This window comes from Bifidobacterium sp. UTBIF-68 (assembly GCF_006408855.1).
Classification (GTDB): domain Bacteria; phylum Actinomycetota; class Actinomycetes; order Actinomycetales; family Bifidobacteriaceae; genus Bifidobacterium; species Bifidobacterium reuteri.
In genome coordinates this window covers 115,343-158,407 of record NZ_JFAN01000009.1, presented here as the reverse complement: position 1 = coordinate 158,407, position 43,065 = coordinate 115,343, and the positions used below count along the sequence as shown (strand labels likewise).

The following is a 43,065-nucleotide window of genomic DNA, read 5'->3' as shown; positions in this document are numbered from 1 at the left end:
GCCAAAGCAACACGCTTTGGCTCGGTACAAGGTCACGCGGTAAACCGCGCTCCCCTCGCCTACAGACAATCCACCGGATTGTCTGCTTCACGGCTCGGCCTGCCAAAGCAACAGCAATCTAGTATACACGGGCCGCAGACATCGACGACTACGTATTAGGCATAACCACAATGGAAAACCCGCCCATACGATACGGATTGCGCAGAAAGAGGGGAAATACGCATTCCACATCGCATGGGCGGGCAAGAATCATGACTATATCCGGACCGAGTGGGCTCGGTTGATTCAGTCGCCTGACCGCTGGGAGGCAACCGCGATGGACATCGACGGGTCGCCCAGCGGGATCATCATCGACTGGGTGGCGTGGTACAGGTCAGACTTGCCCGGCCAAACAGTGCCGATTGGCTGGTTGGTGCGGTCGAGCTGGTGGAACCAGGAACCATTGACATGGTCGATGACGTACTCGTCGGCATACTTGAGGAAGGTCGAGTACAGGTCGGCGTATTCCGCCTTGCCGGTCACATGGGCCAGCACGGACGAGGTGTTGATCGCTTCGGCGAGCGTCCAGTGCATGCGGTCATGCACGACGGGCACGCCGTTCCAGTCGGTGGTGTAGACAATGCCGGGCGCGCCATCGGCGTTCCAACCATCGGACACAGCACGGTGGAACAGATTTTCGGCCACGTCGACCAGCTGCGCCTTACGGCTTTCGGCAAGGCCGGGGGCGCTCAGCGCGTACTGGGTGATGAGTCTGGCCCATTCGATGCCGTGGCCAGGGGTGGCGCCGTACGGCTTGAACTGGTCGTCCTTCTTGTCGGCGTTGCATTCGAGGTCCACCGACCAGTCCTCGTGGAAGTGCTCGGGGATGCGCCAGTTGTTGGCTTCCGCCCAGCCGACGACGTGGTCGATGATGCGACCGGCGCGTGTACGCCATGTTTCATCGCCGGTGACGTCGGCCACGGCGAGGAACGCCTCGACCGAGTGCATGTTGGCGTTGAGGCCGCGGTATGCGTCGAGCTCGGTGAAATCCTCGTTCCACGTATCGACGGACAGGCCGATCTCGTCATCCCAGAATCGCTTGAGGAAGACCTGCTGGGCATCGGCGAGCAGTTCGGCGGCGCCGGGGCGGCCGAGCAGCGTGGCGGAGGATGCGGCGAGCAACACAAAGGCGTGCGCATAGCACTGTTTTATACCGATGTGGTCGCCGTCCGGGGTGACGGCCGCATACCAGCCGCCGTTGGCGTCGTCATGGAGCTCACCGGTCAGGCCCTTCAGTCCGGCATCGACAAGCGCCTCGGCGCCGGCATGGCCGGTGAACGCGGCGAGCGAATAGACGTGGGTCATACGGCAGGTGATCCAAGTCTCGCGATTGCGGTCCTTCCACGGGGTGCCATCGTCGCCCAGCCAGTACGAGCCTCCGTCCGGCGAAGGGAAGGCATGGCCGAAGGCCATCAGGGAGTCACGCTGCTCATTGAGCCACGTCTTGTTTTCCGGAGTACCGAGCTCATATCGGGCTTCATTTTCCATTGTTGATACCTTTCTTGTATTTATATGGCACAGTATTTGGGGTATTTGGGCATAACCGCGAAGATACGCGCGGAAGGGCGAGCGATATCACTGGCATGGATGCGCACGACATGGGCGTCGAGACGTTCGACGGTCCATGGAGCCGCATCCGGCGCATGCTCCGGACGCTCCGGATTGGGGAAGATCTGCCGAACCACTCTCCCTTGCGGTAATGCGATGTCCACAAAGGGCTCGCCTCCGCGCCTCCATACCGTCAGATATGAAGCGATATCATCAGCCGCATCCCTGCGCTCATTCGGCGCAGCCAGCAATCCGGAAACCAGCCAGTCGCCGTCGAAGGCGGGCAGCCCCGCAGGCCACCATGGCACCAGTCGCTGCTGCTCGTCAAGCACGCGGCGATGCAACGCGACCGCATCACGCACCAAGCCGAGCCTCGACTCGTCCATGCGATTGATGAAACCGGACAGGTACAGTCTGCCCAGCACGCCGGCCGCCAGGGTGAGCACGGCGGTCTCATCGTCCATCTCCTGTTGCGCATAGCCCCAATTGCCCTGCTGTTCGGGCAGGATCGTCAGGCCCGCACCGGCGGCAATTGCGGCATAGATCAACGGATCACACTGGTCCGACGTGGATTGCAGATCCAATCGGGATAGCTGGGCGTAGTCGGCGCGCATCGCACCCGATCCGCAGTTTTCGATCATCACGTCCGGATGGCGGCGGCGCAGATCGTCAAGCCAATCAAGATAGGCACGGCAATGCGCAAGCAATCCACCACCTACCGATTCGGCGTCACGGTCGGTGCCGGTGCCGGGTACGGTGTTGTAGTCGAACTTGAAAAACACGGCACCGAACTCGTCAATCAGCCGGTCGACAGTGCGACTCACATGGTCGCGGGCGGCCGCGGAACGGAAATCGAGCAGGTATCTGCCGGAATCGCACACGCGCACACCGTGGCGGGTGAAGAACGCCTCATCCGGGAGCGTATGCGCGAGCGGCGACTTGACGCCAATCACCTCGGGTTCGAGCCATAGACCCAGCCCCATGCCATGATCGCGTATCGTCTGCGCGAGCCCCGCCAGTCCGAAGTCTCCGAAACGGTTCGTGGATGGCTCCCATTCGCCGACCATGTCCCACCAACCACCTTCGGTGCTGTCATACCAGCCGGCGTCGATGCAGAACACATCCGCACCGGTCTTGGCCGCCCCCTCGATCAGCGGCAGTTCCTTGTCCAACCGCGGATCACCGAACAAGGTGTTCATGTAGTCGTTGTACACCACCAGTCCCTGGGTATGCGTGAAGGCGGACTCGCGCCCAAGCTCGGCGGCCTTCGCACGACGCAACGCGCGGCGTTGGAGCGTCATTTCGGCAACGGCCTGCTGCCAATCCCCTGCGGCAAGCGCGAACGAGACCGGGACGCTGGTGAAATCGTTGCCCTCACCCAACGCTGTCTCCCAGTGGTGATCCTGGTATTCAGGGCCGAAGGCGGTGACGTGCAGACCGGGGTCGTTCTCGCCGACCTCCCATTCCCATGCGCCGTTGTGTTCGATCTGCCACATCACGGAGAAGGATGGCTCGGCATCCGCCTGAGACAACGCTTCGACGATGCCGGCGGGCTGGTGCACGCCAGTGGACCAGGTCGAGGCCGAACTCAACGCGAATCGGGAGCTCGACTCCCCCGGATTGATGGTCTGGTTGCGGTCGCGCACCGCGGTACTGCGCAACGGCGCGCAATGCCAGTCGTTTTCCACGGCCCATGCGCTGTCGCCCCAGTACAGGCGTGATGCGTCGACCGTGGCCTTGCCGGCGTCCATCGGCAATGTAAGGTTCAGCGACGACACCGCTTCGATGGTGAACGGCTGCGCGGAGTGCACCATCGTGTAAGTGCGCACGGCGGACAGCCCCGGATACGCCTCGAATACGGAAGTGACAACCAGCCCGCCATCGGTATCGCGGAGGACCGCTTCCCCATCCGTATGCCTGTCGCGCACAGCAGCATCGAAGTCAGTATCAGCATCGGAGCAATCAACCACTGGGGAATCAACGTCGCCCATCGGACGTCCTGCAGGCCGCAATCGATCATACGGCGCATATTGCGTGATATGCAGCCGGTACGGTTCGACGCTGCCATCAGCGGACCGACTCTCCCACGCTTCAACGAAGCGCAGTCTCGCACCGGCCACCGTGGCGATCAACGCGAGACGGTTATCGTTCGATCCGGTATTGGCGGCGTGCACTTCCACAATCGGCCGTGGGTCACGCTGCGCGGCCCCGACCGCGTCGATTTCGTCGGCAGCCCCGGCCGCACCGGACTCACCGGATGCCGCCATACCTCGTCCCGTCACACCGACGAGACGTACCGGCTCATCTGCGGCTGTGGCAAACGCCATAGATACCACGCCATTGCCCCAAGTGAATCGTCCATCTGTGGCAGGTGCCACGGCTGTCATGCCATCTCGTTGATAGACCATAATGTCTCCTTGTCGTACGTGGATATTGACGGTATGGGTACGCATCGCCACTGCGCACGGCGACGCCTCGGAAGTGTCAGCCGCATCAGCTGTCGAGATGCGCATTGACGATGTTCTTCACCTTGCGCGTCACGGGGATGGTCCCGGCATTGGCGAGCTGGATCATGAACAGGAATGTGGTCCCGGTCGCAGGGTCATTGCAGAAATAGGTGCCGAGCCATCCGTCCCAGCCGTACTCGCCGGCGCGGCAGATCATGGTCGATTTGCCCGGTTCCTCCACGATGCGCATGAACGTGTTGTAGTTGCACCCCGGCTGCCACTCCTCGAAATCCGGATAGTGCCGTGCGTACATCGCACCCGAGGTCATCATGCGCACGGTCGCCGGCTGCATAATGCGCACACCGTCCAACTCGCCCTCGCCGATGAGCATCTGGCCGAACTTCACGAAATCGTCGACCGTGGACCGCAGTCCCGCGCCTCCGGCCTGATACGCCGGGTCTTCGGTCGCCGCGTACGGCACGCCGAGATGGTCGGTGACAATCTCCCGCAATGGTCCGCCCGCATTCGCCGGGTCTATAGGCAAACACGGATTGTCGTATACCGCGGCCAGCCGGTCGAGCTTGTCGGCGGGGACGTAGAACGCCGTATCGCGCATGCCGAGCGGCTCGAACAGTTCGTCATGCAGGAAGTCGCCGAAGCGTCTGCCTGTCACGACCTCGATGATCGCGCCGATCACGTCCGCGCTGGTGCCGTACATCCAACGCGAACCGGGTTGGAACCGCAGCGGACACTGCCCCAGCCGGTTCGCCAGCTCAACCGTGCCCATCGGATTCGGGCCATGCAGACGCGCGGCGAGGTCGTCGAACACCTTGCCGACGATGCGGCCGGCCTCGAAATTCGAATCCCCATACGGGATGCCGGAGGTCATCGTCAGCAGATCCTTGACGGTCACCTCACGCGAGGCCGGCACCGTGCGCTCGCCGTCATGCGCGACGCTGGCGATGGCACCGGCCATATCGGTGGGGATATCGTTGGCCAGCCGCTCGTTCGAAGAGGATGCGCCGCCGGCATCGGGTTCGAACTCCGTGGTGACACGCTGCCCCTTGAATCCGGGCAGGTATGTGCTGACGGGGGCGGCGAGGTCGAGCAGTCCCCGTTCGACGAGCATCATCGCCGCCGAGCCCGTGACCGGTTTGGTCTGTGAATACAGGCGGAAGATCGTGTCACGGGTCATGGCCTCGCCGCGTTCGATGTTGCGCATGCCGGCAGTCGCCTGCCAGAGTTCCCGGCCATGTCGTACGGCCAGCATGGTCGCACCCGCGATCTCACCATGGTCGACCGCGCGGTCCATCGCATCCTGAATGAGCTGCCGCACATCCCTCATCATCATGCTCCTTGTCCCATATGTCCTAGTCTTATATGCCTTATATGCCTTTGTTCCACATTGCTTTGCCGCGCATGCCGGGTCACGTCCGTTGCGCCGTACCGCACATCAGGCATACATGTCCGGCAGGGTGTCGGCCATCCGCATGAAATCGTCCCGCACGAACCGGCGGAAGTCCTCGGCGTATGGCGAGTCAACGGTCGGCGTGCCGTACGCACCGGTGTGCTCCGCGCCGTCGAAGTTGCACCACGGCAGATACCACAACGCGCGACGCGTGTATTCGTTGGCCTTTGCGGCACTCAGCATGAACGTCGTCCACGGCGCGTTCGGGTCATCGCCGAACGCCGCCGCGAACTCGCGCGGGGAGCCGACTTCAGTGACCGCGGCGAGTTTGCCTCGCTCCATACCGAGCCGTCCGATAAGCGTGAGGATGCGCACGAACTTGTCATGGCGTTCGGCCGGATCGGCGGCGTCCGGCCCGTCGAGCGGCTGGTCGATGTCCCAGTAGTCATCGAGTCCGAGCACATCGACATAGCCGTCCCCCGGATATCCGCGCAGGTAGCCGGATTCCAGTGTGGTGTCGTCGGTCATGTCGATGCGGCTACGGTCGGGCGAGTACGCATACAGCACTTGATGCACGTCTCGTTCGTCGCGTAGGTATTCGACGGTCATGCGCCAGAGCTCGGCGAACTGTTCCGGCGTGGTGTCGGTCGGTCGCGCGAACGAGCCCGGGCACCACCAGAACCAGTCGCCGGTGTGTTCGTGGAACGGGCGGAAGATCAGCGGAATCGGGGTGCCGTCGTCGTCACGCACCGACAGCAGGAAGTCGGCGAGCCGATCGAGCCAGGTGAGGTATTTGCCGTGCAGCTCGCCGCCAGGCAATACGGCGGCAACCGATCCGGGGGCGAGGTTGTCGCCGTACCCGCCTTCGGTGATCGGGTTGACCGAATGCCAGCTGAAGGTGACGATGGCACCCATGCGGGATGCGCGGCGGGCATCATTGCGGATGTCGACGAAGGGGACGTGATCGATGTTCTCGTCCCAGCCAAGTTCGATGCGTCCGAGGTCGGCGCCCCACACGGCCGGGTATGAGCCGGTCACGGCGAGCGTGTCGGAATCCGCGTCGGCGCTGTGGTGGGTTGAGGTGTCGCCTTGGTGACCGAACATGGCGAATTCGCCGGTATGGCGGTGCAATGCGTCAAACAACGCGCTGGCTCGTTTGGTGAGCTGCTGATCGACGGGGGTGGCAGAGGTCATGGTGGATGCTCCTTGGTATTCGATGGTTTCCGATTGATGAGTGATGCTCAGATTGCCGTGAATTCAAGCACGATCGCCTGCATGGGCCACAGGTTCGGCAGTTGCAGTCCGACTTCGGACAGAAACCGCCCAGGCGCGGTGAAGCCGCCGTTGCCGTCATCGTCCTGCGCTGCGGTGAGCCACTGCGGCGTCACCCAGCCCCAGTGCGATTCGCCGATTTCGCGGCGCATCCGCACACGGTAGGAACGGGTTGGGTCGAGTCCGGTCACCTGCAGCCGTTCGGCCAGCCAGTCACGGATGTTGTCCGTGGTGGCGATGACCCATACGGCATGTGTACGGTCCGCGTTCACGACACCGCGCGCCCGCAGCGCCTGGTCCTTGCAATCGGCATGCATGACGCGGCCGGTGTGGAGCAGTCCGCGCAGCTCTTTGTACAACGCGACGAATGATCGCAGCACGGCGATCTGCTCGTCTGTGCATTCAAGGATGTTCCATTCGAATCCGGAGCATCCGGTGAGGGAGATCGCCGCACGATAGCTCAAATCGGTGGCGCGGGCGGTGGAATGCGCGGGAGACGGGCCAACATGGGCACCGATCATCTCGGGAGGCACAATGAGTTCGGTCCAGCGTTGGATATCCACTCGGTCGCGCGGATCGTTGGAGTCGGATGCCCAGATGCGGTCGGCGTGCTGCAGGATGCCCGCGTCGGTGCGTGCGCCGCCCGACGAGCAGCTTTCGATTTCAAGGCCGGGGAAACGGGCCTTCAGCTCGTCGAACAGCCGGTAGCAGGCTTCGGTCTGCTCGTGCAGTCCGAAACGACCGTCATGCATCGGCTCGGTGACCTCGCGGTTGTGGTCCCATTTGATGTAGTTCACGCCAAGCTGCTCGACGAGTGCGGCCATCTGGTCGCGCACATGCGCGTATGCGTCCGGATTGGCGAGGTCAAGCACGTTTTGCGTGCGGTATGACAGGTCCGCGCGTCCTGGCACCGCTTCCGGCGCGGCGAGTATCCAATCAGGATGTTCGCGAGCCAAGTCGGAATCGAGATTGACCATCTCCGGCTCGAACCACAGGCCGAATTCCATGCCCAGATCGTGCACATGCGTGGCCAGACCGTCCAATCCGTTGGACCAGACGGCCGGATCAACGACCCAATCGCCGAGCCCGCGGGTGTCGTCGCGTCGTTCGTGGAACCAGCCGTCATCGAGCACGAACCGTTCCACGCCGACTTGCGCCGCATGGTCGGCCAACCGTTTCAGTGTGGCCTCGTCATGATTGAAGTAGACGGCCTCCCATGTGTTGAGCGTGAACGGGCGCGGCTTTGCGGCGAAGTCCACATGTCCGGGCAGCGAGCGCAGCCAGCCGTGGAATCGGTCGGCGATGCCGTCAAGGCCACGGTCGGAATAGGAGAAGCACACTTCCGGAGTGGTGTAACTGTCGCCGGGATTCAACCGTATCTCGCCCGGGCCGAGTAGCTCGCCGGCACCGATGACCGGCTCGTGTGCGGGCAGATTGTCGATGCGGTATGTCTGGTTGCCGCTCCATGCGAGATGGCAGGCCCAGATGTCCCCGGTCTGGTTGCGCGGCGCACCGATGGATGCGATGAACATCCACGGGCTGTCATGTCCGGTTTTGCCACGTCGGCAGTCGCGCGTGATTGAACCGACCGGCAGCGGACCCGTGGCGGGCTGCTTTTCGAGCGGCCAACGTCCGGTGAATTGGGTGAGCGTATCGGCGCGTTTCGGCATGGGCAAGGTGGCGTCGAGCCAGCTGACGGTGAGCGGTTCGCCCGTGTTGGCGGCTAGCTGCGTGGAGGCCGGGCCGGCGGCTGAATCGCCTGTCGGACTTGCGGTGTTGGTAATCGTATGCCGCGCGACGACAAGGCCGGATGCGGTGATACGTAACGTCGCATCGAGCTTCAGTCCGTTGACTGCATCTTCGGCGGCGACGGCGAGCGACGATGGTCCAGCAGTGGTCTCTACGTGCGTCCAACGCGCGTACACCGGCCGACCGCCGCGCGCGCATTCCAGTCCGGCGCGGCCGGCCCAGCCTTCCGCGCCTTGCGGCAGCAACGATGGGCGCCATGCCGCATCCGGCTTGTTCGGCGGGGTGTCCTTGAGGGTCATCGCGTCAAGCGCAGCGAGAACGGACTCGTTCAGCGGGCATGCCGATGAGCCGGCTGTTGCGCATCCCGCGCAGGTATCATTGCCGATCGCGCAACCGCAGTCACCCGTCGGACCGACGATATCGCGCCCCCAGTACTCCACCTGCGGCATGTCGTCCGCCGGCGTTTTCAGTACCACGCACACGCCGCCACCACGCAACACCGTATGAGGCCCTTGGTCAAACATCATGAATCTCCTTTGTCGGCTCTCGCCATCGATCCGGATTCCACGCCGCCGCGCATTGACGCGAACAGCGGCTGCTCGCGTCCCTCCATCTCGCCGCACGGACACGAGACTAGATATGCTTGTCGGTCACTTAAGCGCAGATGAATGTTCCAACGCCCAACGCCGTGCGCCATCGGGGTCTCGAGCCCGCATATCAGCCCGCATCCAATGCAGAAAGCCACCGCAGCGCTACAGCAGCAATCTCAAATGCCAGCAATCACTATACCTTAATCGGTTAAGCGACACGCGGCTAGCGAATCCTCATGCACCGCATTTCATTGTGATGCAGCACGACTTATCATCCCGCGTCACTGATTCGTCAACAAATTCACCACACCGCAGATAGCAAAAAGCCGGCGCAAGACGCCGGCCGGACAATCATGACGATCAGGCAAGGGGTCCGCTGGATGCGCGCACGACGAGCTTCTCCTGCGGCTCCCAGACGGATTCCACTGGCTTGCCGTCGATGAGGTCGAGCAACAAGCCCGCCGCGGTGCGTCCACGTTCGATGATGTTGTGCCCCAGTGCGGTGATGCCCAGCGCATTCACCTCGCACAGGAAGGAATCGTCCCACGAGATCACGGACAGATCCTGCGGTACGTTGAGGCCGCGGACCGCGGCGACCTGCGCCCCGGTCAACGCCATGACATCGTTGTCGTAGATGATCGCAGTCGGCGCGTTCGGCAATGACAACAGACGCTCCGTGCACTTCCTGCCGCCCTCGGGCGTGTAATCGGCATGCAGACAGGTGTACTGCAGTCCCAGACGCGCGGCGACCTCCATGAACGCATTGTCCCGTATGAAGGTATGACCGAGATTCTCCGGGCCGGCCACGCGGGCAATCCGCCGATGCCCCTGATCGGCGCAATACTCCGCGATCACCCGCACACCATCTCGCTCGTTCGTGCTCAGTGAGATCAGGCCGCCGGCCAATGATTCATCTCCCATGACCACCGTCGGCATCTCGAGATGGTGGGACATCAGTTCGATGCGGGGATCGCCGAGCTCGACGTTCTGCAGGAATACACCGTCCACCGCCCCCGAGGCGATCCAATCATCAAGGATGTCGAGCTCCGCACGCATGTTGCGAGACGAACGAATAAGCAACGAATAGCCGGCCTCCTCAAGCCTCGCTGTTAAGCCGGTGATGAGCTCCATGCCGAACGCCTCGACAGACAGTACGGCGGGATCGTAGGTGAGCACCAGGCCGACGGAATTCGTGCGCGCGTCGGAAAGTGACTTGGCGGCCTTATTGGGGCGCCATCCCAACTGGTCTGCGACCTTCAGCACCTTCTCACGCGTTTCCTGCGAAACGCCGGGTTTGCCGTTCAACGCATAGGACACCGCACTGTTGGAGACACCCGACGCCTTGGCGACGTCGGTAATGGTCACTTTCGCCTTCGACACGACAATCCTCCTGCAATTCCGTCACGTTCTTACGACGTCATCACTGGCCTCTGACAGATCAAAGATCTCCCAGCTGCGAACAAAACGCTACTCACTACTTACTACTTATTTAGACAATAACAAGTTCTTTACCGGTTCACCATCCCCAATCACCGCATTGTGGACGATTGTCCGCTTCGGACGCCCAGTCGAGTCACGGACAATCATCGTATCGTCGGAGGCGGTGACGGATTTCACCTGCCGCCCCTCAACCATGTCGATGATCGCGCGGGCCGCCTTGCGCCCACGTCCGAACACATTACGATTCAGCGAGGTGACGCTCGGATCGGCCATCTCGCACATGAAGGTATCGTCCCACGAAATCACCGACAAGTCCTCCGGAACGCGCATACCGCGACGACGTCCCACATCAATGGCCGTAACCGCCGCCGCACCGCTGTCGCATACAATGACGGTCGGCGGATCCGGCAACGACAGCAGCTGCTCGATGCTCATGCGGCCCTGCGCCGGAGAATAATCGGTATGCAGACAGCGGTACCGTATCCCAGCGTTCATCGTCAGCGACACGAACGCCTTGTCCCTGACGAGCGTATGCCCCATCATTTCGGGACCGGCCACACGAGCCATGCTGCGATGCCCGAGAGCATGGCAATAGTCGACAACGAGACGCGCAGCCTCCTCCTCGTCGTCGGACAACGTGGTCAGCCCGCCCGCCATCGAGGCGTCGCACAGCAGCAACGCAGGGAATTCCGTATGCTTCCTGAGCTCGGCGATGCGAGGGTCACCGAGCTCAACGTTCATCACCAATAGTGCGTCCACGGTGGCATCGGCGATCCACTCTTGCATGATGGCAAGCTCATGGAGACGGCTTTTTGCCGACCTCAGCAGGAGCGAATACCCCTCCTGTTCGAAAACCGTCTCCAGACCGGCGATGAGCTCCAATGCATACGATTCCACAGACAGGACATCCGCGGAATAGGTCACAATCAGTCCGATGGCATGGGCGCGCGCCTTCGACAAGGCTCTCGCAGCGCTGTTCGGCTTCCAGCCGAGTTCCTGCGCGGCATGTAGCACCCTGCTCCTGGTGCGTTCCGAAATACCCGGCCGTCCGTTCAGCGCATATGATACCGCGCTATTGGATACGCCCACGGCCCGCGCCACGTCGCTGATGGTCACCCTGCTTTTCATGATTGTTCCCTATTCACGTCAGAATGGTCTGCGCTCTCAGACGAAAATCTTGAGATCGTTTGCGCATCGCAGCACATTCGAAGCGATGAACGCGGCCGGATCAAGTCCGGCGGCCGCCATGATATGCCACGTCACCGATTCGCCCGGCAGCAACGTCACCATGCCACCGTCGATACGCGCATCCTGATCGACCTTATCGACCATGCAGAACACGTCGCGCGCGTATGCCTTCGCGGTTACGGTCAAATCATAGCCATCATCCATAACGGCAACGGTCGCCTCGAATGGATTGCGGTCGAGCCGCTGATCGATCACATCGGCAGGGTTGCAGATCACGCGAGCGAACTGCGCACCGGCAACGCCATCGGCCGCAACCGGCGTCGCGACCAGAATCTCACCGTTCACGTCACCGAATCCAGCTACCGCTTCATCAAGTGCGAGCGCAACATGACCCGTGGCCTCTACGGTCACATCGGCAAACGTTTGCGAGGCAAGCACTTCGCCTGCAAAATCGCGACGTTCAACTGTCCACGTACCGGTCCAGGAGTCACGCGTATCGTTCGCGACCAGCAGCTCCAGATGGTCCGGCGCAACCGGCACACCTTCCCAGCTCTTGTCTTCGCGCGCCTTGTCGGAAACGCGCGGCTGGATCGTGGCAAAACGCGGCGCGAAGAAGTCACGCGAAGCGTACCACAACGGCTTGCGATGACCGTAATAATCCACGGCGGCCCACGACACGACCGGCCAGTCGTCGTTGAGCTGCCAGATCAAGGCACCTGCATTGACCGGTTCAAGCGAACGCATATGCTCAACGCCGAAGCGGATCGCCTGCGCCTGCTGCAGCTGGCATGCCCAATGCCAGTCTTCGATATTGCTCCAGTCGTCGGTCGGGATAAGCCAGTTTCGTGTACCGTCTGCGTTGTAGCTCACATCGTTGATGTTGCCCGGGGTCAGATGCGAGCGCATGCCGCGCGCCAGCTTGTAGTTGCCGCCCATTGCCTTCTGATGCACGAGCATCTGCTTGCCGAACGGTTCAAGCTTCTCGTCGTGCACCACGCGGGTGAGCGTGCTGAATGCCGGCGGTGCCTGATAGCCGAATTCGTCGGCGAAGCGCGGCGTGTAGTCGGCGTACTTGCGGTAGTCGACGCGGTTCCACACATCCCAGATGTGCATAGTCCCGTCCACGTCCTTGTTCGCGTCAACGAATGGCGTGAAACTCATCGGGGAGCTCGGCAGGTAGACGTGCGTCGGGTCGAGCTCGGCGAGCAACTTCGGGAACAGGTCGGCGTAATAGTAGTCGCCCCAGCCTTTTTCGCCATAGCCATACGCGTTCGCGGGCTTGTCGTCGTCACGCAGAGCCTGCTTGAAACCACCCCACTCGGAGTAGGCGACATAGTTTTCGTTAGAGCCGTTCCAGACGGTCAAGCTCGGGTGCGAGCTCAAGCGGTTGATGTGTTCGCGCGCTTCGGCTTCGATTTCGGCGCGAGTGCCGGCATCTTCCGGATAAGCGGCGCAGGCGAGCATGAAGTCTTGCCAGACCATGATGCCAAGTTCGTCGGCCAGATCGTAGAATTCGTCGGATTCGTAGATGCTACCGCCCCACGCACGCACCATATTCGAGTTGGATTCGACTAGGTCATTGAAACACTTCGCGTAGAAAGCGCGGTCGGCGCGAGACAGGAAGGCATCGACCGGCACCCAGTTGTAGCCACGTGCATGCACGGGCACGTTATTGACGTAGATCTGGAACGGTCGACCGATTTCGTCGGCGCGAGTATCAACGTGCACCGTACGGAAGCCGACACGACCGGTCCATTCGGCCGCATTCTCGCCAGCTGTTACAGTTACGTCGTACAGCGGCTGCTCGCCGTAGCCGATCGGCCACCACAGTTGCGCATTCGGCACAACGGCAGTCAGCGTCGTCGTATTGCGACCGTATTCAACCTCACCGTTTACAGTAACGTTCGCACCGAATCCAGCGATTGTCACACTCACCTGAACCGGCTTCTGCTGCGTGTGAGCATCGGCCGAAGTCATCACGCGACCTTCGCCTTCGCGCTCAATCTCAACCGTGGTTTTGAGTACACCAGTACCATCCGAAAGCACGTCAACCAGCGGACGCACCGCAGCAAAACGCACGCCAGACCACGAGTCGATGCCGATCTCACGCCACATGCCAGCGTTGGCAACGTCAATACCCCAGTCCCATCCGAACTGGTAGCTTGGCTTACGCAGCTGGTTGAACGCATGATGCTCGGTGTGCGGATAGTAGCCAAGTTCCTGCTCACGACGATCAGACTCACGCACGGACGATGCGAACGTTACCGTAAGCGTATTGATGCCGTCGCGCAGCTGACCGCGCGCATCCCAACGATACGAACGATGATAGTTCTGCGAGAAGCCGACCAACTGGCCGTTGATCATCACTGTGGCAACCGTGTCAAGACCGTACGCAACCAGATCGTGGCGGGTCTGCCCATTTGCGTGCCATTCAAATTCGGTTTCAAACTGCCAGTCAACATCGCCAATCCACTGCTGATGGTTTTCGTTGTCGCCGTCGAACGGTTCGTCGATCAGACCAGCTGCGAGCAGGTCGAGCGTAACCTCGCCAGGGACTGTGGCCGGAATGCCAGCGGTGATTGCAGCGCGCAGTTCTTCAGGAGCAACCTGCGGGTTAAGCGCGCGAACAGTCCAGCCTTCGGTGAGCGAGCGGAAGGTGTTAGGAGTATGGGTCATGGGAAACATCCTTGTGATATGAGTCGTTTGTCGTTCAGCTATGTAAGCCGATTCTTCATCATGAGCTATGCAAATCGTGAGACTTGCCGATGATATGCGTGAGGCTTCCGTCGGCGCACACCGACGGAAGCCAACGGAATCACTCCTTAACAGCACCGGCGGCAATGCCGTTGTAAATCTGCTTCTGGAAGATCAGGAACAGAACCAGCATCGGCAGCAACGTGATGACCACGCCGGCGCAGATCAGGTTGTACTGGCTGCCCATCGGGCCAGTGAACGAGTATAGCGCGATCGCGACGGTCTTCAGGCTTTCCTTCTGCAGGTACAAGTTCGAGGCATAGTACTCGTTGTACACACCTACGCCCTTCAAAATCATGCAGGTGACGATAGCCGGCTTGAGCAACGGCAGCAGGACACGCGAGTAAATCGTCCAGTAGGAGGCGCCATCCATAATGGCAGCCTCGTCAAGCGAGGTGGAGATGTTCTCGAAGTACTGGATGAACACGTAGATGGAGATCACATCAGTGCCGCACATCATGAGGATGTAGCCCCACATGGTGTTGACGGCGTGCATCTGAACCATCATCTTGTACATCGGGACCTGCATCGCGATGCCCGGAAGCAAAGCAGCCACAGTGAACAGGCCGCGAATCACCGCGTTACCGGGGAAAGTGAAGCGGGAGAGCACATAGGCGAGCATGGTGCCGATAAGCGTGGTGATAATCAGCACGACCACAAGCACAGTGAACGAGTTGCGGAAGGCGATTGCCATGTTCGAGGCCTTGAACGCCTGCACATAGTTGCCGAAATTGAACCAGTTCGACGGCATGGTCATCACGGACGTGGACTGGTATTCCTTGGTGGTTTTCGCCGCAGTCACAAAGCAGCTCACCAGCGGAACAACCATCCAGAAAGCCACGAAGATCAGCGAGAAGTACTTGAAGAACACCAACACGCCTTGCTTGGCCTTGTACCAGAAGGAGTTGCTGCGCGCCAGGCTGCGCGCCTTGGCCTGTGCGACAACGTCAGTCATCATGCCACCGCCTTTTCTTTGGAGTTACGGGAGCCGTTGCGGACAATCGGAGCGTTCTTCAGCGCCATCTTGCGACGCTGCCTTTCGATTTTCGCGGCTTTCTTCTTCGCCTTGGCGACGCCATCGTCGGCATCGCGGAATACGTATTTGAAGAACATCTGCTGGAGCAACGCGCAGATGAGGATGATCATCAGCAACACCACAGCCATGGCGGATGCAAGGCCGACCTTCTGGCTACCATGCGCGAGCTGATCCATAAGCACGAAGTACGTCGCGGTACCGTTTGCACCGGTGGTGATCACGTACGGGCCTTCGAAGGCGGAGAGCGAACCGGTGATCGACAGGATGATGTTGAGCACGAGGATCGTCTGGATGCCCGGCAGGATGATGTGCTTGAATTGCTGCCACTTGTTCGCACCGTCGATTTCAGCCGCCTCATACAGCGTCTTATCGACCGACATGATCGCGCCGATGAACAGGATGACGTTCTGGCCAAGGTATCGCCAGATGGATGCGCCCACCAGCGACCAGTTGTTGATGCTCTGATCTTTCAGCCAGTAAGGCAGAGCGTCGAGTTGGAAGCCGCACCATTGGAGCACGGTATCGAACACGTATCCGCGAGTGTAGAAGAACTTGAAGATGAAGCCGACCGCGATGCCGTTAATCAGATACGGGAAGAAGTAGACAGCCTTGAAGATACCGCCACCGCGCACCTTGAACGCCAGCATGGTGGACAGGTACAGGGCGATTGCGACCTGGATAAGCGCTCCGGCCATGTAGTACAGGCTGAGTTTGAGCGAAGACAGCGTATCCGGGCGGGTGAACACTTCAATGTAGTTCTGAAGTCCGATCCATTTCGGAGTGCCGATGTACTTCATCTTGTAGAAGCTGTAGCCCACCATGTTGAAGAACGGCAGGTAGGTGAAGAAGACGAGCAGAGCGAGCGGAATCGCGGAGAATGCAACGATGATTCCGGTTTTACGCCAATCTTTTGGCTGGATATTGTCGGGAATATCGACGGCTGCCGTCGTTCCCGCTGCTGACGAGGCCATAGGTCCCTCTCTTCGATGTATTCCTCGCCTGACCTGTGCGATACGACTGGGCGGGGAGTTTGGCTGATATTGGGGAAAGTCTGGTATGGGATGGATTCGGGCAGCCTCGGCGTGGTTGCTGACGACTGCCCGAACAATGGATGAGGAGTATGTGTCAGGAAGTTACGTGGTTAGGATGCGCGCTTACTTGACGACCGTGGTGTACTTGACGTCCACGTTCTCAGTTTTCAGCGCACCGTTCCACTTTTCGTTCCACTCCTTGACCAGATCATCGTAAGACTTGGTCTTGTTGGCCGCGTTTTCGACGATGGACTGGATGCGAGCGTCGCCGGCAGCGTTGATGTTGAGCTCGGAATCGGAGTTGAGATCGTTGAACAGATCTTCCTCGCCTTCGACAGCCGGTTCATCTTCGACGAAGGTCACGTCTTTGAACTCGGAATAGACATCCGGCAGCGTGGAGTCGGACTTATCGACCGGCAGACCGCCTTCGTTGGTCGCGAAGTGGGACTTTTCAGTCATCCACTTGATGAAGATCATTGAGGCTTCCTGATTCTCCTTGGAAGCATCCTTGTTGATACCGTACGCATAGTCAGCAGCAGAGGAAGTGTACTGCTTGCCGTCAACAGTGATCGGGAACGGCATGTAGCCAATGTCATCAGCGTTTTCGCCGACCGACTTGATCTGAGAGACGGCCCAAGAGCCGAGCACCATGGTGCCGATCTTGCCGGAGTTCATCTGAGTCTTGGAGCCTTCCCAATCAGTGGTGGAGAAGTCGTCTTCAATCAGACCATCAGCCACGGCATCGTACAGAATCTTGTACACGTTGTACGCGTGAGTGCCGTCGCCCGGGTCAGAGAACGGGTCCTGCGTGTGCAGCAGCTCCTGATTCATGTACTTGGCGTCGCCAGTAGCGTTACCACCGATGTAGGCATCCCATGCGCCCATCGTCCAGCCGGCCGCGTAGTTGGTGTACAGCGGGATGGCGTCAGTCTTTTCCTTGATGAGCTTGAGGTCGTTGATGAACTCTTCTGGAGTCTTCGGATTCTCAGTGATGCCGGCGGCCTTGAATACAGCCTTGTTATAGACGATACCGACCGCGTTACCGGTCGAGGAGATGCCGTAGACGTTGCCGTCGTAATGCTGGGCATACACGTAGTGGATTTTATCTTTCAGATTATCGACAGTGCCGAAGGGCAGGAAGTAGTTCTGCAGCTCGGAGGCATCGACAGTTGGAATCATCATCATGTCGCCCCAGTCGCCTCCCTGCAGACGGGTCAGTGCGGAATCGGCGTAATTGGTGCCGCCTTCGACCTTAACCGTGATGTTTGGATACAACTTGTTGAATTCTTCAATGTACTGCTTCCACGTCGTACCGTTGTAGGTGTCCTGCAGCATATCGGTACGCTGGCTGTACAGGTTGACAGTGGTCTTGATGTCCTTGCCAGTGGTGCCGAGCTCGATCTTGTCGTAAGTCAGGTCGGTGCCATCTGCAGATCCACCACCGGCGCCGCAAGCCGCCATGCTTACCATGCACAAGCCGGCGGTAGCTGCAGCCACAATCTTCTTGAATGCTTTCATTACCTGTCTCCTTTGTCAGCTTCACAGCTGAAGCGGTGAAGAGATGATTAGTCCCTTTTCCTTGTTTACGCAAGCGTTCAGCAATGAAGCGCCGCGATGTACAGCACCAGGAACCTTACTGCCGCTTAGCATTAAAGCTCTTTTGCGCTGTTGGTGAATAGAATAACACCGCACCTATGCGTTTGTCAACCGGTTAAGTATTCGGGTTAACACAATTCCGCCACAACAGGACCAAGTCATCTGCAAGCACCTTACTGCGCATCTTGGAATCGTTGCAATTATTGACTTTTCAGTATCTACTCGTAGCTTCATGCCAGGCACATCACAGCTGAAATATTCAGTGAAAACCGTCATGAATCCGGCGTGTTGCACTGTTATTGGCTGGTGTATATGGATTTTTATGCAAGCTCGTACTTAAGCGTTTATGTATTGCTGGTCTATACTGCCATTCTCAGGCATAACTACACGTCCATGGAATCGCTCAGCGCCCATCCAGCAGCAACGTCATTAAGCCATTTTGCTTAATCGCACCATGTGAGGGCCACTACACGATGGGGGGGTGCTATCCACGGTGTTGGATAGCACCCCCCATTCTGCAATCGCCCTCAGCCGATGCTCGGCACGGAGAATGATCGAATAGTCAGGCGAGAACCATCAGGCATGGGATTCGATAAGTACCACACCGTAAGGTTCGAGCGTAATAACGGAACCTGAAGCAACCGTAGGAGCCGCATCGCATCCGGCTTTATTCACGCCTTCGGTGCCATCCTTCGCCTCGCCGCTCGTCCTGCCAGCACCAGCAGTCTCAACGCCTGCGAGCAGGTCAATGCCATCACACGGGGCAACAACCGTTTGTACATGCGCAGTAGTGTTCAGCATGAACGTGAACCGCGTACCATCGGCAGCAACTCGCGTAACAATCTCCGTACCATCCGGGCTAGGCGTCGCTTGAATACCTGTACCGGCCAGCACATCATCCACAATCATGCGCGTACCATCGGCATCAGGCATCGTACCAACGTACCAGCAACGACCGTCCCCAAAACCATGCGCAGTAATCGCCGGCGTACCCGCATAAAATGCGTCACCGCCATAGCGGGCCAGTACGCGCGTGCCATCATCCTGATGCAGAATGTCACACAGAAGTCCGCATGTGCCGATTTCCTGCGCATCGTCGGTCAGCTTGGCATCTGCGCAGTCTCCCACGACCAGTGGCACAGCCATATCCGGAGGCAGCGCGTCGGTTTCCTCAGCCCATACGCCGGCCACATCGCGTAGCGGCACCGGGCATTCGCCTTGGAACAGGTTGTCATGTTCGTCCACCAACGCCGACATCGTAGTCAGGAGCAGGCGCCCGCCGCCGTCCACATACTCGCGCAACGCGGCAATTGTGTCGTTTCGCATCATATACAGACACGGCGCCAGCACAACATCGTAATCGCTTAAGTCAGCGTTCAATGGCACCACATCAACCGCAATGTTGCGTCGTGCAAATTCGGCAAAATACCGTTCGCACTCATCCACATAATCAAGTCCACGGGTCGGTCCGACGCATGCTTCAAGACCCCACCAATTCTGGAAGTCGAACAGCACAGCAACTCGCGCCGTACTACGTGAACCAAGCAGCCGCGAACCAACCGCCTTCAGTTCCCCACCAAGCTGTGCAACCTCACGGAACACACGCGTGCGATTCGACCCATCGATATCAATCACCGCACCATGGAACTTTTCGCAACCGCCACGCGACCGGCGCAATTGGAAGAACTGAACCGAATCAGCACCGTGTGCAACCGCATGCCAACTCATTTCGCGCATTTGGCCCGGTGCTTTGAGATAGCAGTATTCTTGCCAGTTTTGGCGGCTTGGCGTCTGTTCCATCAGCAAGAACGTTTCGCCATGTCTGATGCCGCGGATCACCTCGTGCCAGAATGCCGTACTCGACGGCTTCGTATCACGCTGCGGATAGCAGTCCCACGAGGCGATGTCGAGATCGCCTCCCCACGCTTGATAGTCGTAGTTGTCGAAACGCCACATAAAGTTCGTGGTAGCCGGCGTGGTCGGATCAAACTCACGAATCGCCAACTTCTCAAGATGATATGCTTCGCGAATCGAATCGCTGAAAAACCGCCGATAATCAATCGTGTAGCCGGGAAGCACGGCACGGTTCCCGTCGATGCCGTCTCCGGCGAAATCAGGAAGGCCGATTTCATCAAACGAATGGAAGGTGCCGCTCCAGAATGCCGTGTTCCATGCTCCATTCAGCTCATCGATCGTCGCATAGTGTGCGCGCAGCCACTGCCTGAACGCTTCAGTACAACGTTCGCAGTAGCAGTACCCGCCATACTCGTTGCTCACATGCCAGCCGACCAGGTTCTCAAGATGGCCGTATCGTTCGGCGAGTTTGCCGGCGAGCGCCGCCGACAGCCTGCGATAGACGGGACTGTTCGGACACGCGTCGTGACGCTCCCCCTGCCGGTGTTTGCGCCCGTAGAAGTCGACGCGCTCGACTTCGGGGTACCTGAGCGACAGCCATGAGGGCAACGCTCCGGTGGAGGTCGCCATGATGATGCTCATGCCGGCCTCGGTGACCGTGTCCACGATGCGGTCGAGCCGGCTGAAATCGTAGGTTTCCTCGTCGGGTTGCAGGCTGGACCAGGAGAACACGTTAAGCGTGACCTCATTGATGCCGGCCTCATGGAACAGTTCCATGTCCTTGGCCCAGATCTCCTCGGGCCATTGTTCCGGGTTGTAGTCGCCGCCGTACAGCATACGCCCGTCGACTGCTGACACCATTGTCATATCGAAGTCCTTTCGTAGGGATGGCTCGATGTGCAGGACGTCATCGAACCGAAGAATGTGGCGTATGGATCATGCAGTGCACGGGCAGAAACGCCCGTGCACTGCATGAGTGGCGGAACTCGCTCGTTCAGCGTGTGCTGAGCGAGCGAGTTCCGCCACTCACATCAAAGGAACATAGAAAAAGATAGCCGCTTCAATACCATCACGGCATTGTCACAGCTTAGGCAGCTCACGGGTTGCGATGAGCTTCCTGTACCACTTGAAGCTGTCCTTCGGGACACGTTCCTGCGTCTCATAGTCCACATAGGTGATGCCAAAGCGCTTGGTGTAGCCGAACGCCCATTCGAAGTTGTCGAGCAGCGACCAGACGAAGTAGCCGCGCAGGTCGACGCCGACCTCCATCGCGCGGCGGGCCGCGTCGAAGTGCCGAGTCAGGTAGTCGATGCGCTTGTCGTCGTGCACGGCCTTGGTGCCGTCGGCTTCGGTGACCATCTCGTCTGCGCAGGCGATGCCGTTCTCGGTGATGAACAGCGGCATCTCCGGATAGTTGTCGTGTACACGCACGAGCATGTCGTACATGCCGTCCGGGTCGATGTTCCAGCCCATTTCGGTGTGTTCGCCGGGGGTCGGCAGCCAGTCGATGTCGCTGCAGCCGGGGAATGTGCTCGCCGCGGTGGACTGGGGGAACTGCGGACGGTCGCTCATGGCGACGAGTCCGGTCGAATAGTAGTTGATGCCGAGCATATCGATCGGCTGATGAATCTGCTCGAGATCGCCGTCCTTGATGAACGACCAGTCGCAAATGCCCTTGGTGACGGCGAACAGCTCGTCCGGATAGTAGCCACGCAGCATCGGATCGAGGAACACGCGGTTGCCGATCAGGTCGGTGCGATGCACGGCATCGGCATCGCCACGGTTGATCTGCAGGTTGAGGGTAACGGCGATCTGTGCCCGTTCACCGAGCTCGTCGCGAAGAGTCTCGGTCATCAGGCCGTGGGCGAGGTTGAGATGGTGCACGGCCTCGAACGCGACGGGGCCACCGCCCATTCCTGGCGCGTGCTCGGTGCCGCCGTAGCTCAGGTAAGAGGAGCACCAGGGCTCATTGAGCGTGATCCACGTGTCGACTCGGTCGCCGAGTCGTTCCGCCACGCGGCGGGTATAGTCGGCGACACGATAGGGGGTGTCACGGTTCAGCCATCCGCCCTTGTCCCCAAGGTACTGGGGCAGATCCCAGTGGTAGAGCGTGGCGACGGGCTTGATGCCGTTGTCGAGCAGCTCGTCGACCACGCGCTCGTAGAAATCGAGACCCTGTTCGTTGGTCGGTCCGCCTTCGGTCGGCACGATGCGGGGCATCGCGATGGAGAACCGGTAGGCGTCGACGCCGAGGTCCTTGAGCAGGGCGATGTCCTCCTTGTACCGGTGGTAGGAGTCCGTGGCCACGTCGCCGGTGTCACCGTTGACAGTGTGACCGGTGTGGGAGAACGTGTCCCAGATGGAGGGGCAGCGTCCTCCCTCATGCACCGCACCCTCGATTTGGTACGACGCCGTGGCGGTGCCGAACATGAAATTTGCTGAAAGCGTCATGTGGACGGTCCTTTCATGATGATGTGTTCGTGACGGAAGCGTTGCTACGCGTCCATTGCCTTCGTTGGCGACCGAATCAACCGATGATTCGTTTCGTCCGCAATGAGTGTATCATATTCACATGAAGCGGTTAAGGTGTTGCGAGTCTTGGATTATAAACTAAGTCGCAATATCGATCCGAACCACTGCATCGACGGACTGAACACCATCAATGAGGAGCATTCGATGACAATGTCGTGCGCGGACAAGAATTCCGCATTACCGGAGGCGAAGAAGCCCATCACCATCTTCCCCAACAACCCGGCCATCCGAACCATGGGACGCATCGATGACGACAATCCGGAGCGGCCGGTATGGGTATATCCCTACACTCAGGCGGCGTTCCGGTTCACCGGGACATCGCTGACCGTGACGCTCATCAACCATTGGTGTTATGGCGATAGCCATATCGGTGTCATCATCGACGGAGCGGAAACCAAGGTTCGTATTCCCTCCGGCGCCGATGGCGCACATGGGGCATCCTACGGGCCTGTCACACTCGCACTGGCCGAGCATCTCCCCGACATCGTGCATGAGGCCGTGGTGTTCAAGCGTCAGGACGGACAGCATTACCTCGAACTGCTGGGATTCGGCGTGGACGCCGGCGCGCAGGTCATGCCGCCGACTGCCACGGAACCGTCACGCCGTATCGAGGTATTCGGCGACTCCGTGTCCTGCGGCGAACGGAACGAGGCCATCCTGTACGCCGGCAAGGGCGATCCGGACGTCGATCTGAGCTCCTACAGCGATTCATGGCGTTCGTACGCGGCGATTACGGCGCGTGCACTGGGGGCTCAGGTCCATGTCACCGCTCAGGGCGGCGCGTCCCTGCTGGATGGCATAGGCTGGTTCAACGGGCCTGACTACATAGGCATGGAAGGCATTTGGGACCGCATCGAGTACAACCCCGTGCTTGGCGCGGCCAAACCGTGGGATTTCTCCCGGTACTCGCCGCACGTGGTCGTCGTAGCCGTCGGACAGAACGACTCTCATCCTCATGACTTCATGGCCGACGACTATGACGGCGTCGAGGCCCGGCATTGGCGAACCCGGTACGTCGATTTCCTGCGTGCCAGCCACGGAGTGTATCCCCAAGCGACGCTGATATGCACCACCACCGTGCTATACCATGATCCGTCATGGGACCGCGCGATCGATGAGGCCGTACGCACGTTCAATGAGTCAATAGGCAATGACTCCGTCGTATCATTCGGCCACACGACCGTAAACAATGTCCCCCCGATGAAGGCAGGTGCCATCGCCCACCACTTCCTGTATTCGCGCAACGGGTCGGCGACTCCCGGGCATCCACGAGTGCCGGAGCATGAGGAGATGGCGAGGGAACTCGTCGAATTCATCGGCTCGCTCGGTGACGGTATCTGGGCCGATGAGACGAAAGGGGCGTGAGATCATGACAGGCAACGGACAGACGGCTACAGGACCGGCACCGGGGGCCAATGCCAGCGGGGTCGACGCCAGCGGCATCCAAGCCGCGGCGGACAAGCCCACCGGTGCCGCCGAACTGAGACCGGCGGCGATCTTCTCCCACGATATGGTCTTGCAACGGCGCCAACCGATTCCCCTGTTTGGCACGGGACAGCCGGGTAGGACCGTCGTGGTCACCCTTACCTCGGACGCTGAGCAGACGCCTATACACACATCATCCATGTCCGATACGGACAGCGTCACCGGCATGGGAACCATAGATGCCGATGGCGACTGGCTCATCTTCCTGCCAGCGCTGGAAGCCGGCGGACCGTACACGCTCACCATCAGCGACCGCGCAGACATCAGCCTTACCTATCTCAACGTAATGGTGGGCGAGGTATGGATTGCCTCAGGACAGAGCAACATCGAATTCGAGCTGCGCAACGACCTGCACGCGCGCAGCACCATGGCAGAGTCGTCCGACTCGTTGCTGAGGTTCTTCAATGTCCCGAAGTCAGGGTTCGTGGACGACGACCTCATCACAGCGGAGGATTCCTCGTCGTGGCGCGCGTGCTGCCCTGATAGCTGCGGCACGATGTCCGCGATAGCGTATCACTTCGCGCATCGGCTACGCCGCGACCTCGCCTCCGACGTGCCTGTGGGAATCATCGACTGTTATGTCGGAGGCACGTCGGTCTCGGCGTGGATGAGCGAGCGTACGTTGGCGTCGCATGCGGCCGGACGCGGGTATCTCGAACGGTACCATGCACAGGTCGATGGTAAGACCGACGCTGAATTCCACGCAGAGACCGAGGATTGGCAACAACGGTTCGACAAGTGGAACGTAGAAATCAGTGCCGCACAAGCCGCTGAACCGGACATCACCTGGGACACGCTCAACGAGCGGTATGGTCAGTGCCCATGGCCTCCGCCGGTCACACCGTTCTCCCAATACCATGTCACCGGGGCGTTCAATGCCATGGTCTCGCGCCTGGCACCATTCGGAGCACGCGGCGTGCTGTGGTATCAGGGGGAAGAGGACGAGCAACATCATGAGAGCTATCGGGACCTGCTCAAGCTCATGATCGGCGAATGGCGAGGTCTATGGAAGGACCGGAATCTGTCGTTCCTTATCGTGCAGCTGCCGCGCTGGATCGATAAGAGCGTATATGAGTCCGGGATCGATCCGATGTTCTGGCCGCATATCCGTCAGGCGCAGGTCGACGTGGCACACGACACCGAAGGCTCCTACCCGGTGATCACATTCGATACCGGCGAATTCAACAACATCCATCCGACGGACAAACGTCCAGTCGGCGAGCGGGCGGCGATGGTGGCCGAGGAGCACGTCTATGGCATGGATGTTGCCGCTGACGGACCGACGGTTACTGAGGTCTCCCGCGACCTTGGCGGCCTTCCCGCACAGGAGCAGCCACAGAAGCTGCGCGTGCAGTTCGCCCATGCACGAGCACTGCGATTCGACCGGTGGAACGGCTGGGATGACGACGTTCATCGCATGGCCGTCACCTCAAACATCACAGGCGTGATGCCTCAAATGCCGGCCTCGTTGCCGTACGACCGGATGCCGGCTGGTTTGTCCGGGTTTGAGGTGGCGGGGATGGATGGTGTCTATCATCCCGCTGACGCACGGATTGACGGCGATTCGGTAATCGTTGAATCCGATGCCGTCGCCGAACCCGTGGCGGTGCGTTACGGCTGGTACAGCTGGGGGCCGGCACCGTTGTTCAATGGGGATGGCCTGCCGTCCGCGCCATTCCAGTCGCGGGTCTGAACAGCCAGGATGGCGCCGTAGCGCCAACTTGAACCCGGCACGGCGCATCGCCTATAATCCGCCGACACGATCGCTACGATTGCCAAAAACGAAAGGGGCTTCCCATCGCACTGCATGCGTGCTTTGGGGAGCCCCTGTTCTATGGATTATGGATTGCGGCAATCAGGCCAGCAATTCCTTGACGGCGGCGATGACGGCCTGCAGGCTCTTCTTCGCGTCACCGAACAGCATCTGCGTGTTGTCCTCGAAGTAGAGCTCGTTCTGGATGCCTGCGTAGCCCATGCCGCGGCCGCGCTTCATGACGACCACGTTCTGCGCCTTGTCCACGTCGAGAATCGGCATGCCGGAGACTGGGGTGCCGGGGCGGCGTGCGGCCGGGTTGGTCACGTCGTTCGCGCCGACGACCAGGGCCACGTTGGCCTGCGGGAACTGCGGATTGATCTCATCGAGATCCACGAGCTCCTCATAGGGCACGTTGGCCTCGGCGAGCAGCACGTTCATGTGGCCCGGCATACGGCCGGCGACCGGGTGGATAGCGTAGGACACTTCGACGCCATGGTTCTTCAGCAGCTCGCCGAGGTCGGCGAGCTCGCGCTGGGCCTGAGCCTGAGCCAGACCGAAGCCGGGCACGAAGATGACCTTCTGCGCGTAGACGAGCTGGACTGCCAGATCGTCGGGCGTGGTCTCCTTCATCGTGCCCTCCGGGCCCTCGCCTGCAGCGGCTGCACCGGAACCACCGCCGAAGCCGCCGGCGAGGACGGACAGCAGCGGACGGTTCATGGCTTGGGCCATGAGGATGGACAGGGTCACGCCGGCCGAGCCGACGAGCGCGCCGGCCACGATCAACGCCACGTTGTCGATGGCCAGACCGGACATGGCCACGGCCGTACCGGTGCATGCGTTGAGTACGGAGATGACGACGGGCATGTCGGCGCCGCCGATCGGAATGACGAACACCAAGCCGTAGCACAGGGCGAACACGGTGGTCAGAATCGACCAGAGCAGACGCTGCTCGGGCTGGACGCACAGCATGACCAATGCGGCGATGGACAGCACGGCGAACAGCACATTCCACACGCCCTTGCCGGGCAGCGAGAGTTTCTTGACCCATTTGATGCCCTGCAGCTTGCCGGCGGCGATCAGCGAACCGGTGAAGGTCACAGAACCGATGAGGATGCCGAGGCCAGCGGTGATGAGCACGACGATGTCCGGCGTGCCTTCCTTGGTGAGGATGTCGTTCAACGCCACCAACGCGGCCGCGCCGCCGCCCACCGTGTTGAACACGGAGACCAGCTGCGGCATGTCGGTCATCTTGACCTTCTTGGCGGAGACCACACCTGCCACCGCGCCCAGAAGAATGCCGACGACGAGCACCACCACGGCCACGGTGTTCACGAATCCCTTGGCGAAGAGCACGATGAACGCCATGAGCACGGCAACAACCATGCCGAACGCGGAGATCTGGTTGCCTTTGCGCGCGGTCTTCGGGGAGTTCATGAAGTGCAGGCCGATCACGAACATGACGGCCGAGAACAGATATACGAACCAGGCGACGATGTCGATGGTTCCCACGGTTGCGGAGGCCATTACTTCGACTCTCCCTTCTTCTCGTTCTTATTGGATTTGAACATCTCCAGCATGCGGTCGGTGACCACATAGCCGCCGACCACGTTCATCGTGCCGAGCACGGCGGCCAGGAAGATGAACACATAGGCCAATGGCGAATTGGCTTCGGCGGCCACAATCACCACGCCGACGATGACGATGCCGTGGATGGAGTTCGCGCCGGACATCAACGGCGTGTGCAGGGTCGCCGGCACCTTGCCGATGACCTCGATGCCGATGAGCAGCGCGAGCACAAATAAGGTGATGGATACGACGAGTGTAGGCATGATCAATCCTTCTTCCTTGACTCACTCGGATTTCGTGGCAAGCTCTTCGGCCGGAACGACCTCGGCGCGGCCGGCGACCACCAAAGCGTCGTCCAGCTCTTCGCTCAGATCCTGACTGAGCTTGCCGTCGCGAATGAAGTGCACGAGAATGTCGGCCACGTTGCGGGCCAGCAGGTTGGATGCAGTGGTGGCCACGCCGGAGGCGAGGTACGGGGCGCCGATCAGCTTGACGCCGCCCTCGGTCACCTGCTCCCCCACTGCCGAACCCTCGACATTGCCGCCGAGCTCGGAGGCCGCGCAGTCGACGACCACGGCACCCCGGTGCAGTCCCTTGACGCCGGCGGCGGTGAGCAGTACCGGAGGCTTGCGGCCGGGAACCTTGGCTGTGGTGATGATGATGTCGAATTCGGCGGCCTTCTTGTCCACTGCAGCCTGCTGTTGCGCCTGCTCTTCGGCACTCAGCGCACGGGCGTAGCCGCCCTCACCCTGACCTGCGGAGAAATCGAGCCCCAAATCGAGGAACTTGGCGCCAAGGGACTCGACCTCCCCCTTGGACGCAGGACGAACATCGTAGGCAGTGACCACTGCACCGAGTCGACGCAGCGTGCCGATGGCCTGCAGTCCGGCGATGCCGGCTCCGAGCACCAGCGCCTTGGCCGGGCGGATGGTGCCGGCTGCGGTGGTCATCATCGGCAGGAACGACCCATAGGCGTCAGCTGCCGTGATGGCAGCCTTGTATCCCATGACCGAGTTCTGTGAGGTCATCTCGTCCATAGACTGGGCGCTGGAGAGCTTGCGCGGCAGCTTCTCGATGCCGATGCCGACCAATCCGGCTTGCTCCAACGCGTCGATGTACTCGGCATCCGTGAAGGAACCGAGCATGCCGATAACCCACTGGCCGGCTGTGAGCTTGCTGACTGTTCCTGCGGATGGCCTGTCGACGAAGCCGAGTGCATCGGCCTTGCCCAGCACGGTTGCACGGTCGGAGACCACGGCTCCGGCTTTCTCATAATCCTCATCGGTGTATTCTGCGGCAGTCCCGGCACCGGATTCGATGATGCAGGAGACTGCGTTCCTGCGCAGCCGGGTGACGATATCCGGCGTCAGCGCGACGCGGGACTCCGTTTCGGACGTTTCGTTCACAACGCCGAACACCACGGTGGGTTCTTGGGTTTCAGCCATGAGACCCCTTTCTGTTCAACTTTGAATGGAAATGATTATCCAGATGCAAGTGTAACCGCAACATGTCCGATGCATCGGTTGATTTCTTACCGTTGCGCGAGGTTTTCCTACGGTTGCGTAAGGTGACGAGTTCGGTTCGCGCGATTACAATTTGTCTGTTGAGAAGCGTTCGGGCGCCACTGGCCTATGCCCGGACGGCATTGACACGTATAGCAGGAGCAAGAATTGTCGGTTATCAATTCCTTCACGCAACACACCATCGACCTCACCCGTAGGGCGCTGAGGCTGGGGTCCGACTTCGTCCACCCAGTGCACGACGACACTCCGGACGAGCCCGATTACCTGTCCAACGCCGACGTGCCGGTCGAAGCCGACATCGCGCTGCCGCACAGCGATGACTGGGACGACGGACATCTGACCGTCACCGACATCGATCCGGTTTCGGGTCTGCTCACCACCTCCACCGAAGGCAACCCACCACTGGATGAGGGCACGTCCATCTACGACCTGTATGCGGATCGCGCCAGGCGCATGGGCGACGAGCCTCTGTATACGTACAAGTCTGGCAACGAGTGGGTCACCGTGACCGCCAACGAGTTCCTGGCCGACGTGCGTGCGGTGGCCAAGGGCCTACTGCATTACGGTCTGAAAAAGGGCGATGCCGTGGCGTTCATGTGCCGCACGTCATATGACTGGGATCTGACGGACGCGGCGATCATGGCCTGTGGCGGCGTGCTGGCGACCATCTACGACACTGATTCCGCCGAGCAGATCCGCAACATCGTCAACAATTCCGATGCACGTCTGCTGATTGTGCAGGATGCCGATATGCGCGAGAAAGCGGATGGCGCTGTGGAGGAATGCCCGTCTCTCGAGCACATCCTCACCATCGAAACCGGTGCGCTTGACGAAATCAAGGCGTACGGCGCCGGCGTGTCGGACGAGGAACTGGACGAGCGCATCGATTCGGTGAAGAAGACCGATCTGTGCTCCATCGTCTACACGTCCGGTTCCACCGCTGCGCCCAAGGGCGTGGAGATGACCCATGAGCACTACTGCCAGACCGCGCTGAATCTGCCGGACTACATGCCCGAGCTGTTGCACGACAAGAGGAACACCATCCTGCTGTTCCTGCCGCAGGCACATTCCTTCGCCCGCGCCATCAACTACATCGTCGTTGCCTCGGACATCCATATCTACATCGCCACCGGCATCAAGACGCTGATCGGCGACTTGCAGGTGGCCAAGCCTTCCATCATGATCGTGGTGCCACGCGTGTTGGAGAAGGTGTACAACGCCGCCTCGCAGAAGGCCGGGCACGGCCCCAAGGGCGTGGTGTTCGCTTCCGCCGTGGTCGCCGCCCAGGATTACATGAAGGAGATTTCGGCAAACGGGAAGGCCGGAGCCCTGACCCGAGCCCGTCGCGCCGCATTCGATCCTATTGTCTATTCGTCCTTGCGCGAAGTGCTTGGCGGACGAGCCAAGTGGTTCGTGGCCGGTGGCGCTCCGCTCGATCCCGAACTGCTGGCCTTCTTCCGTGGCGCGAACGTGCCGGTGTATGAGGGTTATGGTCTGACCGAAACGACCGCTCCGTGCGCCTTCAACCCGCTGGGAACACCGTTCCACGCCGGATCCGTCGGTATCGCGTTCCCCGGTTTCTCCCTGCGTATCGCCGAAGATGGTGAGATTCAGGTCAAGGGTCGTGCCGTGTTCCCGCGTTATCACAAGAACGACGAGGCGACTGAATTGTCGTTCACCGAAGATGGATGGTACGCCACCGGCGATTTGGGCCGCATCGACAACGATGGATTCCTGTACATCACCGGTCGTAAGAAGGACCTCATCATCACCGCAGGCGGCAAGAACGTCTCCCCCGGCCCGATCGAAGAAGTGATCCAACGTTGCGAGATCGTCTCCCAGGCTCTGGTGCTGGGCGACAAGCGGCCGTTCATCTCCGCCCTGATCACGCTGGACGAGGAGTCGTTGCGCCCGTGGCTGGCCGCAAAGGGTCTGGACGAGCACATGTCGATGGAGGACGCCGCGCAGAACGCCGCGGTGCGCGCCGAAGTGCAGAAGTGGGTCGATCAGGCCAACGAAGGCGTCTCCAGGGCCGAGTCCGTGCGCAAGTTCATCATACTGCCTGAGGAATTCACTCAGGAGAACGGTCTGATGACCGCATCGATGAAGGTAATCCGTCCCAAGGTCATCAAGCGCTACTCCACATTGCTGAACACCCAGATGTACACCAGGAAGAAGTGAGCAGCGAAGCAACATGCGGATACGAAGGAGGGGCTCCCCAATTGGGGAGCCCCTCCTTCGTTGATGAATGCACTACCCCTCAGTCCCGCTTCGCGGGACAGCTCCCCTGACAAGGGGAGCCGATATACCGTCAGAAGCCAAGGCGCTCTAGCTGCTTAGGATCGGACTGCCAGCCTTTGGCCACCTTGACATGGAGGTCGAGTTTCGCCTTCTGCCCGACAATGCGGTTGACCGGCGTGCGCAGCTTCTTCTTCACGTAGGTAAGGTTCGACGCGCCTTTGCCGATGATGATCGGCTTCTGCGAGTCGCGTTCCACATAGATCGACACATGCACTTCGGCCTTGCCGTCATAGCCGGCACCGGTTTCGTTGTCCTGCGGATAATCGATGGAGTCCACCACAACCGCCAGCGAATGAGGCAACTCATCATCCAACGCTTCGAGGAACGTTCCACGGACGAGTTCGGCGATGGTCTCTTCCGGACGCTCCTCACTGATCATGTCGGTGGGATACATCTTTGGGCCTTCGGGCATATGCTCGATGAGCACCTTCTTGACCTCGTCGAGATTGTCGTATTCCAACGCGCTCACCGGTACGATGTCGGTGAAATCGGCGAAACCATTGATTTCAATGAGCTTGTTGATCAGAGCCTGTCTGTTCAGCTCATCGATCTTGGTGACGATGGCGATCAGCGGAATCTTCCAGGAAAACGTGCCGTCTTCGCGCTTGACGGCGAAATCGGTACGCAAACGGGACAGGATGCGCTTGTCACCGGGACCGATCTCCTGATCGGCGGGAAGCAGGAACGCCACCTCGTCCACATCGGACAGCGATTCCTCCACCACATCGTTCAATCGTTGCCCCAGCAATGTGCGCGGCCTGTGAATGCCGGGTGTGTCCACCAGCACCAGCTGCGCATGCTCGGTGGTCAGAATGCCTCGGATGGCCTTACGCGTGGTCTCCGGTCGAGATGATGCGATGGCGATCTGCTTGCCGATAAGCGCGTTGATCAGCGTGGACTTGCCCACATTCGGACGCCCCACCACGGCAACGAATCCGGAGCGGTATGGCACCTCTGACGCTTCATGGGTGCGGTCCGCATCCTGTACGGACACGGCAACCGCCATGTTCACGGCTTCATTCTGATCATCGCTTTGGGTCATATCACTCCTTGTCGGCGTTGCCGGCGTTCTGCCCATCCCCGTCGGATGCGCCACCGTCATTCTCACTGATTGTGCCATCTTCCTCGTCACCCTCGACGTGTGCCGGTTCTACGACGATGGTGGAGACCTTCTTACGGCGTCCTGCGGAATCGACCGCAGTCAGACGCAGTCCACGAGTGACTGCGGAGGCCCCGACGATCGGAACCCGTCCGATCAGCTTGGTCAGCAGACCATAAACGGTATCCACATCGTCCTCGTCGATGTCGATCTCGAAGATCTCCTCGAGCTCGGCGATCGGCGTACGCGCGGGCATCTTCCACTTGTTCTCGCCTATCTTTTCCGGCTCACTGTGCTGGATGCGGTCATGTTCGTCCTCGAGTTCGCCGACGATCTGTTCAAGCGTGTCCTCGATGGTCACCATACCGGCGATACCGCCATATTCGTCCACGACCACAGCCACATGCTGACGGGAACGCTGCATCTCATGGAACAGGTCATCCACCGGCTTGGACTCAGGCACCAGCAGAGGCTGACGGACGATCGACTCCACCTCGCGGCTTAGAGCGGACGGGTTGAAGGCGGTGGCACGCACGGCATCCTTGAGATACGCCACGCCGATCAGATCATCGACATCCTCGCCAATGACCGGCACACGGGAGAATCCGGAACGGGAGAACAGTTTCAATGCCGAAGACAACGTGGTGCCGCGCTCCATGCAAATCATGTCGGTGCGAGGAACCATGATCTCGCGGGTCAGCGTATCGGACAACGTCAGCACGTTGCGCAGCATTTCGGAGACTTCGGGATCGAAATCATTGGATTCGACCAAGCGATCGATGGCGGCCTTGCCTTGCTCGAGCTGTATTTTCTCCAGCTCCTCATCGTCCGACAGGTCGGAATCCTTGGACTTGCGCCCCGCCCCCTTGCCGTTCTTTTCGGAACCGATGCGGGCGAACGGCGTGATCTTGCATCCCAATGCGACGATGGTCGAACTGGACAGCATGATCTCCACAGGCTTGGCCATACCGGTTGTGCGCGGACGCACCAACACGGAGACCACGGCCACCACGATGGCGAACAGGAACCCCGCCAGCAGGCTAATCCATAGCTCAAGCCCCCATAATGACGTGATGGCGCATACGAGGACGCCATCAAGCACATTGCAGGTGATGCGGAAGAAAGCGCAACTGCCTGCCGTGGCATACCGATTCGCAATCAGACGCTGCACCCGGTGAATCTTGTCGATTTTCTTCATCTTGAGGAACTGACTCATTTCAGAGTCGGTCTGCACTTCAAGAATCATGTTGTTCAGGCTGGCGCGGGTCACGCGGGCGACTGCGCCTTCGGCCGCCGCCATCGTCAGGGACAGCCAGACGAAAAAGGCAGCGGTCAGTACAAGAATGACAGTGACTGAGATGAGGGTGGTACTGGAATACTCCATGGTGATGATGTGCCGTCCTTGAATCTATTGTTTGGCGTTGAGATCTCGTCCGGTGCCATGCGAGGCATCGTATATGGCCAATGCGTCGGGCGTGCCTTCCGGCAGCGTGGCCTGCACGTTGGCGTCCTGACGCAAAGCGAAGAACGTGAGCAGCAATTGGCGCTGCAGACCGAACATCTGCCGCTCCTGTTCGGGAGTCGTGTGATCGTATCCGAGCAGATGCAGAATGCCGTGGATGGTGAGCAGCAGCATCTCGCTCATTGTGCTGTGTCCGGCTGCGGCGGCCTGCTGTGCGGCGACCCAGGGACAGATGACGATATCGCCGAGTACACCCTCCATGACGGTTTTGCCGTCTCCAGGACGCAGCTCATCCATCGGAAAACTCATGACGTCAGTAGGCCCCTCGAGATTCATCCATCTCATGTGGAGTTCCGCGATGGGGTCGGGGTCCACGAACATGATGGTCAGATCAGACTGGGTGCTGACCCGCATCTGATCGAGCACCCATATGCCCAGATCGGAGAACACCTTGGGGTCGATGTTCCACTGGGTTTCATTGGTCACGTCAACGCTCATTGGACTCCTCGCTCGGGTTCGTCGTTTCCACGGGCTTTGCGGCATGCCGTCGGCCTCTCATACCGCGATGATCTCCTGCAATCGCCGCATGGCGGTCGTACGCCGCCACGATCCTGCCGACCAGCTGGTGACGCACCACATCCTCGGTATTCAGATGCACGAAGGCGATGTCGTCGATGCCGTCCAGAATCCCCTCGATGGTGGCGAGGCCGGAACGGGGAACGGCCAGATCGACCTGGGTGATATCGCCGGTGATCACCATCCGCGTATTGAAGCCGAGACGGGTGAGGAACATCTTCATCTGCTGTTCAGTGGTGTTCTGAGCCTCGTCGAGAATCACGAAGGCGTCATTGAGCGTACGCCCGCGCATGTATGCGAGAGGCGCCACCTCGATGGTGTTGTCGTCCATGAGCTTCTTGAGCTGATCGGCGCCCAGCATGTCGCCGAGCGCGTCATACAGCGGGCGCAGATAGGGGTCGACCTTGTCGTTCAGCGTGCCGGGCAGGAAGCCCAGGTTTTCGCCGGCCTCCACCGCAGGACGGGTGAGGATGATTCGACGGATTTCCTTGTCCTGGAACGCCCGCACGGCTTTGGCTACCGCAAGATAGGTCTTGCCGGTGCCGGCAGGCCCGATGCCAAAGGTGATGGTATGTGACGCAATGGCGTTCACATATGCCATCTGGCCGGGCGTCTTGGCCCGTACGGGCACACCTGCGGCAAAGGTGATGACGCCGGGGACAATGGGTTTGCGATACACAGGGTCGTGCGCTCCTGCCGTACGCGCACGGGAACGCTCGGCGACCGTCGACCGCACGAGTCTGTCATGCGCCGGCCCGTGGCCGGGATGCTCGAGCCGTACGTGGTTCTTCAATACGTTCTGGTCAAGCATGCGACGCACGGTATCCGCATCCATCGGAGCGGTATACGCGGCCTGGATGATGGTATTGATGAACTCTTCGGCCTGTGCCGCCTGCGACTCGGTCTGCTTGGATCGGGAGACTATGGCCACACGATTGCCCCGCACGATGATGGTCAGGTCGGAGAAGGCCCTCTCCACCTCACGAATGACCTCGTCGACCGGACCGAACACAGCTACCGGGTCAAGCTGGGAAGGAATGGTGATGGTGCGTGTTGTTGTTGCCACGGGAAGAATGGATTCCTATTCGTCGAGCTTTTCACCGGTCAGCACATGCGCATGCACGTGGAATACCGTCTGTCCGGCGTCAAGGCCGGTATTGAACACCAGCCGGTACGCCCCGTGGAAGGATTCATCGGCGATATGCTGGGCGATGGATACGATGTGCGCCAGTTCGGCAGGATCGGCTGCGGCAAGTTCGGCGGCATTGGCGTAGTGCTTCTTGGGCACTACCAGAACATGAATCTTCGCTTTGGGATTGATGTCCTTGAACGCGTACGTGGTGTCGTCTTCATAGACCTTGCTGCTGGGAATCTGACCTGCGATGATCTTGCAGAACAGGCATTCATCGGATTCGCTCATCATGCTCCTCGTTCTTCTGTGGTTGCATTCCTGTTTCAGCTTAGCGCGAGGCCGTTACTCGATGTGACGGAAAACCGCTGTTCAACACCGATTCACTCGTATCGCCCCAAGACGCGCGACAGCAGCGACAATGCCACAGGCCCCGCCGTGGCTGCGCGCATGATGGTATGGCCCAATACGCAGGTCAGAGCGCCCGCTTTGGTGAATTCCGAGATCTCCGCCTCGCTGATGCCGCCTTCCGGTCCTACGACCACGCTGATGGTTCTTGGCCGGCCGTCTTCCAGGGTGCGTTCCATCAACTGTGAGACCTTGCACTCAACGCCTGACCAGGTATCCGTGGCGTCCTGGTGCAGTACGATGACCAGATCGCCATGCACGCAGGCCCTGCGGCAAATCGCCGTGACCTCCTTGCTCGATACGCATGGTTCAAGCCGTGGCCTGAACACTCTGCGCGATTGCTCCGTGGCTGCGTCAAGCACGGAACCCCATTTCCTGTCAGTGCGACCGGCCTTCCATTTGGCGATGGATCGGTCGGCCTGCCACGGCACCACCTGGTCGACGCCGATCTGCGTGGCCATATCGATGGCCTGTTCATCGTGTCCGGTCTTCGCCAATGCCTGGATGAGCGACAACCTCGTCAGCGGTTCCGGTTCCCGACCGACTTCGACGACTTCCGCCAGTCCTTCTTCCGGATCCGACATCACCGCCTGGATCCTGAGCCCATGTCCATCGGACAGTTGCAGGCTGTCACCCGCCTTCAATCGCATGGCCTGCACGGCATGACGCCTGACATGGGCGGGCAGTGTCAGCTTCCATCCCGCATGGAGCTCATCGCTATTCACCGGCACGTTATCGACCTGTGGGTCGAAGAGGAATACAGCATCAGTCATGCCTTCAAGGCTACACGCGACACGCCGAACACACGCGCGAATTGCATCTTCGTAATTTGCTGCTAAAGTATCTACTCGTTGTCCAAACGACACCTGCCCGGGTGGCGGAATGGTAGACGCGCTAGCTTGAGGTGCTAGTGCCTATTTTATACAGGCGTACGGGTTCAAGTCCCGTCTCGGGCACAGATAAACCCCTTGCAATGCAAGGGGTTTTTCGTTATTCGAAAGGCTCACCATGCGATTCATCACATTGCAGTCCGTCGACGATCCGCGCGTCGAGGCATATGTGAGCCTTACGGAAATGCAGCTGCGCAACCGTCTGGAACCGGAAAAAGGCGTCTTCATCGCCGAATCGCCCAAGGTCATCGACCGCGCCCTGGCAGCTGGCAGGGAACCGCTTTCGCTGCTGGTGGAGGAGCCTTGGCTCGAAGGCATGCGACAGACCTTCGACTTCATCGATGCGAGGTGGGGCGATTCGATTCCCGTATATGTGGCCTCCCCCGAACAGCTCAAGCGTCTGACCGGATACCGGCTGCACCGCGGCGCATTGTGCGCCATGCGCCGCTGGCAGTTGCCGTCCGTGGCAGAGGTGTGCCGGACCGCCACACGTGTGGCGGTGATGGAGAACATCGTCGACCACACCAATGTAGGGGCTTTGATGCGTTCGGCGGCGGCGTTGGATGTGGACGCGGTCCTGGTCACGCCATCCTGCGGGGATCCCCTGTATCGTCGCGCCGCCCGTGTCTCGATGGGCACGGTGTTCCAAGTGCCATGGACCCGAATCACCGGTTTTAACGAAGATGGCACGGAAGACAAGCATTATTGGCCATTCCGAGGCATCGACAAGTTGAAATCGTTGGGATTCACCACGGTGGCCATGGCTCTTGAGAATCGTTCCATCTCATTGGAAGAGCTCACCCGCCGGTTGCATGCGCCGGCTGACGATCCGACGCGTATCGGCAAGCTCGCGCTTATTTTCGGCACCGAAGGCGACGGGCTGTCGCATCACACCATCGCACGCGCCGACCTGACCGTCAAAATTCCCATGAGCCATGGCGTCGATAGCCTCAATGTGGCTGCTTCCAGCGCGGTTGCCTTCTACGCCACCAGACACTGAACTTCGTTTTCTCGCAATCCTCTCGTCAGACAGACGTCAGGCTGTCATCGAGTCGCGCATCACTGCACCTTGCAGCTTGATATGCCACACCTCGCAATGCGATGTGAGGCACGTCACACTCCTTGTATGCGCTAGACAGCCTTCACACACAGCCGAAGGTCCTGCATCGCGTACGAATACGCGCAACAGTTCATCACAAGTTCACGGCACGCGGAAGCGATATCCTTGCATGTTCGTTTTTTTCTGCAATTATTAACTATGTAAACCAGATGCAACGATGCGTTTAGCCGAGCAGTGCGGTGTCGAAAGACGCTCCGACAAGAGAGGATAAACGATGGCTAAGAATCCTAAGATTCTGTCGATTGTGCTTGCAGGCGGTGAGGGGACCCGTCTGATGCCGTTAACCCGAGACCGGGCCAAGCCCGCTGTCCCCTTCGGAGGCGTGTACCGCCTGATCGATTTCCCGCTCAGCAATCTGGTGAATTCAGGGTATCGCCAGGTGGTGGTACTGACACAGTACAAGTCTCACTCGCTCGACCGCCATATCTCCCAAGTGTGGCGATTCTCCCCCCTGCTGGGTTCGTACGTCTCCCCTGTGCCGGCGCAGCAGCGACTCGGCAAGCACTGGTACCTTGGTTCGGCAGATGCCATCTACCAGACCATCAACATCATCGAGGATGTTCAGCCTGACATCGTGGTCATCGTCGGCGCCGACCACGTCTACCGCATGGACTTCGAGCAGATGGTGCAGCAGCATATCGAATCCGGCGCTGAGTTTACCGTCGCCGGCATCCGCCAGCCCATTGAAGAATCGAAGCAATTCGGCGTGATCCAAGTTGATCCCGATCATCCGAACATGATCAAGAACTTCGAGGAGAAGCCCGCCTCCACCACCGGCCTGCCCGACAACCCGAACCAAATCCTGGCTTCCATGGGCAACTATGTGGCCAACACCAAGGCGCTGTTCGAGGCTCTGGCGCTCGACGAGAAATCCGCAGACACCAAGCACGATATGGGCGGCGACATCGCCCCCTACTTCGCGTCGCGCAACGAGGCCGGCGTATACGACTTCAATTCCAACGAGATTCCCGGTGCCACGGCCACCGATCACGCATACTGGCGCGACGTGGGTACCATCAAGCAGTTCTACGATGCGCACATGGATCTGATCGCCTATGTGCCTGAGTTCAACTTGTACAACCAGGATTGGCCGATCTACACGATGTCCGGCAACCTGCCGCCGGCCAAGTTCGTGCACGCCGGCCGTGACCGTCTCGGCCACGCCACGGATTCGATTGTCTCCCCCGGCGTGATCGTCTCCGGTGGCGAAGTGCACCATTCCGTGCTCTCCCCCAACGTGCGCATCCATTCTTGGGCCCAGATCGTGGACTCCGTGCTGTTCGACGGTGTGATCATCAACCGCCGCGCACGCGTCTACAAGGCGATTCTCGACAAGAACGTGGTGCTCACCGAGAACTCCACGGTCGGCATCGACACCGAGCACGATCTGGCACGTGGCTTCACGGTCACTCCGGATGGCATCACCGTAGTGCCGAAGAACACCATAGTCGATGACTGATTGACGGCATCATAGTATGCAAAGGCCCCGCGATATGATTCGCGGGGCCTTTGCATATCTCAGCTTACTGAACTGGCATCGCTCTGTGGCAGCTGAGCCGAATTCGATCAGTACTGCGGCATGTTGTCGAAGTTGAATCCAAGGGCCGCGAGTTGGTCGCGCCCCTCAGGAGTGATGCGGTCCATGGTCCAACGGGGATCCCACGTCCAATCGATGCGGAATTCCTCGACCAGACCGGCCAACGTGGAGGCGCATTCGTCTTCGATGAGGTCAGTAAGCGGGCATGCCGGCGTGGTCAGCGTCATCGTGATGATGGCACGGCCGAGCTCGTCGATTTCAATGCCGTACACCAGACCGAGGTCGATGACGTCGATGCCCAACTCCGGGTCGATGACCTGATGCAGCGCCTCACGCACATCCTCTGCGGTGGCGCAACCGATGTCGTCCACAGCCTTCAACGGAATGTCATTGCCGTCCGACTTGTCGGGCTCGTCCGCACACCCGCAGGCACCATGATGATTGCCGCAGGCGCAGGTGTCATCATCATGATTGGCAGGCTCAACCGGATGCCCGTTCGGAAATCCCTTGGCCAATGCAGGGTTCATCATCACACGGCGCGAGGCCTCCTCGTCCTTCAGCACGTCATTGACGGCGTCGAAGATGGACGGCTGCGGTTCGGGAACCAGATTGTTGTCGGTCATAAACTACCTCAGTTCTTTGCGGCAAGGGCTTTGGCGATGGAATCCTTCAGCCCCTCCCAGCCTAGCAGAGCGCATTTGATACGCATAGGGTATTTGGATACGCCTTGGAATACAACGGCATCGCCCAATTTGTCTTCCAATGCCTCATCGTGCAGACCGGCACCGCGTGATTCCATGAGCTTATGGAACACCTGCTCCAATCCCATGGCCTCTTCCACGGTTTTGCCGTCCACGAGATCCACCATCACGGACAGACTGGCCTGGGAGATCGAACAGCCGTGGCCGTCCCATACCAGACGCTTGATGGTGTGGGGCTCGTCATCGGACACCTCCACGTGGACGGTGGCCTCATCACCGCATGTGGGGTTGAACTGATGCGATTCACCGGGAGTGCAATACTCGTGGGTGGCGCGAACCGTCGTATTGGCAACGGCCTCACCGGATTGCTCCGTCGCAGCATCAGGAGCGAACGACTCCTTGCCATGCGGATGCTTGGAAGCCTCAAGAATGACCTCCTGATACATCTGCTCGAGTTCGTCTCCGCTCATGCCGAAATCACTCATAAATGCAACTACTCCACTTCAAAGAACTTACGGATGCCTTGTGCCGCCTCGATCAATGTCTGGGCGTCCTCCACGGAATTGTAGACGCCGCTGGAGGCCCGGTTGGACGCATACAGGCCGAAATGACGATGAACCGGCTGAGCGCAATGATGTCCGACACGGATGGCGATGCCCTGTGCGTCGATGTACTGGCCCACATCATGCGGATGCACGCCCTTGACGTCGAACGCCACCGTGCCGATACGGTTCACGTTCTCACGCGGTCCCAGAATACGGATGCCGTCGATGTCGCCGAGCTTGAGCAGTTCGGCGGCGATGGTCCGCTCATGTGCCTCGATGTTCTCAAGACCGATGTTCATCATCCATTCGGCTGCCACACCTGCGGCGACCACCTGAGCCACCGGCTGGGTGCCGGCTTCGAAGCGTGCCGGCGGGGCCATGTACTGTGCCTCATGGTCCATATAGGCGAGTTCCACCATGGAACCGCCGAAGTTGGCCGGCGGCAGCGCCTCGAGCAGTTCGCGCTTGCCGTACAGGAAGCCGACGCCGGTCGGGCCGTACATCTTGTGTGCGCTCCATGCCGCAAAATCGACATCCAACGCATGGAAATCGACTTTGAGATGAGGCACGGACTGGCATGCGTCCAGAATGAACACGGCACCCACGGCGTGCGCGCGCTTGATGATGGGCGCGACATCGGTGATGGCACCGGTCGTATTGCCCACATGGGTGACGGCGACCACCTTGGTGCGCTCGGTGATGACCTCATCGAGATTGTCGGTGCGCACGCGACCATCCTCGGTCAGATCGATCCACTTGAACGCAGCCCCAGTGCGGTAAGCCAGTTCCTGGAACGGGAGCAGCACGGAATGATGCTCCGCACGAGAGACGACGATCTCGTCACCGGGCTTCAGAGCGAAGCACTTCGCCGCCTCTCCCCCGCGCCCGAGAGATGCATTGCCGAAAGCGGTGGCCAACAGGTTCAAACCTGCGGTGGCACCACCGGTGACCACGATCTCCTCCTCGCCTTCGGCGGCGTTCGCGCCGACCAGCTTGGCGACCTTGGCGCGGGCCTCCTCGAAGGCCATCGTGCTGCGGGCGGCCAACTCGTGTGCGCCGCGGTGCACGCCGGCGTTGATGGTGCGATAGAAATCGGCCTCGGCGTCAATCACCGCATTCGGCTTCTGCGAGGTCGCCGCGGAATCCAGATACACCAGCGGGTGCCCATGGATCCGCTGGTCCAGAATCGGGAACTCACCCCGAATCGCCTCAAAATCAACCATTATCATTCCCCTTCGTTGTGCTGTGCTTTCCCGTTCCGTTTATACTGACCCACTCATCGTAACGATATTTCCGTAGGGAACGTGCGGTCAGAGTGCAATATCAGGCTAGGCCAGCGCGGATTCGGAATCGGCACCTTCAGGAAGGTAGGCGTCGTAACCATGCTCTTCAAGCTCGTCGGCCAGCTCCGGACCGCCGGTCTTGACGAAGTGGCCATCAGCGAACACATGCACGATGTCCGGCTTGATGTACTTCAGGATGCGCGTGTAGTGCGTGACCATGAGAATGCCGAACTGGTTGGCTTCCTTGGCACGGTTCACACCTTCGGATACGATGCGCAGGGCGTCGACGTCGAGGCCCGAATCGGTCTCGTCGAGGATGGCGAACTTCGGCTTGAGCAGTTCGAGCTGCAGCACTTCGGCGCGCTTCTTCTCACCGCCGGAGAAGCCTTCATTGACCGAACGGGTGGCGAACTTCGGATCCATCTTGAGACGCTTCATGGCTTCGGACAGATCCTTGGCCCACTGACGGATGCCCGGCGCCTCACCATCGATCTCGGTCTTCGCGGTCCGCAGGAAGTTGGTCATGGAGACGCCCGGCACCTCCACCGGATACTGCATGGCCAGGAACAGGCCTGCCTTGGCGCGCTCATCCGGGGTCATTTTGAGGATGTCCTGTCCGTCGAGCAGCGCTTCGCCGGAATCAACCACATACTTGGGATGGCCGGCGAGCGTGTACGCCAATGTGGACTTGCCGGAACCGTTCGGTCCCATGATGGCATGCGTCTCACCGGAGTGGACGGTCAGGGTGGCACCCTTGAGAATCTGCTTGGTGCCTTCCTTGGTCTCCACATGAACGTGAAGATCCTTGATTTCGAGTGTTGACATGTTGTGCTCCTAATAACGTGTGTTCGTAACTTGCGGCCGGGGGCTTACTTGTCTTCTAGGACCTGCGCCACGGCTTTGTTCTCGCCACGTGCGAGGCGGCGATCGATGACATCCATCAGATGCTCGGAGATGGCGGGGATGCCGATCTCCTCCACGAGTTCGCCGAAGAAGCCTCGTACCACGAGCTTGCGGGCATCGGCTTCGGGAATGCCGCGGGACTCGAGGTAGAACAGCTCCTCATCATCGAAACGGCCGACCGAGGAGGCGTGGCCTGCACCGATGATGTTGCCGTTCTCAATCTCGAGGTTCGGTTCGGAATCGGCGATGGCTCCCGGCGTCAGCACGAGGTTGCGGTTGAGCTCGTAGGAATCAGTG

The 43,065-nt window shown here is 60.0% G+C and carries 32 protein-coding genes and 1 tRNA gene (1 of these 33 running past the window's edge); 6 read left to right on the top strand and 27 right to left on the bottom strand.

Annotated elements, in window-relative coordinates; translation table 11 throughout:
- Positions 1 to 285: 285 nt before the first annotated feature.
- The 13 genes from BW14_RS03470 to BW14_RS03410 form a co-directional block, all read right to left on the bottom strand.
- The gene (locus BW14_RS03470) at positions 286 to 1,527 is read right to left on the bottom strand and encodes an AGE family epimerase/isomerase (RefSeq protein ID WP_044088325.1); all 1,242 of its coding nucleotides are present in this window, start codon (positions 1,525 to 1,527) and stop codon (positions 286 to 288) included.
- 20 nt (positions 1,528 to 1,547) lie between these two features.
- Positions 1,548 to 3,995 (bottom strand): glycoside hydrolase family 36 protein, encoded by a 2,448-nt coding sequence (locus BW14_RS03465; RefSeq protein ID WP_140489264.1) that lies wholly within the window; start codon positions 3,993 to 3,995, stop codon positions 1,548 to 1,550.
- Between the two features lie 85 nt (positions 3,996 to 4,080).
- Positions 4,081 to 5,385, bottom strand: coding sequence for a serine hydrolase (locus BW14_RS03460; protein ID WP_081886523.1), 1,305 nt, complete (start codon positions 5,383 to 5,385; stop codon positions 4,081 to 4,083).
- Between the two features lie 102 nt (positions 5,386 to 5,487).
- Entirely contained in the window at positions 5,488 to 6,636 is a 1,149-nt protein-coding gene (locus BW14_RS03455; protein ID WP_044088327.1) for a glycoside hydrolase family 26 protein, read from the bottom strand.
- A gap of 47 nt (positions 6,637 to 6,683) precedes the next feature.
- Positions 6,684 to 8,990 (bottom strand): alpha-galactosidase, encoded by a 2,307-nt coding sequence (locus BW14_RS03450; RefSeq protein ID WP_258186037.1) that lies wholly within the window; start codon positions 8,988 to 8,990, stop codon positions 6,684 to 6,686.
- Between the two features lie 423 nt (positions 8,991 to 9,413).
- On the bottom strand, positions 9,414 to 10,439 hold the full coding sequence (locus BW14_RS03445; RefSeq protein ID WP_044088329.1) for a LacI family DNA-binding transcriptional regulator: 1,026 nt from the start codon (positions 10,437 to 10,439) through the stop codon (positions 9,414 to 9,416).
- Between the two features lie 99 nt (positions 10,440 to 10,538).
- On the bottom strand, positions 10,539 to 11,621 hold the full coding sequence (locus BW14_RS03440) for a LacI family DNA-binding transcriptional regulator (RefSeq protein WP_044088332.1): 1,083 nt from the start codon (positions 11,619 to 11,621) through the stop codon (positions 10,539 to 10,541).
- A gap of 36 nt (positions 11,622 to 11,657) precedes the next feature.
- Positions 11,658 to 14,357: a beta-mannosidase gene (locus BW14_RS03435; protein WP_044088333.1), complete on the bottom strand. Its 2,700-nt coding sequence runs from the start codon at positions 14,355 to 14,357 to the stop codon at positions 11,658 to 11,660.
- 139 nt (positions 14,358 to 14,496) lie between these two features.
- Complete coding sequence (locus tag BW14_RS03430) at positions 14,497 to 15,393, bottom strand: carbohydrate ABC transporter permease (protein ID WP_081886525.1); 897 nt, start codon at positions 15,391 to 15,393, stop codon at positions 14,497 to 14,499.
- Positions 15,390 to 16,442: a carbohydrate ABC transporter permease gene (locus tag BW14_RS03425; protein ID WP_140463124.1), complete on the bottom strand. Its 1,053-nt coding sequence runs from the start codon at positions 16,440 to 16,442 to the stop codon at positions 15,390 to 15,392. The genes BW14_RS03430 and BW14_RS03425 overlap by 4 nt, the downstream gene beginning before the upstream one ends.
- A gap of 183 nt (positions 16,443 to 16,625) precedes the next feature.
- Positions 16,626 to 18,020, bottom strand: a complete 1,395-nt coding sequence (locus BW14_RS03420; RefSeq protein ID WP_044088336.1) for an ABC transporter substrate-binding protein — start codon at positions 18,018 to 18,020, stop codon at positions 16,626 to 16,628.
- Positions 18,021 to 18,674: 654 nt separating this feature from the next.
- Positions 18,675 to 20,789 carry a beta-galactosidase gene (locus BW14_RS03415; RefSeq protein ID WP_223848066.1) on the bottom strand — a complete coding sequence of 705 codons (2,115 nt, stop codon included), beginning with the start codon at positions 20,787 to 20,789 and terminating at the stop codon, positions 18,675 to 18,677.
- Positions 20,790 to 21,032: 243 nt separating this feature from the next.
- The gene (locus tag BW14_RS03410; RefSeq protein ID WP_044088338.1) at positions 21,033 to 22,403 is read right to left on the bottom strand and encodes a GH1 family beta-glucosidase; all 1,371 of its coding nucleotides are present in this window, start codon (positions 22,401 to 22,403) and stop codon (positions 21,033 to 21,035) included.
- A 315-nt stretch (positions 22,404 to 22,718) separates the two neighbouring features.
- Between BW14_RS03410 and BW14_RS03405 the strand changes: the two genes are divergently transcribed.
- Positions 22,719 to 23,849: a GDSL-type esterase/lipase family protein gene (locus tag BW14_RS03405; protein ID WP_308810443.1), complete on the top strand. Its 1,131-nt coding sequence runs from the start codon at positions 22,719 to 22,721 to the stop codon at positions 23,847 to 23,849.
- A gap of 4 nt (positions 23,850 to 23,853) precedes the next feature.
- Positions 23,854 to 25,662 carry a sialate O-acetylesterase gene (locus BW14_RS03400; protein ID WP_140489263.1) on the top strand — a complete coding sequence of 603 codons (1,809 nt, stop codon included), beginning with the start codon at positions 23,854 to 23,856 and terminating at the stop codon, positions 25,660 to 25,662.
- Between the two features lie 162 nt (positions 25,663 to 25,824).
- Here BW14_RS03400 and BW14_RS03395 read toward each other — a convergent pair whose 3' ends face one another.
- Genes BW14_RS03395 through BW14_RS03385 form a run of 3 tightly spaced genes read right to left on the bottom strand, consistent with a single transcriptional unit; the run spans position 25,825 to position 28,736 of the window.
- Positions 25,825 to 27,249: an NAD(P)(+) transhydrogenase (Re/Si-specific) subunit beta gene (locus BW14_RS03395; protein ID WP_044088340.1), complete on the bottom strand. Its 1,425-nt coding sequence runs from the start codon at positions 27,247 to 27,249 to the stop codon at positions 25,825 to 25,827.
- The gene (locus BW14_RS03390; RefSeq protein ID WP_033890970.1) at positions 27,249 to 27,554 is read right to left on the bottom strand and encodes an NAD(P) transhydrogenase subunit alpha; all 306 of its coding nucleotides are present in this window, start codon (positions 27,552 to 27,554) and stop codon (positions 27,249 to 27,251) included. The genes BW14_RS03395 and BW14_RS03390 overlap by 1 nt, the downstream gene beginning before the upstream one ends.
- 21 nt (positions 27,555 to 27,575) lie before the next feature.
- The gene (locus tag BW14_RS03385; protein ID WP_044088342.1) at positions 27,576 to 28,736 is read right to left on the bottom strand and encodes an NAD(P) transhydrogenase subunit alpha; all 1,161 of its coding nucleotides are present in this window, start codon (positions 28,734 to 28,736) and stop codon (positions 27,576 to 27,578) included.
- A 225-nt stretch (positions 28,737 to 28,961) separates the two neighbouring features.
- Here BW14_RS03385 and BW14_RS03380 point away from each other — a divergent pair, with 225 nt between their 5' ends.
- Entirely contained in the window at positions 28,962 to 30,995 is a 2,034-nt protein-coding gene (locus BW14_RS03380) for a long-chain fatty acid--CoA ligase (protein ID WP_140489262.1), read from the top strand.
- A 130-nt stretch (positions 30,996 to 31,125) separates the two neighbouring features.
- Here the strand turns inward: BW14_RS03380 and era are convergent, their stop codons facing one another.
- From era to BW14_RS03350, 6 genes are all read right to left on the bottom strand, one after another.
- The gene (gene era, locus BW14_RS03375; RefSeq protein ID WP_140463136.1) at positions 31,126 to 32,121 is read right to left on the bottom strand and encodes a GTPase Era; all 996 of its coding nucleotides are present in this window, start codon (positions 32,119 to 32,121) and stop codon (positions 31,126 to 31,128) included.
- A 37-nt stretch (positions 32,122 to 32,158) separates the two neighbouring features.
- The gene (locus tag BW14_RS03370; RefSeq protein ID WP_044088345.1) at positions 32,159 to 33,598 is read right to left on the bottom strand and encodes a hemolysin family protein; all 1,440 of its coding nucleotides are present in this window, start codon (positions 33,596 to 33,598) and stop codon (positions 32,159 to 32,161) included.
- Positions 33,599 to 33,622: 24 nt separating this feature from the next.
- Complete coding sequence (ybeY, locus tag BW14_RS03365) at positions 33,623 to 34,174, bottom strand: rRNA maturation RNase YbeY (protein WP_044088346.1); 552 nt, start codon at positions 34,172 to 34,174, stop codon at positions 33,623 to 33,625.
- Positions 34,164 to 35,318 carry a PhoH family protein gene (locus tag BW14_RS03360; RefSeq protein ID WP_044088348.1) on the bottom strand — a complete coding sequence of 385 codons (1,155 nt, stop codon included), beginning with the start codon at positions 35,316 to 35,318 and terminating at the stop codon, positions 34,164 to 34,166. The genes ybeY and BW14_RS03360 overlap by 11 nt, the downstream gene beginning before the upstream one ends.
- Positions 35,319 to 35,333: 15 nt before the next feature.
- Positions 35,334 to 35,672 carry a histidine triad nucleotide-binding protein gene (locus BW14_RS03355; RefSeq protein WP_044088349.1) on the bottom strand — a complete coding sequence of 113 codons (339 nt, stop codon included), beginning with the start codon at positions 35,670 to 35,672 and terminating at the stop codon, positions 35,334 to 35,336.
- A gap of 92 nt (positions 35,673 to 35,764) precedes the next feature.
- Positions 35,765 to 36,562, bottom strand: coding sequence for a 16S rRNA (uracil(1498)-N(3))-methyltransferase (locus tag BW14_RS03350; RefSeq protein WP_044088350.1), 798 nt, complete (start codon positions 36,560 to 36,562; stop codon positions 35,765 to 35,767).
- Between the two features lie 95 nt (positions 36,563 to 36,657).
- Here BW14_RS03350 and BW14_RS03345 point away from each other — a divergent pair.
- The 3 genes from BW14_RS03345 (at position 36,658) to glgC (ending at position 39,258) form a co-directional block, all read left to right on the top strand.
- A tRNA-Leu gene (locus tag BW14_RS03345) sits at positions 36,658 to 36,745 on the top strand.
- Between the two features lie 52 nt (positions 36,746 to 36,797).
- A complete protein-coding gene (locus tag BW14_RS03340) occupies positions 36,798 to 37,679 on the top strand; it encodes an RNA methyltransferase (RefSeq protein ID WP_140463128.1) in 882 nt (293 codons plus the stop codon).
- Between the two features lie 334 nt (positions 37,680 to 38,013).
- Complete coding sequence (gene glgC, locus BW14_RS03335; protein ID WP_140489261.1) at positions 38,014 to 39,258, top strand: glucose-1-phosphate adenylyltransferase; 1,245 nt, start codon at positions 38,014 to 38,016, stop codon at positions 39,256 to 39,258.
- Between the two features lie 107 nt (positions 39,259 to 39,365).
- Here glgC and BW14_RS03330 read toward each other — a convergent pair whose 3' ends face one another.
- The 5 genes from BW14_RS03330 to sufD all read right to left on the bottom strand — a co-directional run.
- Positions 39,366 to 39,959: a metal-sulfur cluster assembly factor gene (locus tag BW14_RS03330; protein ID WP_140489260.1), complete on the bottom strand. Its 594-nt coding sequence runs from the start codon at positions 39,957 to 39,959 to the stop codon at positions 39,366 to 39,368.
- An 8-nt stretch (positions 39,960 to 39,967) separates the two neighbouring features.
- Positions 39,968 to 40,522 (bottom strand): Fe-S cluster assembly sulfur transfer protein SufU, encoded by a 555-nt coding sequence (gene sufU, locus BW14_RS03325; RefSeq protein ID WP_140462919.1) that lies wholly within the window; start codon positions 40,520 to 40,522, stop codon positions 39,968 to 39,970.
- Between the two features lie 8 nt (positions 40,523 to 40,530).
- Positions 40,531 to 41,805, bottom strand: a complete 1,275-nt coding sequence (locus BW14_RS03320) for a cysteine desulfurase (protein WP_140462917.1) — start codon at positions 41,803 to 41,805, stop codon at positions 40,531 to 40,533.
- 105 nt (positions 41,806 to 41,910) lie between these two features.
- Positions 41,911 to 42,690, bottom strand: coding sequence for a Fe-S cluster assembly ATPase SufC (gene sufC / locus BW14_RS03315; protein ID WP_044088357.1), 780 nt, complete (start codon positions 42,688 to 42,690; stop codon positions 41,911 to 41,913).
- A gap of 44 nt (positions 42,691 to 42,734) precedes the next feature.
- Positions 42,735 to 43,065: the end of a Fe-S cluster assembly protein SufD gene (gene sufD / locus BW14_RS03310; protein WP_140462915.1), read on the bottom strand. Its footprint extends 905 nt past the window's final position; the window shows 331 of its 1,236 coding nt (coding positions 906-1,236); its start codon lies off the right edge, out of view; its stop codon occupies positions 42,735 to 42,737.

What these genes read in the sequence shown, in the direction of transcription:
- BW14_RS03470 (WP_044088325.1), bottom strand. Translation starts at nt 1,527, where the DNA reads ATGGAAAATGAAGCCCGATATGAGCTCGGTACTCCGGAAAACAAGACG.
- BW14_RS03465 (WP_140489264.1), bottom strand. Translation starts at nt 3,995, where the DNA reads ATGGTCTATCAACGAGATGGCATGACAGCCGTGGCACCTGCCACAGAT.
- BW14_RS03460 (WP_081886523.1), bottom strand. Translation starts at nt 5,385, where the DNA reads ATGATGATGAGGGATGTGCGGCAGCTCATTCAGGATGCGATGGACCGC.
- BW14_RS03455 (WP_044088327.1), bottom strand. Translation starts at nt 6,636, where the DNA reads ATGACCTCTGCCACCCCCGTCGATCAGCAGCTCACCAAACGAGCCAGC.
- BW14_RS03450 (WP_258186037.1), bottom strand. Translation starts at nt 8,990, where the DNA reads ATGATGTTTGACCAAGGGCCTCATACGGTGTTGCGTGGTGGCGGCGTG.
- BW14_RS03440 (WP_044088332.1), bottom strand. Translation starts at nt 11,621, where the DNA reads ATGAAAAGCAGGGTGACCATCAGCGACGTGGCGCGGGCCGTGGGCGTA.
- BW14_RS03435 (WP_044088333.1), bottom strand. Translation starts at nt 14,357, where the DNA reads ATGACCCATACTCCTAACACCTTCCGCTCGCTCACCGAAGGCTGGACT.
- BW14_RS03430 (WP_081886525.1), bottom strand. Translation starts at nt 15,393, where the DNA reads ATGATGACTGACGTTGTCGCACAGGCCAAGGCGCGCAGCCTGGCGCGC.
- BW14_RS03425 (WP_140463124.1), bottom strand. Translation starts at nt 16,442, where the DNA reads ATGGCCTCGTCAGCAGCGGGAACGACGGCAGCCGTCGATATTCCCGAC.
- BW14_RS03420 (WP_044088336.1), bottom strand. Translation starts at nt 18,020, where the DNA reads ATGAAAGCATTCAAGAAGATTGTGGCTGCAGCTACCGCCGGCTTGTGC.
- BW14_RS03415 (WP_223848066.1), bottom strand. Translation starts at nt 20,789, where the DNA reads ATGCTGTACGGCGGCGACTACAACCCGGAACAATGGCCCGAGGAGATC.
- BW14_RS03410 (WP_044088338.1), bottom strand. Translation starts at nt 22,403, where the DNA reads ATGACGCTTTCAGCAAATTTCATGTTCGGCACCGCCACGGCGTCGTAC.
- BW14_RS03405 (WP_308810443.1), top strand. Translation starts at nt 22,719, where the DNA reads ATGGGACGCATCGATGACGACAATCCGGAGCGGCCGGTATGGGTATAT.
- BW14_RS03400 (WP_140489263.1), top strand. Translation starts at nt 23,854, where the DNA reads ATGACAGGCAACGGACAGACGGCTACAGGACCGGCACCGGGGGCCAAT.
- BW14_RS03395 (WP_044088340.1), bottom strand. Translation starts at nt 27,249, where the DNA reads ATGGCCTCCGCAACCGTGGGAACCATCGACATCGTCGCCTGGTTCGTA.
- BW14_RS03390 (WP_033890970.1), bottom strand. Translation starts at nt 27,554, where the DNA reads ATGCCTACACTCGTCGTATCCATCACCTTATTTGTGCTCGCGCTGCTC.
- BW14_RS03385 (WP_044088342.1), bottom strand. Translation starts at nt 28,736, where the DNA reads ATGGCTGAAACCCAAGAACCCACCGTGGTGTTCGGCGTTGTGAACGAA.
- era (WP_140463136.1), bottom strand. Translation starts at nt 32,121, where the DNA reads ATGGCGGTTGCCGTGTCCGTACAGGATGCGGACCGCACCCATGAAGCG.
- BW14_RS03370 (WP_044088345.1), bottom strand. Translation starts at nt 33,598, where the DNA reads ATGGAGTATTCCAGTACCACCCTCATCTCAGTCACTGTCATTCTTGTA.
- ybeY (WP_044088346.1), bottom strand. Translation starts at nt 34,174, where the DNA reads ATGAGCGTTGACGTGACCAATGAAACCCAGTGGAACATCGACCCCAAG.
- BW14_RS03355 (WP_044088349.1), bottom strand. Translation starts at nt 35,672, where the DNA reads ATGAGCGAATCCGATGAATGCCTGTTCTGCAAGATCATCGCAGGTCAG.
- BW14_RS03350 (WP_044088350.1), bottom strand. Translation starts at nt 36,562, where the DNA reads ATGACTGATGCTGTATTCCTCTTCGACCCACAGGTCGATAACGTGCCG.
- BW14_RS03340 (WP_140463128.1), top strand. Translation starts at nt 36,798, where the DNA reads ATGCGATTCATCACATTGCAGTCCGTCGACGATCCGCGCGTCGAGGCA.
- glgC (WP_140489261.1), top strand. Translation starts at nt 38,014, where the DNA reads ATGGCTAAGAATCCTAAGATTCTGTCGATTGTGCTTGCAGGCGGTGAG.
- BW14_RS03330 (WP_140489260.1), bottom strand. Translation starts at nt 39,959, where the DNA reads ATGACCGACAACAATCTGGTTCCCGAACCGCAGCCGTCCATCTTCGAC.
- sufU (WP_140462919.1), bottom strand. Translation starts at nt 40,522, where the DNA reads ATGAGTGATTTCGGCATGAGCGGAGACGAACTCGAGCAGATGTATCAG.
- BW14_RS03320 (WP_140462917.1), bottom strand. Translation starts at nt 41,805, where the DNA reads ATGGTTGATTTTGAGGCGATTCGGGGTGAGTTCCCGATTCTGGACCAG.
- sufC (WP_044088357.1), bottom strand. Translation starts at nt 42,690, where the DNA reads ATGTCAACACTCGAAATCAAGGATCTTCACGTTCATGTGGAGACCAAG.